Genomic DNA, 56,680 nt, shown 5'->3' with positions numbered 1-56,680 from the left:
GACGGAAAACGTCGCGCTTCTCGACTGGATCGCCATGCAGGGTGACGGCCTCGTCCCCGATGGCCCGCTCGGCCGCACGCGCCACCTGCAAATGCTCGCCTTCCTCTCGACCGAGGTGCAAAAACCCTTCGTGCGGCTGTTCTTCACGGACAATGCCGAGGAAAAGGCATGGCTGGGCGAGACCCTTGCGCGGCGTTTCGAATGGATCGCCTCCCGCATCGAAGGCGACTTCCTGTTCGGCCGGCGTTTTTCGGCGGCCGATGCCTTCCTCTATGTCATGCTGCGCTGGGCGGCCATGTGCGGCATCGCCGTGCCGGACACGCTTCGTGCGCTCGGCAGTCGCGTCGAGGCGCGGCCCTCGGTGCGGGCGGTGCTTTCGCGTGAGGCTGTCGCGCCGCTTGGCGCGGCGGCGTGAACCCGACGAAAAGCGTTGCGCCGGCCCGATGATCGGCTAGGGTCTGCCGGCCGGCGCAGAGCCCTTGCGACACGACCAGTTCCCGCCACTGTCGGAACTGGTCGCTGGCCCGTCGCAGACAGGCTGCACTGGCACCGAACGAGGCCCTAAAATCGGCTTCAATATTTCATCGGGGTCCAGAAAATGGCAGAGTTTCCGCAAAAGGCGAAGGTCGTCATCATCGGTTTGGGTGGCATCGTGGGCGCATCGATCGCCCACCATCTCATCGAGCGCGGATGGGACGATATCGTGGGCATCGACAAGTCGGGCGTGCCGACCGACATCGGTTCGACGGCGCATGCCTCGGACTTCTGCTACACGACCAGCCACGACTATCTTTCGGTCTGGACCACCCAGTATTCGATCGATTTCTTCGAGAAGATGGGCCACTACGCCCGCATCGGCGGCCTGGAAGTGGCGCGCACCGGCGACGACACCTGGATGGAAGAGATCAAGCGCAAGCTTTCCTCCGCAAAGGCTTTCGGCACCCGCGCGCATTATGTCTCGCCGGCCGAGATCAAGCAGATGTTCCCGCTGATCGAGGAAGATCAGGTGATGGGCGGCATGTTCGATCCCGACGCCGGCCTCGTCGTGCCGCGCTCGCAGACGGTTGCCGGCAAGCTGGTCGATGCCGCAGAAAAATCCGGCAAGCTCCAGGTCTATGGCAACACGCCGGCCCAGTCGCTGATCGTCGAAGGCGGCCGCATCAAGGGCGTCGTCACGCATCGCGGCACCATCATGGCGGACCATGTCATCGTCTGTGCCGGCATCTGGGGCCGTCTCATTGCCGAAATGGTGGGCGAAGACCTGCCGGTCATGCCGGTCGATCATCCGCTGACCTTCTTCGGCCCGTACAACGAATTCGAGAACACCGGCAAGGACATCGGCTTCCCGCTTCTGCGCGACCAGGGCAACTCCGCCTATATGCGCGACACCGGCGACCCGAAGACCACCGAAGGCGGCCAGATCGAGTGGGGCTACTACGAGACCACCAATCCTCGTCTCTGCCACCCGCGCAACATCCTCGAAAAGCACGAGGCGCGCCTTTCGCCTTCGCAGCGCGACCTCGAAATGGAACAGATCATCGAGCCGCTGGAGCGCGCCATGGAGCTGACGCCGATTCTCGGCGAACTCGGCTACAATGAAAGCCATTCCTTCAACGGCCTGCTCCAGGTTTCTGCCGCCGGCGGCCCGTCCTGTGGCGAGAGCCAGAAGGTGCGCGGCCTCTGGTACTGCGTCGCCATCTGGGTGAAGGATGGCCCCGGCTACGGCAAGCTGATCGCCGACTGGATGACGGACGGACGCACCGAAATCGACCACAACTCGATCGACTATGCCCGCTTCTACCCGCACCAGTTGACGGAAGAGTTCATCGAGGGCCGCTGCTTCGAGGCCGCCCAGAAGATCTACTTCCCGGCCGTGCACACCCGCGAACCCTATGCATCGGGCCGCGGCGCCAAGCGCTCGCCCTTCCATGAGCGCGAAAAGGAACTCGGCGGCTACTTCATGGAGCTCGGCGGCTGGGAGCGTGCGCATGGCTACAAGGCCAACGAGCACCTGCTGGAAAAATATGCCGACAAGGTTCCGGTGCGTGAGAACGAGTGGGACAGCCGCCATTTCTGGCGCGTCTCGAATGCCGAGCATCTGGCGATGAGCGAGGATTGCGGCATCGTCAACCTCTCGCATTTCCACATGGTGGACATCGAGGGGCCGGATCATGTCGCACTGCTGGAATGGCTCTGCGCCGCAAAGATCGGCGGCGACGGCAATATCGGCAAGGGCATCTACACCCACTTCCTCGACGACGAGGGCATGGTGCGCGCCGACTTCACCGTCATCCGCATGGCGGACCGTTGCCGGCTGATCAACGGTGCGGACGCCGGCCCGCGCGACTTCCACTACATGAAGCGCGTTGCGGAAGACCGCGGCCTCGACGTGACGATCACCGATGTGACGGAGAAATTCATCACCATCGGCATCTGGGGGCCGAATGCCCGCGACACGCTGAAGAAGGCCGTGTCCGACCCGGCTGCCCTCGATCCGGAAAATTTTGCCTTCGCCCAGATCAAGCAGATCGAGATCGGCGGCAAGAACGTCACCGCCTTCCGCATATCCTATGTCGGTGAGCAGGGCTGGGAACTGCATATGAAATACGAGGACGGCCTCGCCGTCTGGGATGCGCTGCGCGCCACGGGCGTCATGGCCTTCGGCGTCGAGACCTATGCCAACTCGCGCCGCATGGAAAAGAGCCTGCGCCTGCAGAACGCCGACCTGTTGACCCAGTACAACCTCATCGAGGCCGACCTCGCCCGCCCGAAGGTGAAAGAGGCGGACTTCCGCGGCAAGGCGAAGCACCTGGAATACAAGGCGCGCGAGCACCAGCCCGCCATGCTTTGCACGCTCGTCATGACGGAGAACACCGACAAGGCCGGCGTGAAGCGCTACCCCGTCGGCACGCTGCCGGTCATGGACCCGCAGACGGGCGAAGTGCTCGTCGATGAACTCGGCCGCCGCTCCTACACGACCTCCATCGCCTTCGGCCCGACCATCGGCAAGAACATCGCCCTCGCCTACCTGCCCTGGGCCTATTGCCAGGAAGGCCGCAAGCTGAACGTGGAATATTTTGCCGAGACCTATCCGGTCGAGGTGGTCAGCATCGGCTACAAGCCGCTGTACGACCCCGAGAACCTGAAGCCGCGGACGTAAGGTTTCTGCCTACCCGAAATTAAGGGTGTGCCAGCATCGCGGGCACGCCCTTTTTCTTGGCGCACCCCACTCCATTTTCTCCCTTGCACTCTCCTCTCCTCCGTCATCCTCGGGCTTGACCCGAGGATCCAGGCGGCTGCGAATGTGGCGTGGATCCTCGGGTCAAGCCCGAGGATGACGGAGGAGAGGTTGGGAGGGCTTTACCACGCATGATGGTCTGGTGTTGACCGCCATCGCTGCTATCGAACCACCGCCCCATTCTCCGCCACAAGCCGCCCCGCCTTGAACACCCGCCGCGGCTTCGGCACTGCCACCACGGCCTCCGGCACATGTTCAGCAGCGAGCGTGACGAAATCGGCCTTGGCGCCGAGCGCGATGCCGTAGCCTTCGAGGCCGAGGGCCTTGGCGCCGGCGGTGGTGACCACGTCGAAGGCGGCGGTGAGTTCGTCGTCGGTGTAGAAGCCGGAGCGGTAGCCGATCATCATGGCGCGGCTCAACATGTCGCCGTCACCATAGGGCCACCAGGAATCGCGGATATTGTCGCTGCCGCTGAAGACGTTGACGCCCTCGCCACGCAGCAGGGCGACCGGCGGGAAGACGTGGTCGCCGGGGGCGTTGGTCATGATCGAGACGCCGGCCTTGGCGATCCTTGCGCCGATGCGGCGGGCGGAATCGGGGTCCAGATCACCGAGGCCGTAAGCGTGGCTGATTGCCACCCTGCCCTGCATGCCGAGCGCCGCCGTGCGGGCGCAGATTTCCTCCACGGTGAAGGCGCCGAGCGAGCCGAAATCGTGCAGGTGGATATCGACGCCGACGCCGCGTTTTTCGGCCACGCCGAAGACGACGTCGAGATGGCCTTGCAGATCGCGGTCGAAGCTTGCCGGGTCGAGCCCGCCGACGAGATCGGCACCGAGCGCGATCGCCTCGTCCAGCAGTTCCGGCGTGCCGGGGCTTTTCAGGATGCCGTTCTGCGGGAAGGCGACGAGCTGGATGTCGATGACATCGCGGTATTCCTCGCGGATCTTCAGGATCGTTTCCAGCGACTTCAGCCCGACCGAGCCATCCACCATGACATGGCTGCGCATCTGGAGGGAGCCGTTGGCGACGCAGAGTTCGAGCTGTTTTCGCGCGCGCTCGTCCATGGGTGCGGCCTGCGCCATGTTCTGCGCCTGGAAGGCGACGCGCTCATGCACGTCAAAACCATTGGTGCAGGCTTTGTGCGGGATCCACTTGTCACCGTAGAAGCTGGTATCGAGGTGGATATGGCCCTCGACGAAGGCGGGCACCAGCAGGACACCGGCAATATCGACCGTAGCGGACGCCCTCGGCATCGTGCCGGCCGGCTCGATTGAAGCGATGCGCCCGCCGGCAACGCCGATATCCTTCAGCGATCCATCCGCCAGCGTCGCATTGATGAAAAGCGTTTCGATCCCGGCCATGATATCGCGTCTCCGTTTGCGCACAGCTCGATCCGCCGCCTGCAGGGCAGATCAAGAATTGTGCGCAATAACGCGCGAAAATCGTATGCAGTCAATAGGCGGCGGCGACCGCCGCGTTACCGAGCACGAGGATCGGCGTGCCGTTCTGCACGCGGTTGAAGAGATCCACCACGTCCTGGTTCATCATGCGCACGCAGCCCGACGAGACGGACTTGCCGATCGTCCACCATTCCGGCGAACCGTGGATGCGGTAGAGCGTGTCCTCGTTGTTCTGGAAGATGTAGAGCGCGCGGGCGCCGAGCGGGTTCTTGAGGCCCGGCTCCATGCCGCCATTGGCGATGCTGTAGGGCTCCAGCTCCGGCTGTCGGGCGACCATTTCATCGGGCGGGGTCCAGCGTGGCCATTGCCGCTTGTACTGGATGACGCCGCGGCCGGCCCATTCGAAGCCGGCGCGGCCGAGCCCGACGCCATAGCGCATGGCCTGGCCGTTTTCATAGGTCAGATAGAGGAAGTGGCTTGCGGTATCGACGACGAGCACGCCGGGCCGTTCGCCGGTCGGGTTCGGCACCATCTGGCGATAGAAGCGCCGATCGATCTTCTGGTAGGGAATGGCCGGCAGCTCGTACTGGCCATCGAACTGCGCGCCGTACATGCCGGCATAGATGCTGGTATCGACCGGCTCCGGCTCTATCGCGACCCGTTCGCGCACCGGCGTGGTGCAGCCGGCCAGAACCGTGGTTGCCAATCCGGCGCTGCCGAGCAGGAAGGAACGGCGGCTTACGCTTTCACCCGTCAATGCATGTCCTCACACTTCAATCGTCATAGGGGTCGGCCAAGGCCGCATCGGGCCGGCTGACCGGATATTTCGTGCGCGAGATCTGGGCCGCCAGGCCCTTCGCGCCCTGCTTCTTCAGAAGCGTGCGGAAGCTCGGATGCATGCCGCCGTCCACATAGGCGAAGCTCGAAACCGGTGTGGCGCCGGCAAAAGCCGCATCCAGCTTCTTTTGTTCCGCGCCGATCTTCGCCATCAGATCATTTTCTCCGGCAGCCGCCGGGCATTGCGCCAGCGGATCGCTCGGCTCGCCGTCGACGAACTCCCTGTTGAAGACGTAGCGGCCGCCGCAGACGGACACCTTCGGCTGGCTGCGGGTGAAGGCGAAGGCGTCGTAGCCCTCCTTCAGCGTGCGCCAGAAGGGCATGTTGGGATCGCCCTTGTGCTTGGCCATGTTCTGCGTCGTCATGCGGAAGGGATAGGCCTGCACCTGGAAGCGCTGCTGGCCGCCATCGAGCGCCTTCTGCACGATGGCGTAGATTTCGCCCACGCCCTGGTCGGTCATGGCGTAGCAGCCGGAGGACGAGCAGGCGCCGTGCACCATCAGCGCCTCGCCGGTATAGCCGAGCGCCGATTCCAGCCGGTTCGGATAACCAAGGTTGAACGAGACGTAATATTGCGAATTCGGGTTCAGCATGCCTTCGGAGACATGGTAAAACCCTTCCGGCGCCTGGCGGTCGCCGCTCTTCGTCTTCGGGCCGAGCTTTCCGGACCAGCGGCACATCGGATAGGTCTTGAAGAGCGCATATTTGCCGCTCGCATCGACCTTCCAGACTTCGAGCTCGCTTTCCTGCTTGAAGATGCGCACCAGCACGGGGCTTTCCGGCCGCATCTTCTTCTTCGACATTTCAGCCTTCACCTTGTTGGAAAGCTGCGGCGCCTCGGCCAGCGACGCGACATCCATGGCCATGCAGCCGGCAAGCAGGCCGCCGGCAATGGTCGCGGCGGCAAGCCGCGCGAGGAGCGAAAGACGCGGACGGGCGGTTTCAAGAGAAAAGCGATTGCGAAACATGGTGCGTTTTCGGTTGTTAGGGATCCGGGGGGCGCCGCAACGGAAGCGGCGCATCTCGGGCTTAGACTCCAAGCGATTGCTTAGAACTTCGTTAATCTTAAGGCCCCTTTGGCCTCACTCGTCGCTTTGGCGCCCCGAATCCGGGGCAAATCCGATTTTCGCGAGCATAAAACCTCAAGTGGCTGGAGCATCAAGACCCTTATCGCCGCTTTCTTGCGCGAAGCGATCACGAAGGCGCACGCGGCGAACAACAATTCGTCAACGGCCCTATTCGAAGTCACCGATGCCGTGGTGATGCGCGGTACGCACGCCGCCGGGCGGGTGCAGCGTCACCGGCACCACCAGCATGCTGCCATCGTCGAGGGTGACGGAGATCATGCGCTCGCCTTCCACGTCCAGCGTCTCGTCGAGTTCAAGGAACAGCGCGCCCGGCGCCATGAACATTTCGGCCTGCCGCGGGATGACCAGGAAGGCCTCCTCCACGGAAAGGGCTTCATCCTGCCGCTTCACCATCGGCACGCCAAAACCGTCGACGGAGACATCCAGGATGCGCTTGTCAGCGGTGCCGGCATTGTAGAGCGTCAGATAGGCCCGCGCCGGCGCGCCATCCGCACCCGCAACGATATCCGCATGTTCGATGACGAGACCCGCCAGCACCGCCTCATGCGGCACGATACGGCCCGAAGCGCTCATCGGCGCGGCAATGGCGGCGCTGGCGGTCAACAACGAGAGCAGCGACAGAAGGCATGCTTGATTTGGCACGATTCTCCTCACATTTGTGTGGGATCACTGTAAGGCCATTGCGCGCGGCTTCTCTTCAGGATTTCGTGAAGGTCGAAAATGTCGCGGGTAGCGGATTAGGAGACGAGCATGCTGACGATCGGGGATCTTTCCAAGGCGACGGGCGTCAAGGTTCCGACCATCCGCTATTACGAGCAGATGGGGCTGCTCTCCCACGCCGAACGCTCCGAGGGCAACCAGCGGCGCTATTCGAACGGCGAGCGCGAGCGCCTCGCCTTCATCCGCCATGCGCGCGATCTCGGCCTCACCATCGATGCCATCCGCGCGCTGATCGAGCTCAGCCAGCATCCGGAACGCCCCTGCCAGGATGCCGATCGCATCGCCGCCGAGCAGCTTGCGACCGTGCGGCAGAAGATCGCCCGCCTGCGCAAGCTGGAAGCCGAGCTGGAGCGCATCACCACGCACTGCCATACCAACCAGGTGCGTGACTGCTACGTGATCCGCGCGCTCGCCAACCACGATCTCTGCCACGACGAGCACGACTAGGTGCCGGCAAGCAGCTTCAGCTTCTGGAGCTGCGTCTCGCGCGGCTCGTGCATGTCCAGCATGCCCTGGAGCCGGCCATCGGCGCGGATAAGGAACAGGCCGGCGGTGTGGTCCATCGTGTAGCTGTCCGATGCAGTCGGCACCTTCTTGTAGAAAGCCGAAAAGGCATCCGCCGCCGCCTTCGTCTCAGCCGCATCGCCGCGCAAGGCGATGATGCGCGGGTCGAAGGAGGTCATGTAGAGTTTTAGAAGCTCCGCCGTGTCGCGCTCGGGATCGATGGAGATGAAGAGCGGCGCGATGCGGTCTGCGGCAGGACCGATATCCTTCAACAGGCCCGTCAGCTCGAAGAGCGCGGTCGGGCAGACATCCGGGCAATGGGTGAAGCCGAAGAAGACGAGATAGGGTTTTCCCGCCAGATCGGCCGAGCGGAAGGGTTTTCCGCCGACCGTCTGCAAGGTGAAGACCCGCTCTTTCGCCCCGCCGCCGACCGGCGCCTTTGCCGCGACCGTCGCTCCGACGATCGCGGCAAGCACGGCAAGGCCTATGACTGCCCTGCGCTTCATTTGATCGGCCGGAGCAGGCGCAGCGCATTCAGCGTGACGAGCACGGTGGCGCCGGTATCGGCAAGGATCGCCGGCCAGAGGCCGGTGATGCCGACGATGGTCGTCACCAGGAACACGCCCTTGAGGCCGAGCGAGAGCACGATGTTCTGCACGATGTTGCGCATCGTGCGCTTGGAGAGATCCGTCATCAAGGCGACGTCGCCGACGCGGCCGTGCAGGATGGCGGCGTCCGCCGTTTCCAGCGCCACATCGGTGCCGCCGCCCATGGCGATGCCGACATTGGCGGCGGCAAGGGCCGGCGCGTCGTTGATGCCGTCGCCGATTTTGCCGACAACATACCCTTCACGCTGCAATTCGCCGACGATGCGCTGCTTGTCCTCCGGCATGAGCTCGGCGCGCACCTCGATGCCGAGTTCGGCGCCGACGGCCTTTGCCGTGCGGGCATTGTCGCCGGTGAGCATGATGGTCTTGATGCCGGCATCCTTCAGCGCCTTGAGGCCGGCGGCGGCGTCCGCCCGCGGCTCGTCGCGCATGGCGATGGCGCCGGCGAGCACGCCGTCGACGACCAGCATGGAGACGGTCTTGCCGTCATCGTTGAGCGTTGCGGTGGCGGCCTTCACCGCGTCGGAAAGTACAACCCGCTCGGCCGTTGCCTTGGGCGAGCCGAGGAAGATTTCCTTGCCCTCGACGGTGGCCGTGACGCCCTTGCCGCCAAGTGCCTTCGAACCGTTTGCCACCGGGGCGACGATGCCGTCTTCGGCCGCCTTGCCGAGAATGGCGAGCGCCAGCGGGTGGCTGGAGCCGGCTTCGAGCGCTGCGGCGAGGCGCAGAACTTCATCGGCCGGCGTGGCGAAAGCGAGGATGTCGGTGACCTTGGGCTTGCCTTCCGTCAGCGTGCCGGTCTTGTCGAAGGCGATGGCGGTAAGCTTTCCAAGGCCTTCCAGCACCGCGCCGCCCTTCATCAGCAGCCCGCGACGGGCGCCGGCGGACAGCGAGGCGGCGATGGCGGCTGGCGTCGAGATGACCAGCGCACAGGGGCAACCGATCAGCAGCACGGCGAGGCCCTTGTAGACCCACTCGCTCCAGATGCCGCCGAGGAAGAGCGGCGGAATGATCGCGACGAGGGCCGCGACGACGACCACGCCAGGCGTGTAATATCTAGAGAAACGATCGATGAAGCGCTCGGTCGGGGCCTTGGATTCCTGGGCTTCCTCGACCAGCTTGACGACGCGGGCAATGGTGTTGTCGGCCGCCGCCGCGGTGACGCGCACGCGCAGCGCCGCATCGCCATTCACCGTGCCGGCGAAGACGGTGTCGCCGACCTCCTTTCGCACCGGCGTGCTTTCGCCGGTGACCGGCGCCTCGTCGATGGCGCTGTCGCCGTCGATGATGGTGCCGTCGGCGGAAATGCGGTCGCCCGGGCGCACGAGGATGACGGCGCCGACGGCGAGCTGCTCGGCCGGCACTTCCCGCGTCTTGCCGTTTTCTTCGAGCAGCGCCGTCTTCGGCACGAGGGCGGAGAGCGAGCGGATGCTGTCGCGCGCCTTGCCGGCCGCGACCCCTTCCAGAAGCTCGCCGACGAGGAAGAGGAAGACCACCGCGGCGGCCTCTTCGGTCGCATTGATGATCACCGCGCCAACGGCGGCGATGGTCATCAGCATCTCGATGGAGAAGGGCGTGCCGGCAAGGGCCGCCATGATGGCGCGGCGTGCGATCGGCACGAGGCCGATGAACATGGCGATGACGAAGGCATATGTCTCGATCGCCGGGAAGAGATGGCCGATGCCATAGGCGACGACCAGCGCCGCGCCCGCGAGAATGGTCAGTCGTCCCTTCTTGCCCTTCCACCAGGGACCTTCGGACGGGCCGTGATCGTGGCCATGCAGGCCCTCGACGGCAGCCGCCTTCGGCTTGTGGTCGTGGCCGGCATGGTCGTGATCGTGGTCATGGCCGTGCGAATGATCGTGGTCGTGTCCGCCGCAGCAGCCGGCGCCGTGCTCGTGTTTCGCCGCCGGCTTTTCTGCGGCGGCTGCCGCCGGCGTCACCGCGTAACCGAGACCAGTGACCTTGCGGGCGATCGCTTCCAGGTCGCTTGCCGCATCGTGCTGCACGCGCATAGTGCCGGCGGTCACGGAAACGGACACATCGGAAACGCCCGGCATGCGGCGCACGGCGGTGTCGATCTTGCTGGCGCAGGAGGCGCAATCCATGCCGCCAACCCGGAAACGCGTCTCTTTCACATCGGACATCGTACAATCCTCTTTATTCTGTCGATGCTGTTCTACGACCTCTAGCGACTAGAGGTGCAAGAGGGAAATTCACAAATTTTCGGACAAAGAGGCGCATTGAAATTGGCCGTGCGGCCATGGTAGAGAGCCGCCACTGAATGCAGGTTTCATCTGCTGGTTGGGGAGGACGCCATGTCTTGCGACGCCCTCTTCCAATCGGGGATGGGCGCTCTCGATGCCCCCCGAACGGAAGAACGCTTTTTGATCGGTGCTCTTGCGGCACAGTCGGGCTTTTGTGCCGTTTTGCCGACAGGCTCCCTGCGGGCGGCCCACAGCGCAAAAGCGCTGCCGCATCGCCGTGTCCGCACGACCATCCCGTAACATCGATTTTTCCCAGTTCCGGATAGCGTGAAGCAGGAGGTTTTCGCCTCCGCTATGCGCGTTTCCGTCGGCATTGCCACCAATCCACCCGCAAAAGAGGTCCCGCCATGTCCCTCACCACGCCCTATTACCTGATCGACAAGTCGAAGCTTCTGGCCAACATGGAGAAGGTCGCGCGGCTGCGCGAACTTTCCGGCGCCAAGGCGCTGCTGGCGCTGAAGTGCTTCGCGACCTGGTCGGTCTTCGATTTCATGCGCGACTATATGGACGGCACGACCTCCTCGTCGCTCAACGAGGTGCGCCTCGGCCATGAGCGCTTCGGCAAGGAAACGCACGCCTATTCCGTCGCCTATGCCGATTACGAGATCGACGAGGTCGTGTCCCACGCCGACAAGATCATCTTCAACTCGATCGGCCAACTCGACCGTTTCGCCGACAAGGCGGCCGGCATCGTGCGCGGCTTGCGCCTCAATCCCGGCATCTCCTCCTCCAGCTTCGACCTCGCCGACCCGGCCCGCCCCTTCTCGCGGCTCGGCGAATGGGACGTGCGGCAGGTGGAGGCCGTGATGGACCAGATTTCCGGCTTCATGATCCACAACAATTGCGAAAACGGCGATTTCGACCTGTTCGACCGCATGCTCGGCACGATTGAGGAGAAGTTCGCACCACTGCTCAAGAAAGCAGAATGGGTGAGCCTCGGCGGTGGCATCCATTTCACGGGCGAGAACTATCCGCTGGAAAAGTTTGCCGAGCGGCTCAAGCGGTTCTCCGGCGCGTTTGGCGTTCAGGTCTATCTGGAGCCGGGCGAGGCCTCGATCACTAGGTCCACCACGCTGGAAGTGACGGTGCTCGACACGCTCGATAACGGCAAGCACCTCGCCATCGTCGATGCGTCCATCGAGGCGCATATGCTCGACCTGCTGATCTATCGCGAGAGCGCCAAGATTTCCCCCAACACAGGCCTCCACCGCACCATGGTCTGCGGCAAGTCCTGCCTCGCCGGCGATATTTTCGGCGAGTTCAATTTCGAGACCGAGCTGAAGGTTGGCGACCGCATCTCCATCCAGGATGCGGCCGGCTACACCATGGTCAAGAAGAACTGGTTCAACGGCGTGAAAATGCCGGCGATCGCCATCCGCGAACTGGATGGCAGCATCAGAACGGTCCGCGAATTCACCTACGCGGACTACGAAGAAAGCCTCTCCTGAGGCTTCTACCGGGTAGAAGGAGATATCCCCCGAAATGAAGAAAAACGTGCTCATCATCGGCGCCGGCGGCGTCGCACAGGTCGTGGCGCACAAATGCGCCCAGAACAACGACGTGCTCGGCGATATCCATATCGCTTCGCGCACCAAGGCGAAGTGCGACAGGATCATCGCGTCGGTCCATGAGAAGAAGGCCATGAAGCAGGCCGGCGTGCTGGAAGGCCATGCGCTGGATGCGCTGGACATCGAGGCGACCAAGGCGCTCATCCAGTCCACCAAATCCGAGATCGTCATCAATGTCGGCACCGCCTTCCTCAATATGTCGGTGCTGCGCGCCTGCATGGATACGGGCGTCGCCTATATCGACACCGCGATCCACGAGGAGCCCGGCAAGATCTGCGAGACGCCGCCGTGGTACGGGAACTACGAATGGAAGCGCGCGGCCGAGTGCGCGGAGAAGGGCATCACCGCCATCCTCGGCGCCGGCTTCGATCCGGGCGTCGTCAACGCCTATGCCAAACTCGCCAAGGACGAATATCTCGACACGGTAACGGACGTCGACATCGTCGACATCAATGCCGGAAGCCATGGCAAATATTTCGCCACGAACTTCGATCCGGAGATCAATTTCCGCGAATTCACCGGCGTCGTCTATTCCTGGCAGAACGGCCAGTGGCAGACCAACAAGATGTTCGAGATCGGCAAGGACTATGACCTGCCGGTCGTCGGCACGCGCCGCGCCTATCTCTGCGGCCATGACGAGGTGCATTCGCTGGCGAAGAACATGGACGGCGCGAATGTGCGGTTCTGGATGGGTTTCGGCGATCACTACATCAACGTCTTCACCGTGCTGAAGAACCTCGGCCTGCTCTCCGAGCAGCCGGTCAAGACCGCCGAGGGACTGGAGGTCGTGCCGCTCAAGGTGGTCAAAGCGGTACTGCCGGACCCGTCGTCGCTGGCGCCGAACTATGAGGGCAAGACCTGCATCGGCGACTATGTGAAGGGTTTTAAAGACGGCAAGGAAAAGACCGTCTTCATCTACAATGTAGCCGATCACAAGGAAGCTTACGAAGAGGTCGGTTCGCAGGGCATTTCCTACACCGCCGGCGTGCCGCCGGTCGCCGCCGCTATGCTGGTCGCAACGGGCGAATGGGACGTGAAGACGATGGCGAATGTCGAGGAACTGCCGCCGAAGCCGTTCATCAATCTGCTCAACCGCATCGGCCTGCCGACGCGCATCCAGGACGAGGACGGCGACCGCGCCGTCTCCTTCTAAGCCCGAAATGCCGGCCGCGCCTCGCGTGCGGCCGGCCCCTTGGAAGCGAGGTCGGCATTCACTACAACAAGCGACCGCCAACACTTGGGCAGCGGACGATGAATCGGTATCCCATGTTCAGCCCGCAGCTTCTGGTGAGCTTCGTGGCCGTCGCAGAGACCAGCAGCTTTACCCGCGCGGCGGACCGGGTGTCGCTGTCGCAATCGACCGTCAGCCAGCAGGTGCGCCGGCTGGAGGAGCTGCTCGGCAAGGCGCTGTTCGAGCGCACCTCGCATGAGGTGCGGCTCACCGAAGAAGGCATCAAGCTGCTCGGCTATGCGCGGCGCATCATCGCGCTCAACGAGGAGGCGCATGATGCGCTGACGGGGCCGTGGCGCGACGGCGTGTTGCGGCTCGGCATGCCGGAAGATTTTACCGTGCCGACGGTCGACCTGCTGGCGGCCTTCAAGCGGGAGCACCCGCATCTGAGGCTCGACGTCACCAGCGGGCTCAGCCCCGACCTGCACCGCGCCTATCTTCAGGAAGAGCTCGATCTGGTGCTCGTCAAGCAGCGGCGCGTGCACCTGCCGCGCGCCGCGCGGCCGGAGCCGCTGCTCTGGCTCGACAGCCAGGAGCATCCGGCCATCGAACAATCGCCGGTGCCGCTCGCGGTCTTTCCGGTGAACGGGCTCTACCGCGAGGAACTGTGCCAGACGCTGGACGGGCTCGGCATGCGCTGGCGCGTCAGCTATAGCGGCGCGGGGCTGGCGGCCATTGCCGCGGCCTCTGCGGCAGGGCTCGGCGTCAGCCTGCTGCCCGCAAGCTGCCGGTTGCCGGGGCATCGGGTGCTGGGCGCGGCCGAGCACCTGCCGCCGGTCGACGATTTCGAGCTTGCCCTGTTCTACCGCGATACGGCCCCGGCGGTGGCGCTGGATCTCGCCGAACGGCTCATTGCCTTCTGCGGTCTTTCGCGCTGACATTGGCGAATCGAATAGCCAGCATTGCCAAATGTCGCTGCCATGCGGCAGCCCCGTCTCCTAGAATGCGTCATCCCTTCCATGCTTGACCAGGAGACGATGTTGCAACATGCCATATCGCAGAGCCGCAGGGCTTTTCTGAGCCGCACCGGCCAGTTCACCACCGCCGCCGCCGTCGCCGGATTGACCGGCGGCATGAGCCGCAAGGCCGCGGCGCAGACGACCGATTGTGCCCCGGAGAACGCCGTGAGCGCCGTGAAAGACAGCCATTACCTGCTCGCCGACGTGCGCCTCGAAGAGGGTTTCGAGCGGGACGGCGATGTCGTCATCGCCACCCGCACGGCGCTTCATACGCTGGAAATCAAGGACGGCAAGATCGCCGCGCTGTATGGTGCCGGCGCGACGCTGCCGACGGGCCTGCCGACCTACCAGGCGAACGGCCAGCTTGCGCTCCCCACCATGCACGACATGCACATCCACCTCGACAAGACCTTCTACGGCGGCCCCTGGCAGGCGCCGCGCCCGCGCCAGGGCAAGACGATCATGGACATGATAGCGCTGGAGGAAAAGCTGCTGCCGCAATTGCTGCCGACCTCCGTCGAGCGCGCCGAGGGGCTGATCGCGCTCCTGCAGTCCAAGGGCAGCACGATCGCGCGCAGCCACTGCAACATCGATCCGGTGAGCGGGCTGAAGAGCCTGGAACACCTGAAGCTGGCGCTGGAGAAACACAAGGACGACTTCGTCTGCGAGATCGTCGCCTTTCCGCAGCACGGCCTCCTGCATTCCAAGGTCGACGGGCTGATGCGCGAAGCCATGCAGATGGGCGTGGAGTATGTCGGCGGCCTCGACCCGACCAATGTCGACAGCGCCATGGAAAAGTCGCTCGATGCGATGTTCCAGATCGCGCTCGACACCGGCAAGGGCGTGGACATCCACCTGCATGAGACGAGCCCAGCCGGCGTGGCGGCCGTCAACTACATGATCGATACGGTGGAGAAAAACCCGGCACTGAAGGGCAAGGTGACGATCAGCCATGCCTTCGCACTGACGACGCTGACACCCGAACAGCTGGAGGAGACCGCCGCGCGGCTGGCGGCAAACGGCATGACGATCGCCTCCACCGTGCCGATCGGCGGGCTGATGATGCCGCTGCCGCAGCTTTCCAAGGCCGGCGTCTTCGTGATGACCGGCACCGACAGCGTCATCGACCACTGGTCGCCCTTCGGCAGCGGCGACATGCTGGAAAAGGCCTATCTCTATGCCCAGCTCTATCGCGGCTCGGACGAGTTCCACCTGTCGCGTTCGCTCGCCATTTCCACCGGTGGCATCCTGCCGCTCGACAATGACGGCAACCGCGCCTGGCCGAAGGCCGGCGACGAGGCGGGCTTCACGCTTGTCGCCGCTAGCTGCTCGGCAGAAGCGGTCGCCCGCGTGGTGCCCCGCAGCGCGACGTTCCACAAGGGGCGGCTGGTCGCGGGCGGCGTCGGCAAGGCCTAATCGCCAGCACTGAATGCAAAAAGGCCGGCTTGAAGCCGGCCTTTTTGTTATTCGGCGAAGAGTTTCCAGCGTGTCGGCTTGAAGCGGATGATGGTTCCGGTCGCAGCCTGGGCATCAAGGGGAATTTCGATCTCGACATGGTGGGATTCACCCTGCCTGGAGATGTCGAGGTCGGCGATGCGGGTGCCGGCAAGGCGACGGGAGGTAGCGACGCGGCCTTCCAGCGCCGGTGTCGCCGGGTCGGTGACGAGGGTGACGTCCTGCGGGCGGAAGAACAGCGTGCCGCTGCCGCTCTGGATGTCGTTCGCCTTCGGGGCGATGCCGATCGGCTCGTCCTGGAAGCGCACGGCATTGTCCGCGACGGTGACCGGCAGGCTGGCGCTATCGCCGATGAAGGAGAAGACGAAGGGCGAGTTCGGCCGGTCGTAGACATCGTCGGACGAGCCGACCTGCTCGATCTGGCCCTGGCTCATCACCACCACGCGGTCGGCGAGTTCGAGGGCTTCTTCCTGGTCATGCGTGACAAAGACGGTGGTGTGGCCGGTGCGGTCGTGGAATTCGCGCAGCCAGCGGCGCAGTTCCTTGCGCACCTTGGCGTCAAGCGCGCCGAACGGCTCGTCGAGCAGCAAAACCTTCGGCTCGATCGCCATGGCGCGGGCGAGCGCCACGCGCTGGCGCTGGCCGCCGGAGAGCTGGTTGGGATAGCGCTTTTCGAGACCGGAGAGCTGCACCATGTCGAGAAGATCGCTGACCCGGCGACGAATTTCCGTCTTGGGCGGGCGTTCACCGCGCGGGCGCACGGTCAGGCCGAAGGCGATGTTATCGGCGACCGTCATGTGGCGGAACAGCGCGTAGTGCTGGAAGACGAAGCCGACATGGCGCTCCTGCACCGTGCGGTGCGAGGCGTCCTCGTTGCCGAAGAAGATCTTCCCGAGGGTGGGCTGTTCGAGGCCGGCGATGAGGCGGAGCAGCGTCGTCTTGCCGGAGCCGGAGGGGCCGAGCAGCGCGATCAGTTCGCCGGAACGGATGTCGAGCGAGACATCGTTCAGTGCCGGGTAGCGGTCGAATTCCTTGCGGATGTTGGAAACCCTGACGTCCATGGAGGGCTTTAGCCTTTCAATGCTTGCGGCCGGCAGCGATTTCCGCGCCGTAGTGAAGTTCAAGGACCGTCTTGACGACGAGCGTGACGAGGGCGAGTGCCGCGAGCAGCGACGCCACCGCGAAGGCGGCGACGAAATTATACTCGTTGTAGAGGATCTCGACATGCAGCGGCATGGTGTTGGTGAGACCACGGATATGGCCCGACACCACCGAAACCGCGCCGAACTCGCCCATGGCGCGCGCATTACAGAGCAGCACGCCGTAGAGCAGGCCCCATTTGATATTGGGCAGCGTCACATACCAGAAGGTCTGCCAGCCCGACGCGCCGAGCGACAGTGCCGCCTCCTCGTCGCCCGTGCCCTGCTCCTGCATCAGCGGGATCAGCTCGCGCGCGACGAAGGGGAAGGTGACGAAGACGGTGGCGAGCACGATGCCGGGCACGGCAAAGAGCACCTCGATGCCATGGCTCTTCAACCACGGCCCGAGCACGCTGCCCGCGCCGAACAACAGCACGTAGACGAGGCCGGAAATGACCGGCGAGACCGAGAACGGCAGGTCGATCAGCGTGGTGAGGAAGGCCTTGCCCTTGAACTCGAACTTGGCGATCGCCCAGGCCGCTGCCACGCCGAAGACGAGGTTGAGCGGCACGGCGATGACGGCGACGAGCAGCGTCAGCCGGATGGCGGCCAGCGTATCCGGGTCGTTCATCGAGGCGAAGAATTCGCCCGGCCCCTTGCGGAAGGCCTCGATGAAGACGGCGGCAAGCGGCAGCAGCAGGAAGAGCGCCAGGAACAGGAAGGCAGCGGTCATCAGCGCGTAGCGGGCGAAGGGCGCTTCCGTCGTCGGCGAGCGCAGGCGGCGGGATGGATTAGGCGCCATGACCGTACCTCCTGCGGCTCCAGGCCTGGATGAGGTTGATGACGAGCAGCATGGCGAAGGACATGCTCAGCATGATGGTGGCGATGGCCGTCGCCGCACCATAGTTGAACTCCTCCAGCCGGATGACGATGAGGAGCGGCGCGATCTCGGACACATAGGGAATGTTGCCGGCGATGAAGATGACCGAGCCATATTCGCCCACACCGCGAGCGAAGGCGAGCGCGAAGCCCGTCAGGATCGCGGGAGACAGGCCGGGCAGCAGCACGCGGTAGACGGTCTGGAAACGGTTGGCGCCAAGTGTGGCGGCCGCCTCCTCCACCTCGCGGTCGATCTCTTCCATGATCGGCTGCACCGTGCGCACCACGAAGGGCAGGCCGATGAAGACGAGCGCGATGACGATGCCGGTCGGGTTGAAGGCCGCCTTGATGCCGAAGACGTTCAGCACCTGGCCGACCCAGCCGTTCGGCGCATAGAGCGCGGCAAGCGCGATGCCCGCCACCGCCGTCGGCAGCGCGAAGGGCAGGTCCACCACCGCGTCAACGATGCGCCGGCCGGGGAATTCGTAGCGCACGATGACCCAGGCGACGATGACGCCGAAGACCACATTGACGAGCGCCGCGATGAAGGCCGTGCCGAAGGACACTTCCAGCGCGTTGATCGTGCGCTGATCGGTGAGGATAGCCAAAAACTCCGCCCCGGAAAGCGAGGCGGAGCGCCAGACGAGGCCGGCGAGCGGGATAAGGATGATGAGGGTCAGATAAGCGAGCGAAAAGCCGAGCGTCAGTCCGAAACCCGGAATGACACTCGGCTGTCTCACGCGCCACCGCACCGAAGCAGCAGCAGATGTCGTCAAAGGACTTAGTTCCCCGGCTTGTAGATCTGGTCGAACACGCCGCCGTCACCGAAATGCTCGGGCTGTGCCTTCACCCAGCCGCCGAAGATCGGATCGTCGATCGTCACCAGCTTAATGTCCGGAAGCTGTTGCAGCAACTCAGGCTTCACCAATTCGCGCTTCGACGGACGGTAGAAGTGTTTCGCCGCAATGTTCTGGCCTTCCTCCGAGTAAAGATATGTGAGGTAGGCTTCGGCCTGCTTGCGCGAGCCCTTGGCATCGACATTGCCGTCAACCACGGCGACCGGCGGCTCTGCGAGGATCGAGATCGGTGGAGCGACGATGTCGAAGGCATCCGCGCCGAACTCGGCACCGGCCAGATAGGCCTCGTTTTCCCAGGCGAGCAGCACGTCGCCGATCTGGCGCTGTGCAAAGGTGGTCAGCGAACCGCGTGCACCCGTGTCGAGAACCGGCGCGCGCTTGAAGAGTTCGGCGATGTAAGCCTTGATCTTGTCCTGGTCGCCGCCGTATTCCTGGTTCGCCCAGGCCCAGGCTGCAAGGTAGTTCCAGCGGGCACCGCCCGAGGTCTTCGGGTTCGGGGTGACGATCTGCACGTCGCCCTTCACCAGGTCGCCCCAGTTATGGATGCCCTTCGGATTGCCCTTGCGAACCAGGAAGACGATGGTCGAGGTGTAGGGCGAGGAATTGTTCGGCAGACGGCCGCGCCAATCCTTGTTGATCTTGCCGGTCTTTTCGACGATGGCGTTGATGTCGCTTTCGAGCGCCAGCGTTACCACGTCCGCTTCCAGTCCGTCGATCACCGAACGCGCCTGCTTGCCGGAGCCGCCATGCGACTGCTGCACCGTCACGTCTTCGCCGGTCTCAGCCTTCCAATGTTTTGCGAAGGCCTCGTTATATTCCTTGTAGAGTTCGCGCGTCGGGTCATAGGAGACGTTGAGCAGCGTCGTCTGTGCAAACGCTCCCGTCACCCCCCCGAGCACAAGCCCGACACCCACCACGAGAGCCCCAAATCGTTTAGCCAATATCGACATTCTCCAACCTCCTGGATCGTTATCCCTCATAAACCCTAGTGAATTAGTAGAGTTAGTCAACAACGCCCCGGCAACTCGCAAAACGGGTTCCAAACGAGCCGTAAAGGCGCAATGGAAGACCTGCGGAGTCCCGCCGCAGGCGAACGGTTCATCCCACGATGCCGATGACCACGCAAAATGCATCCGCGGAAAACCGCTGTTTTTGCCGCGCCGCCCAAACTTTTTTCAGCAGGTAGGCTTCAGCGGTGCGAGACGCGGGCAAGCCCCTGCGGCGCGATGTCGAGCACGGCCCGGTAGGTCTGCCGCACGGTTTCGGCGAAGGTGAACGGGCCGGGGCGCAGGCTGGAGGCGATGGCGCCGACCACCGACAGCCCGCACAGCGCCTCGCCATGGCTGAGCAGGCGGCCGCAATCGTCGACCGTCAGCGTCGCGGCATCGCGGCCGATGAGCCCGGCGAGCGCGCGGGCGGACGGCATCTCGCGGCAATCGATGGTGTTCTCGTCGGCGGATCTGGGATCGCAGGGCGGCACGAAGCGGGTGCGGCCGGTCTCGAACTCCGCGCCGAGGCGGCGGTGCACATCACGGGCGATGCGGACGGAGAAGTGCCGGTGCAGGCGCAGGAGATGACGGCGATAGTGGTTGCGCTCGGCCTGGGGGAGGTTGCGCCAGACGACGGACAGCCGGGCGGAGGCTGCATCGACGACGGTCTGCCACTGGCCGCCGTCGCGCGCCTCCGCGGCGCTACACTCGTTGCGAATATAGCGGAAGGCATCCTTCAGCGAGCGGGTGGCCGGCGGTTCGCCGAAGGCCATGCCCTCATGGCCGCGGCCATGCGGCTGCGGCAGGCGGCCGGAGGCGGCGGCGACGTGAATCTCGCCGGCAAAACCGCGCGCCCGCAGGTCGAGGAGGATGGCGGCAAGGCGCGGGCCGTTGCCGACCAGCGTCAGCGGCGACGGGTCTGCCTGCTGCGACAGCCGCTCGGTGGCGGCTTCCGCACCCCGCCAAGAAGCGGCCTCGCGCTCGGCGATGCCGAAACCGGTGGCGACGACGACATGATCGAATTCGGCGCTCTCGCCATCGCGGAAGGCGACGCGCAGGCCTGTTCCGGCCACGCCGATATGGCGCACCGCGCCGCGGAAGGTGCGGATGCGCACGTCGCGGCGCAGGCTCAGCGCCTCGCCGAAGCGGGCCATCACATAATCGCGGAAGACCGCGCGGGGTACGTGCAGATCCTGCGGCCCGCGCAGCGCGGCAACGGCGCCACCCGCAAGCAGGCTACCCTTCAGCCACTCGGCGAAATCATCCGGGCGATCCGGCAGGACGGAGAGGTCGCGGGCCGGCTCCGTGGTCAGCGCCTTGCCCGCAGGACCATCACCGAAAGCGCCCGGCGCATCCTCGGCATCGATCAACCAGGCCTCGAAGGGGCGATGAACCCGCCGCATCAGCGCGATCGTCGTGGCAAGACCCGACGGCCCGGCGCCGATGACCGCAATGCGCACCGCCGGCACCGACGAAGCCCCCTCTTCCCTCACGGCCCTATCGAAGAACATGCCCTGTCCTTTCCCTCACGGTGAACGAGAAGCCAGACCACCATGATAGCGCGGCTCGATATAATTTTCTACCTTTTTAGTAGAATAATGGAAGCCCGCTTACTGCCGGGCGAATCCGGCGTGCCGGCGGCGGTTTCCGGGGGCTCATGAAGGAAATCCGCCAGCGTTGTGCCGTCGAGGATTTCGCCGGAAGCGGCGGCGACCTTGGCGAAGACCCGGCGCACCGCGCAGAAGCGGTCGTCGCGGCAATCGGCGCAGCGCTGGTCGCCATCATTGGCAAGGCAGGCGAGCGGCACGAACGGACCCTCCAGGATGCGCAGCACCTCGCCGAAAGCGATATCCTCCGGGCGCCGCAGCAGCCGGTAGCCGCCGTGCTGGCCGCGCCGGCTCACCACGAGGCCGGCATGTTTGAGGTCGAGCAGGATCTGTTCGAGGAATTTTTTGGGGATCGCCTCACGCGCCGCGATCGTGCCGATCTGCACGGTTTCGCCGGGACCGGCCCGGGCGAGCGCCAGGAGCGCGCGCAGGGCATATTTGGATTTCTGTGCGATCATGGCGGGGTGCCACGCGTTGCAGGCGCGGAACCGGCTTGCCATTCCTGGCGCCGGCGCCGCCTGCTCATCCGGCCGCGACCAATGCGCCGATGCGGGTGGCAACCGCGCGGGCCTGGACGCGGATATCGGGAACCGCGGTGATCTCCCAATGGCGGCCGGCAGTGAGCGGCCCGAGCGCGAAGAAACGCGCGTTGCTGGTGTCATCGGCGGCAAGAACGCTGTCCTCGTCGTCGACGGCGATGCCGAGGCCGTGCGGATCGGCCCGCACGAGGCCCTTTTCCGAGAGGCTCTTCAGCAGGGGCGAGGCGCTGACCGTACATCGGTCCAGCCCGGTGCAGTTGACCACGAGGTCGGCCGTCACCGACGCGCGCCCGCGCAGATCGACGGCCAGCCGGCCGTCTTCCCGGCGTAGCGCCTCCAGCCGTCCGCGGTGGATGACGAGCTGGCCGGAGCGGCGAAGGTCGTCGATCTCCTGCGCAACGGCGGGCGCCATGCGGTGGCGATGGACATTCCAGAAGGAGGCGGCATGGCGCAGGAAGCGGCTGCGCTGCGCCTCGCTCAGGGCCTGCCAGAATTCATGCGTCGTGTGGCGCAGGCCATCCATGACGGCCCGCCAGTCCGGCGCGGCGGTGGCCTGGGCGCGCAGCGCCGCGAGCATGGCGCTGATTTCGCTTTCGCCCGGGACAAGCACGGTCTCCACGGGATCGGCGCGGTGCGCGAGGTGCGCCTGCGGCAGGAGGCCATGCCGCGACACGGCATGGAGGGTGCCGCGGAAACCACGGCGCTTCAAAAGCAGCAACTGGTCGACGGTGGTGAGGCCGGTGCCGACGAACAGCACGTCCGCATCCGCGGGCAGGCGCTCCCACCAGGCATCGGCCCAGGGATCGTGCACGACGGACCCGCGCACCGCGGGCGACAGCGCCTCTTCCGGCAAAGGCAGGCGGCGCGTGCCCGCACCCGTACACAGCGCCGAGGCGCGCGCGGAAAGACGCGTGCCATCCGACAGCGCGAAACACAGCCCGCCATCCTGCTCCGCTTCGGCGCTGAGCGCTTCTGCGTCGACAAGGGTGAGGGCCGCGCGATTGCCGGTGCGCTTCAGCGCGGCATCGAGGGAGTCGCGGACGTAGTTGCCGTAGATCCGGCGCGGCACGAAATCGTCCGCCGACCAGGGATAGCCCTCTTCGGCCAGCCAGGAGAGGAAGTGATTCGGACGATCCGCGAAGAGGCTCATGCGGCCGGCCGGCACGTTCAGGAGGTGGCACTCCGCCTTGGTGGCATAAGCGATGCCCCTGCCCTGCGCAGCGGTTTTCCCGACCAGGCTGACCTTTGCCGTCGGCGGCAGCTGGTCGATGAGGTTGAGTGTCAGCGCAACGGCCGAAAGGCCGGAGCCGATGACGGCCACATCCGTTTTGAGCGTCATGCATTCCCTCCTGCGAAGACCGTGGCAGGCAGTCTAATCAGATTTATCCAGTAAATCTATAGACTATTATCGGCCAAAATCCGCAAGGGAAACGATGCAGGCGTGGAGCGGGTTCCGTGAAGTTCCCACCCCCTTTTTAGCGGCTGCCAACCAGCATGCGGTAGCGTAACTGGTCGATGACCACGGCGAGCACGAGCAAGCTGCCGAGCAGAACCATCTGCATGTAGGAGCCGATCTGCATGATGTTCATGCCGTTCTGCACCAGCACGATGAAGAAAGCGCCGAGCACGACGCTTTCCACCCGCCCGATGCCGCCGCGCAGGGACACGCCGGCGATGACGCAGGCGGCGATCGATTCGAGCGCGATGGTGCCGCCGAGATTGGTCTCGCCGCTTTCGACGCGCGCCGTCAGCAGGATGCCGGCCAGCGAAGCGAGCAGCGCGCAGACGACATAGGCGATGAACAGCGTGCGGCGGGTATTGATGCCGGACAGATGCGCCGCCTTGATATTGCCGCCGACGGCATAGATCTGCGCGCCGGTGCGGGTGCGGTTCATCAGGATCCACATGGCGGCGATAGCCAGCAGCGCGACGAGCACCGGCACGGGCACGCCAAAAATGCGGCCGAAGCCGAAGAATTCGCCGAACTCATAGGGCAGGCCCGAAACCGGCACGCCGCCGGTGATGAACAGCGCGATGCCGGCACCGACCGACTGAACGCCGAGCGTCATGATGAAGGGCGAGACGCTGAAGCCGGCAATGCCGATGCTGTTGAGCGTGCCGATCAGGAGCGCCGAGCCGAAGCCCGCGGCAAGACCCAGCGCGATGACCAGCCAGACGGCATCCGGGAACATGCCGGACGCCGCGACCATCGCTGTCGCCGAAACGACGGAGGTCAGCGCGATTGCCGTGCCGACGGACAGGTCGAAGCCGCCGGTGATGAGCACCAGCATCTGCCCGAGCGACACGAGGATGAGATAGACCGATTGGCGCGCGACGTTCGTCAGGTTCTGCACCGACAGGAACTGCGTCGAGGCGAGCGTGAAGATGATGAGGGCGGCGACGAGGAAGAACGGCAGGACGCCGGCGCGCACGAAGACGGTACGCAGGAAGGCGAGGATCGGCGAGCCGGCCGAAGCCTGTGTCTCCGCCACCGGTTGGGCGCTGGTGTTCATGCGTCTGGCCTTTCATGGGAGAAGAAGGAGGCGAGGATGGTTTCCTCGTTGATGGCGTCGCCTTCCAGCTCCGCCGAGATGCGGCCGGCCGAGAAGACGACGAGGCGGTGGGCGAGGTTCATGGCTTCGGGCAGATCCGAGGAGATGACCACGACGGCCTTGCCGGCCTCCGCGAGTTCCTTGATGAGCCGGTAGAGCGCGGCACGCGTGCCCATATCGACGCCGACGGTCGGTTCGTCGAAAATGTAGAGGTCGTAGTCGCGGCCGAAACCCTTGCCGAACAGCGCCTTCTGCTGGTTACCGCCCGACAGCGTCGAGATGGCGCGGCCCATGTAGTTTTCGGGAATATCGACACGCCGGGCGATGCCGTCGGTGATGGTGTGCAACTTTGCCGGCGAGAGCGCGCCGAGGAAGCCGGACGCTTCGCCGCGTTCGAGGGCGCCGAGATCGATGTTGCGGCGCGTCGTTGCCGAGAGCATCAGCCCTTCGGACTTGCGGTCCGGCGGCAGGTAGAAGACGCCGTCGCCGACGAAGCGGCGGGTCGGCGCATGGGTGACGTCCCTGCCCTTCAGCGTCACGGTGCCGGCCTTGATCGGCAGCAGCCCGACGGCAGCCCGCCAGGTGCGCGACTTGCCGCTGCCGACGAGGCCAGCCACGCCAAGCACCTCGCCTGCCCGCACATCGATATCCACGCCGCCGACACCCCAGGCTTTCAGGCCGCGGATCGACAGCAGCACGTCGCCATCCGGCTTGCGGGCGATGGTCGGATAGATTTCGTCGATGGCGCGGCCGGTCATCATCTCGACCAGCGCCTTGGGAGACAGCGCATCGGCACCGACCGTGCCGATCAGCTTGCCGTCGCGCAGCACGGTGATACGGTCGGCGATCTGCGAGAATTCCTGGATGCGGTGGGAAATATAGACGATGCCGACGCCGCGGGCCTTCGCCTCGCGCACGATGCGGAACAGCGTTTCCGTCTCGCGTTCGGTCAAGGAGGCGGTCGGCTCGTCGAGGATGAGGATGCGGGCCTCGGAATGGATCGCCTTGGCGATCTCCGTCATCTGCTGCTCGGCGCGCGAGAGGCTGACGACGGAGCGGCGTACATCGATCGGGAAGCCGAGATCGGCGAAGAGCTTTTCGGCGCCGCGGCGCATGGCGCCCTTGTCGGTAAAGGGGCCACGCTTCGGCTCGCTGCCGAGATAGATGTTTTCCGCCACGCTCATGGTCGGCACAAGCGAGAATTCCTGGAAGACGGCGGCGACGCCGTTCTTCTTGGCGTCCCCCACCGAGGCGAAGGACACCGCGTCGCCACTCAGCACCAGCGTGCCCGCGGTCTGCGGATAGACGCCGGACAGGATGGAAATCAGCGTCGACTTGCCGGCACCGTTCTCGCCGAACAGCACATGCACCTCGCCCGGCATCAGCGTGAAGGAAACGCCGTCGAGCGCCTTCACCCCGGGAAATGTCTTGGTAATGCCCGTCATCTCGACGAGCGGCATCGCGGAACCGGTCACCCTCGTCCCCTCTCCTATGGCGACCCCGGCGAATGCCGGGGCCGCATGCGGCCGTCTTGGGTTCAGTTAGTTCACGCCGAAGACCGGCTTGAAGCCGTCCGGCGGCAGGATGTTGGTCTGCGGCACGGTCTCGACATTCGACGGATCGACGACGAAGATCTTCGGGCCGACATGCTTGGTGAGTTCCTTGCCTTCCAGCGCGCGCACCGCCTGGTCGATGGCGATACGGCCCTGGATGACCATGGAATCGGCGGGGGCCGCGAGGATGAAGCCGCGCTTGATGCCCTCGTAGACGCCGGGCGTCATATAGAAGGCGAGAAGCTCGACCTGGCCCTTGAGTCCGCGTTCGCGGATGAGGCCCTGGGCGGCTTCCGCCGTCACCGCCGTGCCGGCGATGTAGCGCACGTCGGGCTCTGCCTGCAGCACGTCCTCGACCAGCTTCAGCTGGGCTTCCTTGCCGGTATCGCCGAATTTCGGATCAAGCACCTGCACGGCGGAGCCGGCAACGGCTTCCATGAAGCCCTTGTTGGCGGCTTCCACCCAGCCCGCACCGGCCGGGCCGGGGAACCAGCCGACCTTGACCGGATCGCTGCCCGCCGGGTGCTTCTTGGCGAGGTAGGCGCCGGTCTCGTGGCCCATCGTGTAGAAGGAGACGAGCGACTTGGCCGTCACGTCCGGCGAGGAAATGCCGTTGATGACGTCGATGACCGGGATGCCCTTCTTAGTGACTTCCGAGACGAGGTTGTTGAGGCCATCGAACGAGATGGCGCCGATCACCACGGCCTGCGCGCCGCCGGCGACGCAATCCTCGATCTGGCTGATCTGCTTGGCGAGTTCGGTATAGCCGCCGGCATCGACGAGGTTCATCTTGACGCCGAGGTCCTTCGCCTGTTCGGCGACACCGTAATCGACGCCGAGCCAGTAGGCATCCTTCATATGCGGGAAGGAAACGCAGATGTTCCAGGGCTTTTCCGCCTTGGCGAGCGGTTCGTATTTCACGTCGACCGGCTTGCCATCGGCGGCAAAGGGCGGTTCGATCGCCTGGGCGTCATAGGGGTACCAGGTCTCGGCCATGGCCGCGCCGTTGAGCGCGAAGGCCAGGGCCGTGGTGGCGAGTGCAGTTCTGACGAGCTTATTCATTATCGTTCCCTCTCTTGTTTTGATGAATGCGTTTGGTGTCAGTTGAAGGTCGCGCGCAGCCTCTCCAGAAGTGCCGCGCGGTCCTTGCGGGCGGCGAGCGCTTCTTCCATCGCCACCTTGACGAAGCGGGTGGGCGTGTGCGGCTGGAGCTGGCCGATCAGGTCCATGTCGGCCGAGATGACCGTGCCGACCATGAAATAGCCGCCGCCGGAGACGGCATCCCGGTGCAGGATGATCGGTTCCGTGCCGCCCGGCACCTGGATGGAGCCATAGGGGTAGCAGCTGTCGACGATGTTCGACGGGTCGGAGCCGGCGCCGAAGGGCTGTTCGCGCTCGACGAAATCGAGCTTGCGGCCGCCCTTGAAGCGATAACCCATGCGGTCGGCCTCGTTCGCCACCTTCCATTCGTCGGCAAAGAAGTTTTCCTGCGATTCCTCGGTAACGCGGTGCCAGTAGAGGCCGGGCAGCACGCGCAGTTCCGCCGGCATACCGGGTTTGCGGCGCAGGTCCTCGGCAACCGTCTTGCCTTCGTTGGCAAGGCTGCCCTTGCCGACCGGCAGTTCGTCACCCGCGGCAATCGGCCGGCCCTTGAAGCCGCCGAGGGCGCCGATCGGATAGGTCGAGCGGCTGCCAAGCGCTTCCGGCACGTCGATGCCGCCGGAGACGGCAATGCAGATGCGGGCGCCGGATTTCAGGAAGTCGAAGGTCAGCGTCTGGCCGGCCTTGACCTTGATGGCGGTCCAGCCGGGTTGGGCGACGCCATCCACCTTGGCCGGCATGTCGGCGCCGGTGATGGCGACGAGCGCGTCCTCGGTGAATTCGAGCTTCGGGCCGATGAAGACGGCTTCAAGGCCGGCGGCACCCTCGTCATTGCCGACAAGAAGGTTTGCAGCGCGCATCGCATAGCGGTCCATCGCGCCGCCAACGGGGATGCCGAGGTGGAAATAGCCGGGGCGGCCGAGATCCTGGACGGTGGTCGCGAGACCGTGGTGGAGAACCTTAATGGCCATAGAGCATGCCCTCCAGCTTGGCGTTTGTGCCGTCGATATCCTTCTGGAATTCCCGGAGGTCGAAGCTCACCTCGCGGATCGGCGGGGCGAAGCGGCCCTTGTCGACATCCTCGACCGCCTGGTCATAGGCATCGCGGTCGATCGGCTTGAACTTCACGATGTCGCCGGGGCGGAAGAACACCATGAAATCGCGGAGATAACTGGTCGTCTGGGTGGGATCGAAGATCGGCATCGGCGTGATGCCGAACATCTGGTAGCCGCCGGCACCGCGCACCGAATAGATGCAGCCGAAGCAGCCGCCATGGCCGACCGTGAGTTTTGGCGTGTCCGTGCGCGGGCGCAGGTACTTCGGCACCTGGATCTGCCGCTGGCGCTCGACCATCTGGTACATGAAGGGCAGACCCGCGACGAAGCCGACCATCGACACGAACCAGGGCGAACCGGAATGGGCGCCGACGAAATCGTCGACCGAGCCGTAGTCGTTGATGCGGGCGGCATAGTCGAGGTCGGTGCCCGTCGGGTCCTGGTGGCGCTCGCGGAAGCGCATCAGCGTCTCGTGCGTCCAGGGATCGTTGTAGAAGACGGGGATTTCGACGATGCGGGTCTTCAGCACCGGCTCGGCCTTGGCGGCCGCACCCTCGATCGACTTCACTTCCTTCAGGATGTCGTCGGGATGGATGATGTCCGGGTTGAACTTGATCTGGAACGAGGCATTGGCCGGGCAGATTTCCGTCACACCCTTGATGCCGCTTTCGCGCACGCCCTTCGCCATGGAGAGGCTCTTGAAGAAGGCTTCGAGCGACATGTCCTCGCTGCATTCGACGAAGAGGTGCTCATCGCCCCCGAATGTGTATCTGATGCTCATCAGGCAACCTCCGCAGTCGCGCCGGCTTTCGCGGCGAATTCGGTTTCAAGCCATGTTTCGAGGAAGCGGGTGTCGAAGGCGCCACGCCGGACGCTGTCATCCTCGGCAAGTGCCAGATGCAGCGGCACCGTCGTCTTGATGCCCTCGATCGTCAGGCCTTCCAGCGCGCCCTTCAACTTCTTGAGGCAGGCATCGCGCGTCTCGGCCCAGACGATCAGCTTGCCGACCAGCGAATCGTAGAAGGGCGGGATCGTGTAGCCTTCGTAGAGCATCGTATCGAAGCGGATGCCCTCGCCCTCCGGCACGACGAGTTTGGTGATGGTGCCCGGCGCCGGCAAAAAACCCTTGGCCGGATCTTCCGCATTGATACGGCACTCGATGGCATGGCCTTCGGCCTGCACATCCTCCTGGCGGATCGACAGCGGCGCGCCGCCGGCAATGCGGATCATCTCTTCCACGAGGTCGATGCCGGTGATCATCTCGGTGACCGGATGCTCGACCTGGATGCGGGTGTTGACCTCGATGAAATAGAACGCGTTCGTCACCTCGTCGTAGAGATATTCGACGGTTCCGGCGCCGCGGTAGCCGACCTCGCGGGCAAGCGCCACGGCGCTGTCGCAAAGCCGGGTGCGCACATCGGCCGGCAGCAGGAAGGACGGAGCCTCTTCCCAGACCTTCTGGCGGCGGCGCTGCAACGAGCATTCCCGCTCAAAACAATGGATGAAATTCTGCCCGTCGCCGAGGATCTGCACCTCGACATGGCGCGCCTTGGTGATGACCTTCTCCAGATAGAGGCCGCCATCGCCGAACGAAGCCAATGCTTCGGCGGAGGCCTGCGGAAAATGGCGTTCCAGGTCGGCGAGGTCGGCGGCGATGCGGATACCGCGACCGCCGCCGCCTGCCGCCGCCTTGATCATGATCGGGAAACCGGTCTTCGCCGCCACGGCCCGGGCTTCCTCGATCGTTGCAAGGCGTCCTGCGCTGCCCGGAACGGTGGGAACACCGGCCTTGGCAGCAACGTCGCGGGCCGCGACCTTGTCGCCGAGCAGGCGGATCGCATCACCCTTGGGACCGATGAAGATCAGCCCGGCAGCTTCCACCGCATCGGCGAAATCGGCGTTTTCCGACAGGAAGCCGTAGCCCGGATGCACGGCATCGACGCCGGCCGCCTTGGCAGCGTTCACCACCGCCTCGATGTTGAGATAGGATTTCTTCGGCGCCGGCGAGCCGATATCGACGGCCGCATCGGCGAGCTTCACCGCCAGCATGTCGGCATCCGCGGCGCTGTGGACCTGTACGGTGCGAATGCCGAGCGCCTTCGCCGCCTTGATGATGCGCACCGCGATCTCGCCGCGGTTGGCAACGAGGAGCGAGCGGATCGTCATGCCTCCACCTCGGCGATGACCTGGCCGGCCATGACCGGCTCTTCATTGTCGACGAGGAAGGTGATGTTCTTGCCGTCGACGCCGGCCGGCACTTCCTGGAAGGTCTTCATGACCTCGATGAGCCCGATCGCATCGCCGCTCGCCACGCTGGCGCCATCCGCCTTGAACGGTGGCACATCCGGCGAGGAGGCCCGGTAGAAGGTGCCCGGCAGGGGCGATCTGATCTCGATCTTGCTCATGTCTCTCTCCACTTAAGATGTTAGTGCCCAGCCACATCGGAGACGGGCGTTATGCGAATGCCTTCGGCCACGAGCGCCTCGCGCATCTGGCGCACGATGTCGAGCGCGCCGAGCGTGTCGGAATGGAAGCAGATGGATTCGAAGTCGATGGCGATGTCGTTGCCCTTGACGGTCTTGACCTTGCCTTCCTTGCAGGCGCGCACGACCTTGCGGGCGATGGCCGCGGGATCCGGCCGGCCGGCATCGCGGGTGAAGACGATGGAGCCGCTGTCGTCATAGTCGCGGTCGGCGTAGAATTCGCGCACGACCGGCTGGCCGACCTCCATCGCCGCGCGCCAGGTAGCGGAGCCGCCCATGCAGAAAATGTAGGCGTTCGGCTCCACGGTGCGCATGTATTGCACGAAGATCTGCGACAGTTCCGGATTGACCGCCAGTTCCATGTAGAGCGCGCCGTGCGGCTTGACATGCTGGAGACGGGCGCTGTGGCGGTGGGCAAATTCCTTGATGGCGCCGACCTGGTAGACCATGTCGTTGACCAGTTCCTTGGCGGTGCCGGCGATCTTGCGGCGGCCGAAACCCTGGAGATCGTTGTAGCCCGGATGGGCGCCGATGCCGACGCCATGCTGGGTGGCAAGCCGGACGGTCTGGTCCATCAGGCTCGGATCGCCGGCATGGAAGCCGGCGGCGATATTGGCCGAGCTGATCAGCGGCATGAGGGATGCATCATCGGTATCACCGACGCGCCAGCGGCCGAAGGCCTCGCCCATGTCGCAGTTGATGTCGACTACCTCACGCAATGTCTCTTCCCTCACATGCTTTTGTCGGACGAGGAAACGCTAGGCCATCTATCTTCATTTGAAAAATTCTATTTTCACATATATCAATTCTGATAATCAGAACACGATGCCCATTTTTATTGCGCTGCAAAAACAAGATAAAACAGATGGATAGACAATGAATGCCCAGGATAGAGCTGCTTAGTGCCCATTTCGATATCGCCTGTTCTGATTTTTTGATACCGCTTCGCGAGAAACCAGATAGGGGCGCACAGCCTTGACGATCAGCCTCAGACAGATCCGCTACTTTGTCGCGACCGCCGAGCTCGGCCAGATCTCGCAGGCCGCCGTCGACCTGTCGATTTCCCAGTCCGCGGTGACCACGGCAATCAAGGAGCTGGAGCGCACCGTCGGCGTCAGCCTATTCCTGCGCACGCCGCATGGCATGGACCTGACGTCGGCCGGTCGGCAGTTCCTGTCGCATGCCTATGAGATCCTGAAGAAGGTCGACGAGGCGACGCACTTGAACGTCGTCAGCAGCGAGATCGAGGGCACGCTGACCGTTGCCGCGACCTATACCGTCATCGGCTATTTCCTGCCGCTGCATATCGAGCGGCTGCGCCGGCTGTTCCCGAAGCTGGAAATCCAGCTTTTCGAGCTCAATCGCGAGTCGATCGAGGAAGGGCTCTTGAGCAACCGCTACGACATGTCGGTGCTGCTCACTTCCAACATCCTCAATCCGGCGCTGATCACGGAAAAGGTACTGAGCTCGACGCGCCGCCTCTGGCTTCCGGCGCAGCATCCCCTGCTACAGGCCGAGACGGTGGGACTGCGCGAGATCGCGGAAGAACCCTACATCATGCTGACGGTGGACGAAGCGGCGCATTCGGCGCTGAAATACTGGAGCGCCACGCCCTACCAGCCGCGCGTCATCCTGCGCACCTCCTCCGTCGAGGCGACGCGTTCGCTCGTCGCCAACGGCCAGGGGGTGGCGATCCTGTCCGACATGGTGCACCGGCCCTGGTCGCTGGAGGGCCGGCGCATCGAGACGGTCAATATCAGCGATCCGGTGCCGGCGATGGATGTCGGCCTCGCCTGGCGCCGCAACATGGAACTCTCCCCGCCGATGCTCGCCTTCCGCTCCTATTTCCAGCAGGCCTTCCACCTGCCGGAGCGGTAAAACTTAGCGGCGAACGCGCGGATAGCTGGACGAGAAGATCTCCTCGACCGGCGGATGGCCGTAGGTGCGCTCGGGATAACGCGCGACGAGGCCATCGAACTGGCGCTGCGCCCTCTCCTGCTCCGCCTTGGCGTCGAAGCCCGGGATCTTACCGTCGACCATGACGAAGCGGCCATCGATGATGACATGGGTCACGTCGCGACCGGAGCCCGACATCATCAGCGTCTGGATCGGATCGATGACATGGCCGATGCGATCATGGCCCATGTCGATGACGATGATATCCGCCCTGGCGCCGGGCTGGAGCCGGCCGAGATCGGGCCGCCGCAGCGCATCCGCGCCGCCCAGCGTGCCGGCGTCGAAATAGTGTTCCGAACGCACGCCGTCGATCGAGCCGTCCATGACACGCGACAGCAGGATGCCGACCTGCATGTTCTGGATGAAGTCGCTCGGCCAGGTATCCGTGCCGAGGCCGATGCGCACGCCCATGGCGCGGAATTTCGAAAAACTATCCATGAAGCCGGCGTGGCGGGCCGAGACGATCGGGCAATGCACCAGCGTCGCACCGGCATTCTTCAGGATATCGAGGTCGCGGCCGGCGCGGTCGACATTGCGCGTGCCGGCGACGAGTTCACCATGCGGCAGCAGCATGCGCTCGTTGAGCACGCCGAGCGATTCCAGCCATTCCAGCGGCGTCATGCCGTAGGCGCTGGTGATGCGGTCGAATTCGAGCTCCGACTGGCAGCAATGCTGGCGGATCGGAATATCGAGGTCGCGGCCGGCATCTGCCGTGCGGCGCAGCAGCTCCGGCGTGCAGGTCTCGATACGGTCGGGCGCCAGCATCGCGCGCACCAGCGGCGAGGCCTCAGCCTCGATGCGCTCGGCGAAGGCGAGCGAGGCGGCAAAGCTCTGGAAACCGCGCTCCTCGTCGTAGTGGAAGGCGATCTTACCGTTCTCGTCGACATAGCTGTTGCCGGTGCGATAGGCCGGGCCGAGATAGACGCGGAGGCCCAGTTCGTGCGCCGCATCGGCGGCAGCGGAGAATTCGGCATCCGTTTCACCCCATTCGCGGTAGAACAGCGAGGCGATCGGCAGCGCGGTGGTGACGCCGTTGCGGATAAGCTGGGCGAAGGCATAGCGCTTCTGGAAGGCCAGTTCTTCCTGCGTGTACATCTCGTAGGCGCGGTCCATGTAGCTCTTCGGCCAGACCCGGCCCTTCTTCCAGGACGGCTGGTTGTCGAAGGCGAGCACCGTCGTGTCGAGGTCGGACAGCGCGTCGAGATCGATGAAGCCGGGCGAGAGGATGGCATTGCCATAGTCGATGCGCGTCGCCACTTTGCCGGGATAATTATGCCCGACAAAGACGACCGTGTCGCCTTCGAAGACCACGACGCCATCATCGAAGATGACGTGGCGGCCGTCCCGGTGGCCGACGACCCAGCGGGCGGTGAGGAGAACCGGGCCGTCGATGCGGCCGGATGCGGGAAGTGTCGTCATGATGCTCGTTCCATCCTTCTAGCCTTCGGTGCCATTTCCGCTGTCGGGGCCCGCATGCAATGGCTTTAATCCATGGGATGCAATTATTGTATGCATATCTTCGCGAAGCAAGCCGCATTTCTTCGAGGGTAACGAGGCGTCGCCATTGGCGAGAAGAAATATGCGCCGGAGGCTGGTCTTCGGCCCCATACGATCCCGCGCGCGGCGCGCGAACCGGTGGACAGAATCGGCCTTTGTGTGCAATTTGCGCGATATATTTTATGACTATGGAGACTGCCGCATGGCGAAGAAAGTTGACGATCAGGGCCGCGGTCGCTCGCAGGCCGTTCATCGTGCGCTGAAGCGCGCCATCCTCGACCAGGCGCTCTCGCCCGGCTCGAAGCTGCCCGAGGATTCGATCGGCGAACGGCTCGGCGTCAGCCGCACCCTCGTGCGTGAGGCGCTGGTGCGGCTCAGCGAAGAAGGCCTTGTCGACCTGCGCCCCAACAAGGGCGCGACGGTGGCACGGCCGACACTGGAAGAAGGCCGCAACCTGTTTTTGACGCGCATGGCGCTGGAGCGCCTCGTCGTCGAGACGCTCGCCGGCAAGCTCACCAAGGAGCAGATCGACATCCTCGCCGCCCATATCGCGGCGGAAGATGCCGAAAAGGAACATGCCACCTCGATCCGGCTCGCCGGCGAGTTCCACACGATGCTGGCACAGATGACCAACAATGCCAGCCTCATCCGCTATGTGAACGAGCTCGTCGCGCGCAGTTCGCTGATCCTGGCGCTCTACGGCCGGCCGCATTCCTCGGACTGCGCCGTTTCTGAGCACCAGGAGCTGCTCGACAGCCTGATCGCCGGCAAGGCCGAGGACGCCTCGAAGCTGATGGCCCACCATCTCGATTCGATCACCACGCGCGCGCTGCTGCCGCGCGAAGACGACCGCAACATCAAGGACGTGCTCACTGCCTATGCGGCAGCGGAAGGCCTCGCCTGACCGGCTCGCCGTTCAGGCGCCGTTCGGCATGCTCAAGCGTTCAGCCGGCGCATCGACGACCATGCGCCGCACCCAGTTGACGAAGTTGCGGATATCGGGCTCGTTGCGGCGGGCGTGTTTGACGTTGAGATAATAGGCGCGGCCCGACGGCATGCGCGCGTCGTTCCAAACCTGGAGCCCGCCCTCCGAAACCCGCTGCTCGGCCAGGAAATGCGGCACCAGCGCGATGCCGAGGCCTTGCTCGGCCATTTCCACGGCGAAGAGATAATGGCTCGCGCCGAGCACGGCGGCATTGTCCAACAAGTCCTTGCGGTCGACGAGTTCGAGATAACCCTGCCAGTCCGCCATGAAACCGCGCTCCTCGACCTCCGTCGTGATGAGCGCATAACCGCGCTTGCGATCGGGCGGGATCTGCTCGCCCGTGCCCACGGCAACCAGATCCTCGGGCAATAGCTTCACGCTCCAGAACCCGTCCTTGATCGGCGTGGTCGTGAAGAAGATGTCGGCGATCGCGTCGCTGAGATCCGGCTGGTAGGCCTGCAGCTTGATCTGCATGCGACAGTCGGCGGCATGCGCATAGAGTTTCACCCGGGGGATCAGCCAGCCGGAGCCGAAGGACGTGCACACCGCCACGCGAAGCGCCGGCGTCGTCTCGCTGATGCTCTTCTGGATGGAATGCTCGATCTGGGCGAAGGCGAAGGACAAGGACTTTGCAAGCTTGGTGCCGCGCTCTGTAAAGGACAGGTCGCGGCCGGTCTTTTCGATCAGGTCCTCGCCGATCTGGGTGCGCAGATAGCGCAACTGATGGCTGATCGCGCTGCGGGTAATCGCCAGCTCATCGGCCGCCTTGGCAATGGAACGGTGGCGAAACACGCATTCGAACACCTGTAAGGCCCTGATATTACATTGCATTCTTACATCACCTCATCCCTTGGCGTTCCGGGTCGCGTTGGGCGTGGGAAGGCACCTGCCATCTCATCTGAGCCAGCCGGCCACAGCCTTCCCTCTTAAATTGATAAATTAGAATCCCGTTCAAGAGTACCTACGCAAACGCACAGATAGAGCGCAATTCACCGCACGAGAGGGATGGAACCGTGAATTCTCCTCATCACGGTGAATAGCTGTCACAAATCAGTCATTTCGCACCCGTGCGTTGTGCAGATTCCGGATAGCCGGGGTCGGATCAGAGCTTTTTTGGGTTCAAAGACCCGGTCGGCATCCGGGGCAGCCAGCAAAATGGGCAGGACGACTCAGAAAAAGCTGTCACGGACGTGACATAAGCTTGGCAACGGGCTCGCCGACGACCGGAAAAGCGAGGCCCGCCGACGCATTTTTCCGCGCTGAAGCAAGGACAGAGAACCCGCGGACGGAATTATGTTTTGCGTATCTTCAGCATTTTTCGTGCCGATGCATAAATATAATTACGTTCTGACTCATAATATTGCAGTTTAGGTTTATACTTTAAAGAATTACTTCCTGATTTATTCGTATAAATTTCCTTGTGAAAACTTCAGATTGCAATAACAGGAAAAAATAACTGTAAATTTCCTTACTAAACAAATACACCTCCAAGGTGCATCGCGAAAGAATACTGCTTTTCCGCTTGAAAACTCGAAAAATTATCGAATTTCTAACCATTCTACACTACATCCTGTACGCGCTCCGACGATGTCGTCGGGCAATTGCACTCATGTGCGGCATGACTTCATGACGGCAGAAATGAGTTCGGCGCGGCGGAAGAGACATGTCCACGTCAGGAAATGTCCATCATGAGAATCAAGACCCAATTCATCATCCTCGCCTCGGCGACGGGCGTCGCCATCGCCGGTCTTGTCGGCAGCCTGTGGGGTTATGACGGAGCGGCGAGCGATGTGACGAGCGCCTACGACCAGAAATACCGCTCCTATCTTCTGGCCGACGGCTTTCGCCAGTCGTCCGACGACCTGACCCGCCTTGTCAGGACCTATGCCGAGACCGCGGACCCGTCCTACAAGGAGCAGTATAACGCCGTCGTCGAGATCCGGAACGGCACGCGCGCGCGGCCGAACGACTACCATCGCATCTACTGGGACTTCGTCGCGGGTGGCGAGGCCAAGCCCCGCCCGGATGGGGCTTCCATTTCCATTCACGACCTGATGAAGCAGGCCGGTTTCACCGATGAGGAATTCGCGCTTCTGGACGAAGCCGGCAAGCGCTCCGACGCGCTGATCAAGCTCGAAACCGAAGCGATGAACCTCATCGAAAATGTCGCGACGCTCGGGCCGGATGCCCAGCGCAAGGCGACGCAGATGTTGAACTCGCCGGACTATCACCGCTTCAAATCCGAGATCATGAAGCCGGTCGATGCCTTCTTCGTGAAGCTCGAAGAGCGCACCCAAGCCGCGGTCGACGAGGCGAACGCACGCGCCTCGTTCTACTGGGCCATGACGACCACCGCGATGTGTGCGCTGGCGCTGATGCTCGGCATAGTCGGCTACGTCACCTTCAAGCGCATCATCGGCGGCATGTACCGGCTTTCCAGTTCGATGGCGCTGGTTGCCGATGGCCAGCTGGAAACGCAGATCGACCTTGCCAAGAACGAAGACGAAATCGGCGACATGGGCAAGGCGCTCGAAGTCTTCCGCCAGGGCGCCATTGCCAACCGGCGGCTGGAGCAGGAGGCGGAGGAAGCCCGCAAGCGCGCCGAAGTCGAGCGCATCGCCATGCAGGAAAGAGCCGAGGCCGCCGCCACGGAGCAGCTGCGCATCGCAACCTCCGGCCTCGCGGCCGGCTTGAAACGCCTCGCATCGGGCGACCTCGCCTTCCAGCTCAACGAGGCCTTCGCCCAGGATTTCGAAGCGCTGCGCCAAGACTTCAACCAGTCCGTCGCCCAGCTCGGCACCACGCTGTCGGAAATCTCCGGCTCGATTTCGAACCTCGATACCGGCACTCGCGAAATCGCTGCCGGCACCGACGATCTTTCCAAGCGCACCGAGCAGCAGGCCGCTTCCCTGGAAGAGACCGCTGCCGCCCTCGACGAAATTACCGTCAACGTCGCCAATTCCTCCAAGCGCACCGAGGAGGCGAAGAACGTCGCCGGCCGCGCCAACCATTCGGCGGCCGAATCCGCGCAGGTGGTGTCCCATGCGGAAGAGGCGATGCGCAAGATCGAGGAAAGCTCGCAGCAGATCTCCAACATCATCGGCGTCATCGACGAGATCGCCTTCCAGACGAACCTGCTGGCGCTGAACGCCGGCGTGGAAGCGGCCCGTGCGGGAGAGGCCGGCAAGGGCTTTGCCGTCGTGGCGCAGGAGGTGCGCGAGCTCGCCCAGCGCTCCGCCCAGGCCGCCAAGGAGATCAAGGGCCTGATCCACAACTCGTCGGCGGAAGTCGAAAACGGCGTAAAACTGGTGCGCGACGCGGGCTCGGCCCTGAAGACCATCAGCGGCTTCATCGTCGAGATCAATGCGCATATGGAATCGATCGCCACCTCCGCCAAGGAACAGTCGGTTGGGCTTGCCGAGGTCAACACGGCGGTCAACGCGATGGACCAGACGACGCAGCAGAATGCCGCGATGGTCGAACAGTCGAACGCGGCTTCCAATACGCTCGCGAACGAAGCCGTCCGGCTGCGCGAACTGGTCAGCCAATTCAGGCTGGAAGGCGGCGCCCTGCATTCGACCCGCGCGGCGCGCGGCAACGAGGCGGCCGTCGCTTCGCCTGCCCGCGCGCTGGGCCGTCGTGTCGCCTCCGCCTTCAGTGGCAACGCGGCGCTCGACACCAAGGCGGACTGGCAAGAGTTCTGAAAATAACAGCCCGCTCTGCATGAACAAACCCACCCGCGCACGTCGCGGGTGGGTTTGGTTTTTTAACGATCAGAACCGCGCGTAGCCGTCGCAGCCGCGTTCGGCCTGGCGGCAGCCCTTCTGGCGGTAGAGCCGGCGGTAGTTGCCCTCTTCGTAGCGGATGCGCTGCTTTCGCTGGTGTTCCCGCAGCGCCGGCGAGACCGAACCGGAATAGCCGGGGCGGATGTCCGGGGCGCTTTGCGTGGTGCAGCCTGCAAGGACGAAGCCGGCGGCCAGCGCGATCATCAGCAGTTTGGGAATGGCCGGGATAGAATGCATCTCACCTCTCCTTGCCCGCGTGCCACGGTTTTGCCTTCGAATGGCACCTTTGCGAACAATTTTCTTTAAAACGCTGTTAACTGCGTACCGTACAGATTGCCATGGGCCGGATGACTCCAGAATGAACGTCGTGCTCAGCGATGGTTCAGGTCACGGCAGTCATATCTTCAGACGAACACCAGGTTCGTTTCGAAATCGAGGAAAACTCATGAAAACCGTTGGTATCGTGCTCGCATCCCTCTTTCTTGCCACGGCCGCCTATGCGGACGACATTTCGCTCGGCACGCCCGGTTACGGCGGCAGCGGCTGCCCGGCAGACAGCGTTTCGGCGACGCTGAGCCCGGATGGCAAGGCGCTCAGCCTGCTGTTCGACGAATATGTCGTGGAAGCCGGCGGCGAGACGGGCAAGTCCTTCGACCGCAAGACCTGCAACGTCGCGATCCCGGTTCATGTACCGCAGGGCCGCAGCGTCTCGGTGCTGGCGATCGACTATCGCGGCTTCAACCAGCTGCCGCGCGGCGCCCGCTCGCAGTTCAACGTCGAATATTTCTTCGCCGGCACACGCGGCCCGGCCTTCCGCCAGACGTTCACCGGTCCGAAGGAAAAGGACTACCTGATCTCCAACAAGCTGACGGCGGAATCGCTGATCTGGTCGGCCTGCGGCGAGGACGTCAACCTGCGCACCAATTCCAGCATTCGCGTCAACACCACGCGCGGCCAGGAAGCCATGGCGACGGTCGACACACAGGACGTCAAGGCGGCGATCATCTACCAGCTGCAGTGGCGCACCTGCCGCTAAGCTCGCATAAAGTCGGGCGGCGCTGATCGCTGCCCGACCATTTCCAAGGAATCTTTGCATGCGTCTCCCCCTCCGCCTCGCCCTTCTCGCCGCCGCTTCGGTTCAACTTCCGGGGCTCGCGCTCGCGGCAAATGGCTGCGCGGATGGCACGTTCTCGTCCACGCAATCGCCGGATGGCAACGCGACGAGCATCCTGTTCGACGATTTTTCCGCCATGGCGGGTGGAGCGTCGGGCGTGCGGCGCGCCACCAGCTCCTGCAAGCTCAGCGTGCCCGTGACGCAGAAGGACGGGCACTCGGTCTACAACGTGGATTATCGCGGTTTCGCCTCGACGGAGGACGGCCAGACCGCTTCCCTTCGCACGATGCAGGACGGCAAGCAGATCCTGAAATACGAGATCAAGGGGTCGTTGCAGGACGACGTCGCCATCTCCGACAGGGTGGGCGTTTCGGGGTCCGATACGCTCGACCTCGCCGTGATCCTCGATGCGACGGGGCCGCTCGACGAAAACGGCTTCGAATCCACCCTCTCCATCGACTCGATCGATTTCGCGCGCATCGGCTTCACCACCACGGCGTCGGTCGTTGGCTCCATGAACCAGATCGCGCGCCAGCGCCAATCGATCACGCTCGACCTGATGGACACCGCGCAGAACCTGCTCGGCCAGACGAGCCGCTTCGACGAGGGAAGCTACCTCGCGGCCTTCGCCAGCTCGGATGCGGCGGCAGGCTTCAACGGGCGCTGGGAGGCCGGCAATGGCGTGAGCGTTCTCGGTGGTGCGGCCATCGTCAACCCGAACCGCACCGAGGTCGCGCTCGACACGCTGGCGCTGCTTGCCGGCGCCGTGCGCTACACCACGCCCGCCACCACCTGGCGCGCCTTCGGCGAGGCCGGCGCCTGGGGATCGCCCGATGTTTCGGCCTCTCTTTCGCGCAGCTACGTGAACCTCGATTCGCTGGTCTTCGCCAGCGGCACCGCCTCCGGCTCGCTGTTCAGCGCCTATGGGCGGCTCGGCGTGATCTATGCGCCGGACGATGCCAACGAGATCGCGCTTTCCACCCGCTTCACCCGCTCCTGGCTCGACCTCGACGGCTATGACGAGGACGCTTCCGGCAAGAACCTGTTTGCGGCCCATATCAAGGGCGGCCGCTCGCACTCCGACACCGTGAGCGCCGAACTGGCCTGGAGCCGCAGGCTGGATGACAGGCTCGACTATACCCTGCTCGGCGCGGTCGGCCGGACCTTTGCCGGCAGCAATGGCGTCAAGGCCTCCGTCGACTGGGTCGGCGATGTCAAGGGCAAGGCCGACGACCAGAATTTTGCGACGGTCGGCGGGCGCGTGGGCTGGAAATTCGACCAGCGCTGGCAGCTCGACACCACCGTTTCCGCCACCTTCCGCGAAAACGACAAGCCGGACTGGAACATCGGCGGGCAGCTGAAGGCGTCGTTCTGACGCCTTCCCGTCCTGAGGTGTTTTGCGCCTCTTGAAAATATATAGGACTCCTATATATTAACGGCATGGAAACGCCGAAGAACCCCCTTTCGATCGACACCCGCATTCGCGAAGGCCTTTCGCGCGTGGGCATGGTCCTGCGCGTCGATGAGTGGAACCGGGCGAAGGCCACCGGCCTGAACCCGACGCAGCTTTCGATCCTGACACTGCTGGAAGGGCGCGAGAAGGACGGGCTCGGCGTCAAGGAGATCGCCGCCCATCTCGGCGTCTCGCAGCCGACCGCGACGGATTCGATCAATGCGCTGGAGCGCAAGGGTTTTCTCGCAAAGCGGCAGGGCGCGGCCGACAAACGCGCGGTCAGCGTGGTGCTGACGGCCGACGGAGCCTCGGCGCTCAACGCGACCGACACGGGGGAAGGCCTTGCCGCCCAAGCGATCGGCGCCCTCGACGACGGCGAGCAGGAAGACCTGCTCGTCACCCTGATCAAGATGATCCGGCGCCTCCAGGAGGCCGACGCGATCCCCGTGCAGCGCATGTGCGTGACCTGTCGCTATTTCGCGCCCTTCGCCCATGCGGATGCGGCGCGGCCCCACCATTGCAAATTCGTCGACGCGGCCTTCGGCCAACGGGAACTCCGCATCGATTGCCGCGATCACGTCGAAGCCGATCCCGCCTCCCGGGCTGCCACCTGGGATGCATTCCAAACGGGATAATTCACCCCCCCCTCCAGGCAACGAAAGGACAATTCGCATGTTCGGCAGATTTTTAACCGGCGCGCTCATCGCCGGAACGGCATCGCTATGGCTGGCGACGGCCTCGGCCCATTCCATCAAGGCGGAGCCTACGGAGGCTGTCCAGGCCTCCTTCGACATCATCGAGACGACGATCGCCACGAAGGGCGACAGCGCGATCTTCACCACCCGCGTGCGCGGCGAGGCCGGCAAGGACAAGCCCGATGCGACGGGCACGTTCGAAGGCTCCAGCGTCTATGCCTATGTCTGGCCGACGAGCCTCGATAGCGGCGAGATCGGCTTCGACAAGGGACAGGGCATCGTCGCGCTCGCCGTCACCTTCCATCCGGATTTCGACGATGCGGCCTTTGGCGGCAAGAACCGCCATGTCTGGCATCCGCACTGGGTGGTTCTGGCCGAGGACAAGGCCTGCGGCGGCGGCCTTAAGGTCATCGACATTCCGGAAGGCGCAAAGCCGAAGGTGCCGGAGACCTGGCCCGGCGTGCCGCTCCTGATCGACAGCCCGGACTATCCGACCAGCTTCAAGGGCGACACGGTCGACGTCGCCATTCCGCTGTCGCTGATCGGCGGCATCAAGGGTGCAGCCTATGACGGCGTGACCGCCGGCCTCAAGATCAACGGCAACCTGCATGCGCCGCTGCTCTGCGTCAGTAACGTCTTCAAGGTGGCATCCGGCAATCTGAGCCTGCCCGGCAAGGTGGCGCCTGCCGAATGATTGAGCGTCGGCCCGGCGACTGCCATCGCCGGACCGACAATTCCTCCCCTCCAGGCAATGGAAAGAAAGAACATGACAAGGATTACCCGTATCGACCCCCGCCAGCAAGGAGGCGACCATGTCCCAGCCTGATGCCCGGCCTCTTGCCCCGGAACTGGCCGTCAGCGCCTGGTTCAACACGCCCGGTCCGCTGACGCTGCAAGGGCTGCGCGGCCGGCCGGTTTTCCTGCACAGTTTCCAGCTGCTCTGCCCCGGCTGCGTGGCGCAGGCCATTCCGCAGGTGCAGCGCATCGAGCGCGTCTTCGCCCATACCGACCTGCAGGTGATCGGCATCCACACGGTCTTCGAGCATCATGCGGCCATGTCGCCGGTGACGCTGCAGGCGTTCCTGCACGAATACCGGCTGAAATCGCCCGTCGCCGTCGACCTTGCGGAAGAGGGTTCCGACATTCCCGTGACGATGCGGCGCTTCGGGCTGCGCGGCACGCCGTCTTCCGTGCTGATCGGGCGCGATGGCACCATCCTGCACCAAGTTTTTGGCGTGGAGGACGACATCGCCGTGGGTGCGCGGATCGCCATGGCGCTCGCCGACCCCGTTCCGGTGCGGGCTGGCGAGACGGCGGATGCGGACGATGGGTGCGCCGACGGCCGTTGCGCGGCACCGTTGCTCTCATGACGGGCGTTGCCCTGCTCAGCCTTCGCGTCGGCGCCGTAGCGCCGCTTGGCACGCGCGGCGTGCCGAGCGGCATCGCGAAATCGGCGGTGGCTGGGCCACTTGCGCTCTCGTTGACCGGCTTCCGGGGTGACGAGCAGGGCGATACGGTGCGGCATGGTGGGCCGGAAAAGGCCGTGCACCACTATCCCTTCGAGCACTATGCCGCCTGGGCGGGCGATTTCGGCGCGCATCCGCTGCTGGCCTCTCCCGGCGGTTTCGGCGAGAACATTTCGACCGCCGGGCTCACCGAAGACACGGTGGCGATCGGCGACGTCTTTGCGCTCGGCACGGCCGTCGTCGAGGTCAGCCAGGGCCGACAGCCGTGCTGGAAACTGAACGAGCGTTTCGGCCGGGCCGAGATGGCGCGCACGGTTCAATCGACCGGGCGCACGGGCTGGTATTATCGCGTGCTCCAGCCCGGCATCGTCACGCCCGCGGACCGCCTGACCCTGCTCGACCGTGCGGCGCCGGAATGGACGCTCGCGCGCATCTGGCGCGCCTTCTATATCGACACGCTCAACCGCGAAGAGCTTGCCGGCATCGCGGCGCTGAAACCGCTTGCCGCCGGCTGGCAGACCCATGCCGCCCGGCGGCTGGAAAGCAACCGGGTCGAGGACTGGACAAGACGGCTCACCGGCTCCACCTAGGCTCTGCGACGCAACCGCCCTTTCGGCCGGATGCCGCGCGGGTTAAGACTGATCTTCACCGTCCAGTCGCCGGGAGACGCTGCATGACCGACGCCCAGCCCATCATTCTCAGCCGTGACGAAGCGGGCGAATTCCTGCTGCCGGCGGAAATGCTGGCCGAGCGTTTCGGCTGGCCGACGCAGACGCTGCGCGACATGATGCGGCGCGGCTTCGTCGCGTCGCGCGTCGAGCGCGGCGAAGGGGAGGATGCGGGCCGCTGGCGGCTCACCGTGCGCTGCGGCAACCGGCGCTGGCAGGCGATCGTCGAGGCGGACGGCACCGTCGGCACGCAGCGCATCGAAGTCATCCCCTCCGCGCCGCCGCGCACGGGGCGCTGACATTCAGTCGCCGAGCAGCTGGCGGTCGTCGCCATCGCGGCGGCTCACCAGTTCCTCCTTGATGCTGCGCAGCGTTTTCAGCGCCTTCGCCCGGTCGGTATAGGCGACGAGATTGGCCAGCATGTCGATGACCGCCAGATAGGCATAGCGCGTCGAGGTCGGCCGGAAGATGTTCTTGCCCTCCGGCAGATCGACGGAGATGACCACGTCCGCGGCGGTGGCGACCGGCGAGCCGCTCTGGGTGACGACGATGGTCGGGATGGCGCGCTTGCGCAGCAGGCCCAGGCAATGCACCAGCGCCGGATCACGCCCCGTGAAGGACGAGCCGAACACCACCGTGCCCGGCAAGGCGGCTGCGGAGATCATCGCATTCATATTGTGGTCGTTCGAGGCATTGACGCGGCAGCCGAGCCGGAAGAGCCGATTGTGCAGCTCGTTGACGATCATCGCCGAATTGCCGCTGGCGCCGAAGGCCTGGATGAAATCAGCCCCGCGCAGCAGGCGGGCCGCCGTGTCGAGCGCTGCGAAATCGAGCTGGCGGTGCAGCTGGAACAGTGCGTTCTGCGCCTTGGCGATGATGTCCTCGGCCACCTCGTCCGCCGTCTCTGTCGGCACTTCCGGCTTGACGTAGCGCAGGCCGACATAGGTGAGCCGGGCGAGCTGCACCTTGAAATCCGGATAGCCCTTGCAGCCGAGCCGGCGGCAGAAGCGGGTGACGGTCGGCGGCGACACGCCGGCGCGCTCTGCAAGCTCGCCGATCGACGAGTTGACGACGAAATCCACATCCTCCAGGGCAAGCTGCGCGAGCTTGCGATCCAGCCCGGAAAGCCGGCCGTCCTCATCCGACAATGCGTGAAAAAGGTCCATCGGCTCTCCGCCCTTGCGCGATGCGTGAAAACGAATTTCTTATGCGTCAGTCATAACACAGTGCGGCTTCGCATCAATGGGTTCGGCATGAGGCTTCGCGGATGACGCGCTTCTTCTTTCAGCGTAAATGGCGGTATAGCAGACCCTACAGCCATTCCTGCCTCGCTCCAGAGGTTGCGGTGTGTCCGATTTTTACAAGCGCCCGAGAAATATTTTTTCATAATTTCACATTGAATGGCTGCAATGCCGAGGCGACTGTAGACGGCGCTGAAATTCTGCCCCTCTTCGCCCCATCGCATTTTCAGGCTGTTTTCACCGCTCGTGCGCTGCAGCATCAAGGGTCGGCTTCGGAACGGTTTGATATTCATAGCGGATTCGGAATGCTCGCTTCGCCGCGGACCTCTCGGCAAAATTTGGCTGCGTGAAAATTCCTCTCTTTTTCAACCGAAGAGAAAACAGATTACACATTGAGTTGCCTTTCGTGCGACCAATCTTGACTTTCTGTGAAATTATCGCACTATCAGGAAAATAAATTACATCGCAGAAGCGGTGAAACAAGCAACGGGAACATTTTTGGAAAGCCTCACGGCCGAACATGTCAACGCCCTCACCGGCGGCTGATGGCGGCTGGGTTTTTCTGCGAGCTTCAACCCATTCGGACGGATCAACATGCGCATTTTCACGGCCTCGCTGGCGACCGAGACCAATACATTCTCCCCCGTTCCGACGGACATGAACGCCTTCAAGGCCGCCTTCTATGCGGGGCCGGGCGAACATCCCGACACGCCAACGCTCTGCTCCTCCGTTGTGCCGATCCTGCGCCGGCGCGGGCGCGCCGAAGGCTTTACCGTCATCGAAGGCACCTCCTGCTGGGCGGAGCCGGCAGGCCTTATCCAGCGCAAGACCTACGAGACGCTGCGCGACCAGATCCTTGGCGAACTCAAGGCCGCGCTGCCGGTGGATGCGGTCGTGCTCGGCCTGCATGGCGCGATGGTGGCGCAGGGTTATGACGATCCGGAGGGCGACCTGCTGTCCCGGGTCCGCGCCATCGTCGGCCCGAAGGTGCTGGTCGCCGCGGAATTCGATCCGCACAGCCACCTGACCGCGCTGCGCGTCGCCAGTCTCGATCTCATGGCGACCTTCCTCGAATTCCCGCATACGGATTTCGAGGAGCGCGGCGAACATGTCGTCGACCTTGCTCTGCGCACGCTGCGCGGCGAAATCCGGCCGGTCATCTACACCTTCGACTGCCGAATGATCACCCTCTACCCGACGAGCCGCGAGCCGATGCGCTCCTTCGTCGACCGTCTGAAGGCGATGGAGGGCCGCGACGGCATCTTGTCGATCTCCGTGATCCACGGCTTCATGGCCGGCGACGTGCCGGACATGGGCACCCGCATCCTCGTTGTCACCGATGGCGACAAGGCGAAGGGCGACGCGCTGGCGGAAACGCTCGGCCACGAGCTCTACGCCCTGCGCCGGCAGGCAGCGATGCCAATGCTCGACACCGAGGGCGGGCTCGACCGGGCCTTGGCGGTGCGCGCCGAAAGGCCGGATGTACCGGTCGTCATCGCCGATGTCTGGGACAATCCGGGCGGCGGGGTGGCGGGGGATGCGACCCATATCCTGCGCCGGATGATCGAGCGCGGCTTCGAGAATGTCGCAGTGGCGACGATCTGGGATCCGATTGCCGTATCCTTCTGCCATGCGGCGGGCGAAGGGGCGGAGCTTGCCCTGCGCTTCGGCGGCAAATCCGGGCCGGAAGGCGGCGAGCCGCTCGACCTGCGCGTGACGGTGCAGGCGGTGTTCGATGCCGGCTGGCAGAGTTTTCGCAACAGCCGCGTGACGCTCGGCGCCGCCGCCGTGGTGCGCCCGCTCGGCACGACCATCGACATCGTGCTCATCACCAGCCGCACCCAGACCTACCAGCCCGACATTTTCGCCAACCAGGGCATCGACTTCATGCGGAAAGCCTTCCTGCTGGTGAAATCGACCAACCATTTTCATGCCGGCTTCCAGCCGGTCTCCTCCGAGATCGTCTATGTCGCCGCGCCGACCTCCTACCCGACGGACCCGGCCACCACGGCCTATCGCAAGGCGAGCCTCACGCTCTGGCCGCGTGTCGTCGATCCGCTCGGACTGGAAAGCTGAACCACCTGCCGGACGGGAGCCGGCATCAACGTTGAAAAAAGAGAGGGTTACACGATGAAAAGTGCATTGGTTCTCATGACATTGGCCGCACTTGCCGGCACCAGCAGCCTGGCGATCGCCCAGACCACCGACGGCGTATTGACCGTCGCGACCATCGGCGAGCCGCCGACGCTCGACGCCATGCAGACGCCGACCGACATCGTGCTGACCATCGACCAGCATATTTTCGAGACGCTCTATACCTATGACACCGAGTGGCGTTCCGTGCCGCTGCTCGCCGCCGCCATGCCGGAGATTTCCGAGGACGGCCTCACCTATCGCATCGCGCTTCGCGAAGGCATCAAGTTCCATGACGGCAGCGATCTCGACGCCAAGGACGTGACCGCCTCGCTGACGCGCTGGATGGCGGTCAATTCCAAGGGCAAGCAGGTCGCCGAAGTGATCGAGAGCCTTGCGGAAGACGGCGCGAACGCCGTCGTCGTCAAGCTGAAGTCGCGGTATGCGCCGCTGCTCGCCACCTTCTCGCAGGCCTCCATCATCATGCCGTCGGAAAAGATCGCCGACACGCTGACCGACTTCGTCGGCACCGGCCCCTATGCGCTGAAGGAGCGCAAGCCCGACCAATATACCCAGCTCGTGCGCTTCGACGACTACAAGTCGCCGGAGGGCGAGCCCAGCAACTATGCGGGCAAACGCGAGGCGATCGCCAAGGAAATCCGTTTCGTGCCGGTGCCGGACGCCAATACCCGCGTCGAGGGGCTGATCTCCGGCCAGTTCGATTTCGCGGATTCCCTGCCGGTCAGCGCCTATGAGCGCGTCGAGGCGAGCGGCAATGCCAAGCCGGTCATCTACGAAAACACCGGCTGGGCCTCGCTCAACATGAACATGAAGGAAGGCCTGCTCGTCAAAAAGACGTTGCGCCAAGCCGTACAGGCCGCACTCAACCCGAACGACATGATGCTCGCCGCCTTCTCCGACGAACGCTTCTTCAGCGTCGATGGCTCGATCTTCCCGAAGGGCTCTCTCTGGCACACGGAATCCGGCGTCGCGCGTTATGGCGAAGGCGATCTGGAGGCGGCCGCGAAGCTGCTCGAAGAGGCCGGCTACGACGGCACCCCGCTGCGCCTAATGACCAGCCGGCAATACGAATTCCACTACAAGATCGGCGAGGTGGCAAAAGCCTATCTCGAAGCCGCGGGCTTCAAGGTGGACATGCAGGTGGTGGACTGGGCGACGCTGACCACACGGCGCGCCGACCCGAAGGAATGGGATATCTTCATCACCCATTCCAACTTCCCGGGCGACCCGACGACGATCAACACGATCACCGACAGCTATCCCGGCTGGTACGTCTCGCCCGAGAAGGCCAAGGCCGTCGCGACCTACATGGACGCCGTCTCCGACGCGGACAAGCAGAAGGCCTGGGAAGGCATCCAGGCGGTGATCTACGACGATGCGCCGCTCTTCAAGGCCGGCAATTTCAATGCGGTCACGGGGGTTTCCACCGGGGTTTCCGGCTACACGCCCACCTACTGGCCGCATTTCTGGAACGTAACCCCGAAGAAGTGAGGCCCTAGATCATGGTTCGGATCGCTCAGGCACTGTTGAAACGGCTGGGGGGCATGGCCATCGTGCTCGCCCTGGTCGTGACGGTGGTTTTCGTCATCGTCCGCGTGACGCCGGGCGATCCGGCCGCCGTAATGCTGGGGTCGGATGCGACCCCGGAGGACATCGCGCAACTGCGCACCAAGATGGGGCTAGATGCGCCGCTGATCGCCCAGTACGGCCAGTTCGTGCTGGGCATCCTCAAGGGCGATCTCGGCCAGTCGATCTTCCTCGACCAGCCGGTGACGACGGCGCTTGCGGCACGCGCCGAGCCGACCTTCTTCCTCACGCTGTTCTCGATCCTGATTGCAGTGGCGATCGCGCTGCCGGTCGGCATCTTCTCCGCCGTCAGGCGCGGCACGCTGTTCGACCAGGTCGTCGTGACGCTCACCATGGTGGCGGCGAGCGTGCCGAGCTTCTGGCTCGGCCTCATCCTCATCCAGGTTTTTGCCGTAGGCCAGGGCTGGTTTCCGGCCTCCGGTTATGGCGGGCCGGATACGTCCTTCCTTGAGCGGCTGCATCATCTCGTGTTGCCGGCGGTGGCGCTCGGCATCGTCAATTCGGCGCTGATCACCCGCTTCACCCGCGCCGCGATGCTGGACGTGCTCGGCGACGACTATGTGCGCACGGCACGCGCCAAGGGAGCGAGCGAACGGCGTGTGATCCTCAAACATGCGCTGAAGAACGCCCTGATCCCGATCATCACCGTCATCGGCCTTTCCATCGCCATGCTGGTGGCGGGCGCGGTGGTGACGGAAACCGTCTTCGGCCTGCCTGGCGTCGGCAATCTCGTGGTCTCGGCCGTGCTGCGGCGTGACTATCCCGTCATCCAGGGCGCGCTGCTGGTCGTCGCGGCGATCTACGTGCTCATCAACTTCATCGTGGACATGCTCTATATCCTCGTCGATCCGCGGGTGCGCCTATGACGACCGCCTCCCTCCCCCTGCCCTTCACCGCCAGCCTGCGCCGGCTCTTCCGCAACCGCGCCATCCTGTTCGGCGCGATCATCCTGGCGATCGTGCTCTCGGCGGCGATCCTTGCGCCCTGGATCGCGCCCTATGCGCCGAACAAGCTGTCGATCGTCAACAAGCTGAAAGCGCCGTCCTTCGCGCATGTCTTCGGCACGGACGAGTTCGGCCGCGACATCTTTTCGCGCGCCATTTTCGCCGGCCGCATCTCGCTGCTCGTCAGCCTCGGCGTGGTCTCCATCTCCACCGTGCTCGGCGTGCTCTTGGGGGTGACCGCCGGCTTCTTCCGCAAGCTCGATGCGCCGATCTCCCGGCTGCTCGATGCCATGATGTCCTTTCCGGATATCCTGCTCGCCATTGCGCTCGTCGCCGCCCTCGGTCCGTCGCTGACGACCGTCATCCTGGCGCTCGGCATCACCTATGCGCCCCGGCTCGCCCGCATCGTGCGCGGCTCCACGCTGGTGCTGCGCGAACTGCCTTATATCGAAGCCGCCGTCGCCATGGGCCTGCCGACCTGGCAGATCCTGACGCGCCATGTGCTGCTCAACCTCGCCTCGCCCATCCTCGTGCAGGCGACCTTCGTCTTCGCCTCGGCGATGCTGGCGGAAGCGAGCCTTTCCTTCCTCGGTGTGGGCGTTTCCACCGACATGCCGACCTGGGGCACCATGCTCGCCTCCGGCCGGGAATATATGAACAACGCCCCCTGGCTGATGGTGTTTCCGGGACTGGCCATCGTCTTCTCCGTGCTCGCCCTGCAACTGCTCGGCGACGGGCTGCGCGATCTGGTCGATCCGCGCCTTGCGAAGGAAAGCTGACATGACGGACACTGTGCTTTCGGTCGAGAACCTGACGACGTCGTTCAAGACCGCGGAAGGATGGCGCGCCGTTATCCGCAACATCAACCTGACGGTCGATGCCGGTGAAACCGTCGCCATCGTCGGCGAATCCGGCTCGGGCAAGAGCGTCACCGCGCTCTCCACCATGCGCCTGCTGCCGCCCGGCCGGGCGCGCTGCGAAGGCCGCATCCTGCTCGAAGGTCGCGATCTTTTGCAGGCGAGCGAGGCGGAGATGCGCGCGGTGCGCGGCGGCGTCATCGGCATGATCTTCCAGGAGCCGATGACCTCGCTCAACCCGGTCTTCACCATCGGCAACCAGATCGCCGAGGCGCTGGTGCTGCACCGCGACCTCTCGTGGAAGGCGGCCGAAGCCGAGGCGCTGCGCCTGATGGAGCGCGTCCGCATCCCCGCCGCCAAATCCCGCCTGCACGAATATCCGCACAAATTCTCCGGCGGCATGCGCCAGCGTGTGATGATCGCCATGGCACTCGCCTGCCGGCCGAAACTGCTGATCGCCGACGAGCCGACGACGGCGCTCGACGTGACGGTTCAGGCGGAAATCCTCCACCTGCTGCGCGAGTTGCAGCGCGAGGAGAACATGGGCGTGCTGTTCATCACCCATGACATGGGCGTGGTGGCCGAGGTGGCCGACCGCACCGTGGTGATGTTCCGCGGCGACATGATCGAGACCGGCCCAACGCAGGACATATTCGCCGCACCGAAGGCGATCTATACGAAGGCGCTGCTCGCCTCCATTCCGCGCCTCGGCACTATGGGCGATGCGGCCGCGCCGCGCCGTTTTCCCGATGTCGATCCCGCGACGGGTCTCGCGACCGACGGCCGCGTTACGCAACCCGTTTCAGCGGACGCCAAGCCGATCCTCACGGTCGACAAACTCTCCGTGCGCTTCGCGCTGCCACAGGGGCAGATCCATGCCGTCGAGGACGTCTCCTTCGATCTTCGGCCGGGCGAGACGCTGTCGCTCGTCGGCGAATCCGGCTGCGGCAAGTCCACCACCGGCCGGGCGATCATGCGCCTCGTCGATCCGAGCGCCGGCTCCGTCGTCATCGACGGGCAGGACGTGACCAAGGCCGGGTCAGGCGTATTGCGCGCCATGCGCCGCACCTCGCAGATGATCTTCCAGGACCCCTTCGCCTCGCTCAATCCACGCATCACCATCGGCTCGGCCATCGCCGAACCGATGCTGGCGCACGGCCTGCTGGGGCGACGCGAGGCGAAGGAGCGCGTCGCCGAACTGTTGGAACAGGTCGGCCTGTCCGGGACGATGGCGGGGCGGCATCCGCATGAGTTTTCCGGCGGCCAGCGTCAGCGCATATCGATTGCCCGCGCGCTGGCACTCCAGCCGAAATTCATCGTGGCGGACGAGGCGGTCTCGGCACTCGATGTGACCGTGAAGGCGCAGGTGTCCAACCTGCTGCTCGACCTCCAGGAAAAGCACCGCCTCGCCTATCTCTTCATCTCGCATGACATGGCGGTGGTCGAGCGCGTCAGTCATCGCGTCGCGGTGATGTTCCTGGGCGAAATCGTCGAGATCGGCCCGCGCGCCGCGATCTTCGACAATCCGCAGCACGCCTATACGCGCCGCCTCATCGCCGCCGTGCCGATGCCCGACCCCACCCGCCGCGGCCACCAGCCGCCGCCGCTCAACGAGGAGATCAAGAGCCCGCTGCGCCCGCACGGCTACGTGCCGCCGAAGCGCGCCTATCGTGAGGTTTCGCCGGGGCATTTCGTGCAGGAGGCGGCCTAGAACAGCCGCATCGCCGCGGTGCCGGCGATGATGAGGGAGACGGCGATCATCAGCGGTTTCGTCGGCAGCCGCTTGACGATGAGGGCACCGAAGGGGGCGGCGAGCACGCCGCCTATGATCAGGCCGACCGCCGAGGAAAGCTCCGACCAGCCGAGCGCCAGGATGAAGGTGACGGATATCACCACCGTCACGGCGAATTCGGTGAGGTTGGTGGACCCGATGACCTTTTTCAGGTCGTGACCGCGCCCCAGCAGGGTGCTGGTGACGATCGGCCCCCAGCCGCCGCCGCCCATCGCATCGAGCAGGCCGCCCGCGCCGCCGACATAGGGGATGATCCAATCGCGCACGTCGCGCGGCCAGGAGGGGCTGAACGCCTTGTAGAGGATGAAGACGCCGACGGCGATGAGATAGACGGAAACGAAGGGCTCGATCGCCTTGGCATCGATGCTGGAGAGCAGATAGGCGCCGATCGCCCCGCCGATCATGCCCGCCGGCGCTAGCCGCGCCACCAGCCGCCAATCGACATTGCGGTGATAGGCATGCGACAGGCCGGACGCCGCGGTGGTGAAACATTCGGTCGCGTGCGTCATGGCGCTGGCGGTTGCCGGCGGCACCCCGACGGCCAGCAGGCTCGTGGTGGTGAGCACGCCGAAGGCGAGACCGAGCGCGCCATCCACGATCTGGGCGAAAAAGCCGATGACGACAAAGAGCAGAAGGTCCGCGGTCAGGTAATCCAGCATCGGCCTCTCCTCGCCTGTCACGCGAAACGCTAGACGCCTTTCCGACCGCTTTGGTTCCACTGCGGAACTATTTTCACCATCTGGGATTGTAGGAAGAGAACGCGCACAAGGCAGGTTTCGATATGGACAGCGATCACAACTGGCAGATGCCCGTCGTTCTGGCGAATCCCGAAGCGCAGGCCTTCGTCATCGTGCGAAGCTCCGTCGAGGCGGCGGCCTATCTCCTGCAATTCTGGCCGAAGCAACACGGCATAGCCTTCTACAAGGCGATCCGCCTCTGTGCGGATGCGCTCGACGGCGACGCCGAGGACAACGAGGCACGCGACGCCTTTCTGGAAGCCGCACACGAGGCAAAGATCGCCATCACCCTGCACTGAGACGCGGGGAACGGCATTCGGCAGCAAAAAATCTCAAACAGGACCATGCACGCGCCCATGCACATGTTTCGGCGGCTGGTCGTTCTCGTCGGGATTAGGGTCGGGATTTTCGTCCGGCAGGCGGTCGGGCTCCGGCTCCTCGATGGGCGGGCTGGGATTGTCGATCGGCGGCAGGTCGGGAATGGGGACCGGACCGGGCGTGGGCTCGTTGGGGATGATGGCCATGATGCCCTCCTGTTCACTCCCAGAAACCGGCGACAGTGGCGATTGTTCCTCTCGATGCGTTTATGCCCGCTCGGCCGTCGCCTGCCACGCGGCCTGCAACGCTTCGAAAAGCTGGGCATATTGGGAGGCGCTGCGCTCCCAGGAGAAATCGGCTTTCATGGCCTGACGTTGCAGGTTGCTCCAGGCCTCGCGGTTCTCGAATGCCTCGCAGGCCCGGCGCACCGCCTCGCGAAAACTGTGCGGATCGACCGGGTGGAACTGAAAACCGGTGGCAACCGCCCGCGCCATCGCCGCCTCGTTGGCGTCGATGATGGTTTCCGACAGACCGCCGGTCCGCCCGACAAGCGGGATTGCGCCATAGCGCATGGCATAAAGCTGCGTCAGGCCGCACGGTTCGAAACGCGACGGCTGCATCAGCACGTCGCAGCCCGAAACGATGAGATGCGCGAGTTCCTCGCTATAGCCGATGTGGACGCTCACGCGGTCGGGATAGCGCCAGGCGCAGTCCCGGAGTGCCGCTCCGATGGCCGCGTCGCCCTGCCCGCAGACGACGAGCTGGCCGCCGTGCTGGACGATTTCCTCGGCCACCTCGGCAAACATATCCGCCCCCTTCTGCCAGGTCAGCCGCGTCAGCGCCGCAAAGAGCGGCCCATTTGCATCCGGCAGGCCGAAATGCCGGAGCACGGCCGCACGGTTCTCCTGCCGGCGCGCCAGCGAGCGGACGTCATAGGGTCTGGGGATCAGCGGATCGGTCGCCGGATTCCAGATATCGGCATCGATGCCGTTGACGATGCCGTAAAGGGCTGCGCGCCGCGTCTGTAACACGCCGTCGAGCCCCATGCCGAGCTCCGTCGAAAGGACTTCGCGCGCATAGGTGGGGCTGACCGTCGTCACGATATCGGAGCAGACGAGGCCGCCCTTCAGGTAACCGATACCGCCGTAATATTCGAGGCAATCCATGCCGAGGGCTGCGTCCGGCAATTCAAGGCGGGGTGCGATATCGATGGAGAACTGCCCCTGGAAGGCGAGATTGTGGACCGTGCAGACCACGGGAAGCGAACTCTGGAACCGATAACGCAGATAGACCGGCACGAGCGATGTCTGCCAGTCATGCACATGGACGATATCGGCGCTGCCCAATGGCAGGTGCCCAAGCGCGATGCGCGCGCCGGCAAGCGACAAGGCGGCGAAACGCAACCAGTTGTCCGGATGGTCGTAACCGGCGCCATCGAGATAAGGCCCGCCGGTGCGCTGGTAGAGTTCGGGGATCTCCAGGATCAGCAGGTCGAGCCCCTCCGTGGTCGCGCGGGACACGACGGCCCGGTGCCCGAGCAGGCCCTCCAGGCAGCCGATTTCCACCCGCTCCGGCAGGCGGTCCAGCACCTGCGGATAACCCGGCACCAGGGTCAGGACGTCGATACCCAGCGGGCGCAGGGCCTTCGGAAGGGCGCCTGCCACGTCTGCCAATCCCCCGGTCTTGATGAGAGGAAAAACCTCCGAAACAATCGACAGAACGTTCATGGCCTGTCAGATACCACTCCGCTGAAGGGATCGAAAGCCCCCGCCGGGTGGCGAGGGGCGAAGCGACGGCATAGCGAAACGGTCAAGCGGATGCGCGAAAGGTTTCCGCCGGCTGCGGCTTGCGCGTCGAGCGCGCCAGGAGCGCCACGCGCTGGAGGGGAAGCGGCTTGACGGGAGCCACGGTCTTCACCGTCTTTACAGGCATTCTCGACCGGACGCGCTCGATCGCCATCTCCCAATGCCGCGCATCCTGCCCATGCGGCCGCCCTTCCGATTGCCAGATGAGGTAGGCCTCGGTGCGAACCAGATCATTAAAATCAGCCATCTGAATGTCCCTTTCTGAAAAGACCGCCCATCGCGCCACCACCCGTTTTCTTTCAAGGAAGGCCAAAACGGCCCCTTTCGGGTTTGATGTTCGCAACTCTGACAGCCCTATTTTGAAACCGGATGACGGGCTGTTTGTTCCCAAGAAAATAGACGTTTTGCCGCTGACCTGAGACCCATCGTCCCTCCAATTTTCAGGAGAGTCTTGGGTTTTCAATCTGACCTTATGCGGCCTGTTTTTCCATAGCCATTTTCATTGCGAATTCGCTGGGTGTGATGTTGCCCAGTGAAGAATGCGGTCTGTTGCGATTGTAGTCCTCCTTCCATGCTGTGATTTCGATCCTCGCCTGCGTCAGTGACGAGAACAGTGTTTCGTTGAGGCATTCGTCACGGAAGCTGCCGTTGAAACTTTCTACGAAGCCATTCTGCATGGGTTTGCCCGGTGCGATATAATGCCATTCGACATGCGTGCTTTGGCACCATTCCAGAACGGCCATGCTGGTCATCTCCGTGCCGTTGTCGGAGACAATTGTTCGTGGCTTGCCTCGTTGGGCGATGACGGCATCGAGTTCCCGCGCAAGCCGCCGGCCTGAGAGCGACGTGTCGGCGACCAGCGCCAGGCATTCGCGGGTAAAGTCATCGACGACGGCCAGAATCCGAAAGCGACGACCATCTGTGAAAGCGTCGCTGACGAAATCCAGGCTCCATCGCTCGTTGGCACGCGAGGGCAGCGCCAGAGGGCGTCTCGTCC

Annotated in this window: 55 protein-coding genes (1 of these 55 cut by a window edge); 24 read left to right on the top strand and 31 right to left on the bottom strand. The window is 64.3% G+C overall.

The genetic code is table 11. The annotated features are described in order from the left end of the window. A protein-coding gene (locus J2Y63_RS26660) for a glutathione S-transferase C-terminal domain-containing protein (protein ID WP_435268553.1) crosses the window boundary here: on the top strand, positions 1-415 show its 3' portion. 188 nt of this gene lie to the left of the window's left edge; the window shows 415 of its 603 coding nt (coding positions 189-603); its start codon lies beyond the left edge, outside the window; it ends in the stop codon at positions 413-415. 183 nt (positions 416-598) lie between these two features. Further along, positions 599-3,160: a GcvT family protein gene (locus J2Y63_RS26655; RefSeq protein ID WP_435268552.1), complete on the top strand. Its 2,562-nt coding sequence runs from the start codon at positions 599-601 to the stop codon at positions 3,158-3,160. A 239-nt stretch (positions 3,161-3,399) separates the two neighbouring features. Here the strand turns inward: J2Y63_RS26655 and J2Y63_RS26650 are convergent, their stop codons facing one another. From J2Y63_RS26650 to J2Y63_RS26635, 4 genes are all read right to left on the bottom strand, one after another. Further along, positions 3,400-4,599, bottom strand: coding sequence for an amidohydrolase family protein (locus tag J2Y63_RS26650; protein ID WP_435268551.1), 1,200 nt, complete (start codon positions 4,597-4,599; stop codon positions 3,400-3,402). 91 nt (positions 4,600-4,690) lie between these two features. Continuing rightward, positions 4,691-5,395, bottom strand: a complete 705-nt coding sequence (locus tag J2Y63_RS26645; RefSeq protein WP_256118418.1) for a L,D-transpeptidase family protein — start codon at positions 5,393-5,395, stop codon at positions 4,691-4,693. A 16-nt stretch (positions 5,396-5,411) separates the two neighbouring features. Next, on the bottom strand, positions 5,412-6,443 hold the full coding sequence (locus tag J2Y63_RS26640; RefSeq protein WP_435268550.1) for a L,D-transpeptidase family protein: 1,032 nt from the start codon (positions 6,441-6,443) through the stop codon (positions 5,412-5,414). A 267-nt stretch (positions 6,444-6,710) separates the two neighbouring features. After that, positions 6,711-7,205, bottom strand: coding sequence for a hypothetical protein (locus tag J2Y63_RS26635; protein ID WP_435268549.1), 495 nt, complete (start codon positions 7,203-7,205; stop codon positions 6,711-6,713). Between the two features lie 108 nt (positions 7,206-7,313). Here J2Y63_RS26635 and J2Y63_RS26630 point away from each other — a divergent pair, with 108 nt between their 5' ends. Then, on the top strand, positions 7,314-7,730 hold the full coding sequence (locus tag J2Y63_RS26630) for a MerR family transcriptional regulator (RefSeq protein ID WP_256118415.1): 417 nt from the start codon (positions 7,314-7,316) through the stop codon (positions 7,728-7,730). Here J2Y63_RS26630 and J2Y63_RS26625 read toward each other — a convergent pair. After that, positions 7,727-8,293 carry an SCO family protein gene (locus J2Y63_RS26625; protein ID WP_435268548.1) on the bottom strand — a complete coding sequence of 189 codons (567 nt, stop codon included), beginning with the start codon at positions 8,291-8,293 and terminating at the stop codon, positions 7,727-7,729. The genes J2Y63_RS26630 and J2Y63_RS26625 overlap by 4 nt on opposite strands. After that, positions 8,290-10,542, bottom strand: a complete 2,253-nt coding sequence (locus J2Y63_RS26620) for a heavy metal translocating P-type ATPase (RefSeq protein WP_435268547.1) — start codon at positions 10,540-10,542, stop codon at positions 8,290-8,292. Before J2Y63_RS26620 ends, J2Y63_RS26625 begins: the two co-directional genes overlap by 4 nt. Positions 10,543-11,009: 467 nt before the next feature. Here J2Y63_RS26620 and J2Y63_RS26615 point away from each other — a divergent pair, with 467 nt between their 5' ends. The 4 genes from J2Y63_RS26615 to J2Y63_RS26600 all read left to right on the top strand — a co-directional run bounded on the left by J2Y63_RS26615 (position 11,010) and on the right by J2Y63_RS26600 (position 15,836). Beyond that, complete coding sequence (locus J2Y63_RS26615) at positions 11,010-12,110, top strand: carboxynorspermidine decarboxylase (RefSeq protein ID WP_435268546.1); 1,101 nt, start codon at positions 11,010-11,012, stop codon at positions 12,108-12,110. Positions 12,111-12,144: 34 nt separating this feature from the next. Then, positions 12,145-13,383, top strand: coding sequence for a saccharopine dehydrogenase family protein (locus J2Y63_RS26610; RefSeq protein WP_435268545.1), 1,239 nt, complete (start codon positions 12,145-12,147; stop codon positions 13,381-13,383). Positions 13,384-13,481: 98 nt separating this feature from the next. Then, positions 13,482-14,339 carry a LysR family transcriptional regulator gene (locus J2Y63_RS26605; protein ID WP_435268544.1) on the top strand — a complete coding sequence of 286 codons (858 nt, stop codon included), beginning with the start codon at positions 13,482-13,484 and terminating at the stop codon, positions 14,337-14,339. 99 nt (positions 14,340-14,438) lie between these two features. Then, on the top strand, positions 14,439-15,836 hold the full coding sequence (locus tag J2Y63_RS26600; RefSeq protein ID WP_435268543.1) for an amidohydrolase family protein: 1,398 nt from the start codon (positions 14,439-14,441) through the stop codon (positions 15,834-15,836). Between the two features lie 47 nt (positions 15,837-15,883). Here the strand turns inward: J2Y63_RS26600 and J2Y63_RS26595 are convergent, their stop codons facing one another. The 15 genes from J2Y63_RS26595 to J2Y63_RS26525 form a co-directional block, all read right to left on the bottom strand. Then, a complete protein-coding gene (locus J2Y63_RS26595; protein ID WP_256118408.1) occupies positions 15,884-16,936 on the bottom strand; it encodes a sulfate/molybdate ABC transporter ATP-binding protein in 1,053 nt (350 codons plus the stop codon). 16 nt (positions 16,937-16,952) lie between these two features. Continuing rightward, the gene (gene cysW / locus J2Y63_RS26590; RefSeq protein ID WP_435268542.1) at positions 16,953-17,816 is read right to left on the bottom strand and encodes a sulfate ABC transporter permease subunit CysW; all 864 of its coding nucleotides are present in this window, start codon (positions 17,814-17,816) and stop codon (positions 16,953-16,955) included. Then, positions 17,806-18,669, bottom strand: a complete 864-nt coding sequence (gene cysT / locus J2Y63_RS26585) for a sulfate ABC transporter permease subunit CysT (protein WP_435268541.1) — start codon at positions 18,667-18,669, stop codon at positions 17,806-17,808. The genes cysW and cysT overlap by 11 nt, the downstream gene beginning before the upstream one ends. Before the next feature lie 5 nt (positions 18,670-18,674). After that, the gene (locus J2Y63_RS26580; RefSeq protein WP_435268540.1) at positions 18,675-19,700 is read right to left on the bottom strand and encodes a sulfate ABC transporter substrate-binding protein; all 1,026 of its coding nucleotides are present in this window, start codon (positions 19,698-19,700) and stop codon (positions 18,675-18,677) included. 239 nt (positions 19,701-19,939) lie between these two features. Continuing rightward, complete coding sequence (locus tag J2Y63_RS26575) at positions 19,940-21,250, bottom strand: FAD/NAD(P)-binding protein (RefSeq protein ID WP_435268539.1); 1,311 nt, start codon at positions 21,248-21,250, stop codon at positions 19,940-19,942. A 68-nt stretch (positions 21,251-21,318) separates the two neighbouring features. Continuing rightward, positions 21,319-21,804, bottom strand: a complete 486-nt coding sequence (locus J2Y63_RS26570) for an RrF2 family transcriptional regulator (RefSeq protein WP_435268644.1) — start codon at positions 21,802-21,804, stop codon at positions 21,319-21,321. 64 nt (positions 21,805-21,868) lie between these two features. Next, positions 21,869-23,224 carry an FAD/NAD(P)-binding protein gene (locus J2Y63_RS26565; RefSeq protein WP_435268538.1) on the bottom strand — a complete coding sequence of 452 codons (1,356 nt, stop codon included), beginning with the start codon at positions 23,222-23,224 and terminating at the stop codon, positions 21,869-21,871. A 136-nt stretch (positions 23,225-23,360) separates the two neighbouring features. Then, entirely contained in the window at positions 23,361-24,398 is a 1,038-nt protein-coding gene (locus J2Y63_RS26560; protein ID WP_256118401.1) for an ABC transporter permease, read from the bottom strand. Further along, complete coding sequence (locus J2Y63_RS26555; protein WP_435268537.1) at positions 24,395-25,912, bottom strand: sugar ABC transporter ATP-binding protein; 1,518 nt, start codon at positions 25,910-25,912, stop codon at positions 24,395-24,397. Before J2Y63_RS26555 ends, J2Y63_RS26560 begins: the two co-directional genes overlap by 4 nt. A gap of 66 nt (positions 25,913-25,978) precedes the next feature. Next, positions 25,979-27,052, bottom strand: a complete 1,074-nt coding sequence (gene torT / locus J2Y63_RS26550) for a TMAO reductase system periplasmic protein TorT (RefSeq protein ID WP_435268536.1) — start codon at positions 27,050-27,052, stop codon at positions 25,979-25,981. A gap of 38 nt (positions 27,053-27,090) precedes the next feature. Beyond that, entirely contained in the window at positions 27,091-28,062 is a 972-nt protein-coding gene (locus tag J2Y63_RS26545) for a biotin-dependent carboxyltransferase family protein (protein ID WP_435268535.1), read from the bottom strand. Continuing rightward, the gene (locus J2Y63_RS26540) at positions 28,052-28,927 is read right to left on the bottom strand and encodes a 5-oxoprolinase subunit B family protein (protein WP_069062901.1); all 876 of its coding nucleotides are present in this window, start codon (positions 28,925-28,927) and stop codon (positions 28,052-28,054) included. The genes J2Y63_RS26545 and J2Y63_RS26540 overlap by 11 nt, the downstream gene beginning before the upstream one ends. Next, positions 28,927-30,312: an acetyl-CoA carboxylase biotin carboxylase subunit gene (locus J2Y63_RS26535; RefSeq protein WP_435268534.1), complete on the bottom strand. Its 1,386-nt coding sequence runs from the start codon at positions 30,310-30,312 to the stop codon at positions 28,927-28,929. Before J2Y63_RS26535 ends, J2Y63_RS26540 begins: the two co-directional genes overlap by 1 nt. Beyond that, complete coding sequence (locus J2Y63_RS26530) at positions 30,309-30,551, bottom strand: acetyl-CoA carboxylase (RefSeq protein ID WP_256118395.1); 243 nt, start codon at positions 30,549-30,551, stop codon at positions 30,309-30,311. The genes J2Y63_RS26535 and J2Y63_RS26530 overlap by 4 nt, the downstream gene beginning before the upstream one ends. Positions 30,552-30,571: 20 nt before the next feature. Further along, on the bottom strand, positions 30,572-31,348 hold the full coding sequence (locus J2Y63_RS26525; RefSeq protein WP_256118394.1) for a 5-oxoprolinase subunit PxpA: 777 nt from the start codon (positions 31,346-31,348) through the stop codon (positions 30,572-30,574). 256 nt (positions 31,349-31,604) lie between these two features. On the opposite strand from J2Y63_RS26525, the gene J2Y63_RS26520 reads away from it, so the two are divergent. Then, positions 31,605-32,507: a LysR family transcriptional regulator gene (locus tag J2Y63_RS26520; protein ID WP_435268533.1), complete on the top strand. Its 903-nt coding sequence runs from the start codon at positions 31,605-31,607 to the stop codon at positions 32,505-32,507. A gap of 3 nt (positions 32,508-32,510) precedes the next feature. On the opposite strand, the gene J2Y63_RS26515 is transcribed toward J2Y63_RS26520, so the two are convergent. Beyond that, positions 32,511-34,004: an amidohydrolase family protein gene (locus tag J2Y63_RS26515; RefSeq protein ID WP_435268532.1), complete on the bottom strand. Its 1,494-nt coding sequence runs from the start codon at positions 34,002-34,004 to the stop codon at positions 32,511-32,513. A gap of 280 nt (positions 34,005-34,284) precedes the next feature. Here J2Y63_RS26515 and J2Y63_RS26510 point away from each other — a divergent pair, with 280 nt between their 5' ends. Next, a complete protein-coding gene (locus tag J2Y63_RS26510; RefSeq protein WP_435268531.1) occupies positions 34,285-34,986 on the top strand; it encodes a GntR family transcriptional regulator in 702 nt (233 codons plus the stop codon). 12 nt (positions 34,987-34,998) lie between these two features. Here J2Y63_RS26510 and J2Y63_RS26505 read toward each other — a convergent pair whose 3' ends face one another. Next, entirely contained in the window at positions 34,999-35,898 is a 900-nt protein-coding gene (locus J2Y63_RS26505) for a LysR family transcriptional regulator (protein WP_435268530.1), read from the bottom strand. Between the two features lie 857 nt (positions 35,899-36,755). Here J2Y63_RS26505 and J2Y63_RS26500 point away from each other — a divergent pair. Next, complete coding sequence (locus tag J2Y63_RS26500; RefSeq protein ID WP_435268529.1) at positions 36,756-38,771, top strand: methyl-accepting chemotaxis protein; 2,016 nt, start codon at positions 36,756-36,758, stop codon at positions 38,769-38,771. A gap of 69 nt (positions 38,772-38,840) precedes the next feature. On the opposite strand, the gene J2Y63_RS26495 is transcribed toward J2Y63_RS26500, so the two are convergent. Further along, on the bottom strand, positions 38,841-39,089 hold the full coding sequence (locus J2Y63_RS26495) for a hypothetical protein (RefSeq protein WP_435268528.1): 249 nt from the start codon (positions 39,087-39,089) through the stop codon (positions 38,841-38,843). Between the two features lie 208 nt (positions 39,090-39,297). Between J2Y63_RS26495 and J2Y63_RS26490 the strand changes: the two genes are divergently transcribed. The 7 genes from J2Y63_RS26490 (at position 39,298) to J2Y63_RS26460 (ending at position 44,547) form a co-directional block, all read left to right on the top strand. Beyond that, positions 39,298-39,888 (top strand): DUF4360 domain-containing protein, encoded by a 591-nt coding sequence (locus J2Y63_RS26490; protein ID WP_256118388.1) that lies wholly within the window; start codon positions 39,298-39,300, stop codon positions 39,886-39,888. Positions 39,889-39,946: 58 nt separating this feature from the next. Beyond that, positions 39,947-41,341, top strand: coding sequence for a DUF4360 domain-containing protein (locus tag J2Y63_RS26485; RefSeq protein WP_435268527.1), 1,395 nt, complete (start codon positions 39,947-39,949; stop codon positions 41,339-41,341). Between the two features lie 65 nt (positions 41,342-41,406). Next, positions 41,407-42,054 carry a MarR family winged helix-turn-helix transcriptional regulator gene (locus tag J2Y63_RS26480; RefSeq protein WP_435268526.1) on the top strand — a complete coding sequence of 216 codons (648 nt, stop codon included), beginning with the start codon at positions 41,407-41,409 and terminating at the stop codon, positions 42,052-42,054. A 37-nt stretch (positions 42,055-42,091) separates the two neighbouring features. Continuing rightward, complete coding sequence (locus J2Y63_RS26475; RefSeq protein WP_435268525.1) at positions 42,092-42,808, top strand: hypothetical protein; 717 nt, start codon at positions 42,092-42,094, stop codon at positions 42,806-42,808. 118 nt (positions 42,809-42,926) lie between these two features. After that, complete coding sequence (locus J2Y63_RS26470) at positions 42,927-43,484, top strand: redoxin family protein (RefSeq protein ID WP_435268524.1); 558 nt, start codon at positions 42,927-42,929, stop codon at positions 43,482-43,484. Continuing rightward, positions 43,481-44,170: an MOSC domain-containing protein gene (locus J2Y63_RS26465; RefSeq protein ID WP_435268523.1), complete on the top strand. Its 690-nt coding sequence runs from the start codon at positions 43,481-43,483 to the stop codon at positions 44,168-44,170. The genes J2Y63_RS26470 and J2Y63_RS26465 overlap by 4 nt, the downstream gene beginning before the upstream one ends. Positions 44,171-44,253: 83 nt before the next feature. After that, on the top strand, positions 44,254-44,547 hold the full coding sequence (locus J2Y63_RS26460) for a DUF6522 family protein (RefSeq protein WP_435268522.1): 294 nt from the start codon (positions 44,254-44,256) through the stop codon (positions 44,545-44,547). Positions 44,548-44,550: 3 nt separating this feature from the next. Here J2Y63_RS26460 and J2Y63_RS26455 read toward each other — a convergent pair whose 3' ends face one another. Both J2Y63_RS26455 and J2Y63_RS26450 read right to left on the bottom strand, forming a co-directional pair. Further along, positions 44,551-45,414 (bottom strand): MurR/RpiR family transcriptional regulator, encoded by an 864-nt coding sequence (locus tag J2Y63_RS26455; protein ID WP_319310186.1) that lies wholly within the window; start codon positions 45,412-45,414, stop codon positions 44,551-44,553. A gap of 50 nt (positions 45,415-45,464) precedes the next feature. Beyond that, entirely contained in the window at positions 45,465-45,749 is a 285-nt protein-coding gene (locus tag J2Y63_RS26450) for a hypothetical protein (protein ID WP_435268521.1), read from the bottom strand. Between the two features lie 334 nt (positions 45,750-46,083). On the opposite strand from J2Y63_RS26450, the gene J2Y63_RS26445 reads away from it, so the two are divergent. The 5 genes from J2Y63_RS26445 to J2Y63_RS26425 are packed head-to-tail and all read left to right on the top strand — an operon-like array spanning position 46,084 to position 52,742. After that, the gene (locus tag J2Y63_RS26445) at positions 46,084-47,565 is read left to right on the top strand and encodes a M81 family metallopeptidase (protein WP_435268520.1); all 1,482 of its coding nucleotides are present in this window, start codon (positions 46,084-46,086) and stop codon (positions 47,563-47,565) included. A gap of 54 nt (positions 47,566-47,619) precedes the next feature. Next, positions 47,620-49,134 carry an ABC transporter substrate-binding protein gene (locus tag J2Y63_RS26440; protein ID WP_435268519.1) on the top strand — a complete coding sequence of 505 codons (1,515 nt, stop codon included), beginning with the start codon at positions 47,620-47,622 and terminating at the stop codon, positions 49,132-49,134. Between the two features lie 11 nt (positions 49,135-49,145). Then, positions 49,146-50,096, top strand: a complete 951-nt coding sequence (locus tag J2Y63_RS26435; protein WP_435268518.1) for an ABC transporter permease — start codon at positions 49,146-49,148, stop codon at positions 50,094-50,096. Then, entirely contained in the window at positions 50,093-50,953 is an 861-nt protein-coding gene (locus J2Y63_RS26430; protein WP_435268517.1) for an ABC transporter permease, read from the top strand. Before J2Y63_RS26435 ends, J2Y63_RS26430 begins: the two co-directional genes overlap by 4 nt. A 1-nt stretch (position 50,954) precedes the next feature. Continuing rightward, positions 50,955-52,742: an ABC transporter ATP-binding protein gene (locus tag J2Y63_RS26425; protein ID WP_435268516.1), complete on the top strand. Its 1,788-nt coding sequence runs from the start codon at positions 50,955-50,957 to the stop codon at positions 52,740-52,742. Here J2Y63_RS26425 and J2Y63_RS26420 read toward each other — a convergent pair. After that, positions 52,739-53,482: a sulfite exporter TauE/SafE family protein gene (locus J2Y63_RS26420; RefSeq protein WP_435268515.1), complete on the bottom strand. Its 744-nt coding sequence runs from the start codon at positions 53,480-53,482 to the stop codon at positions 52,739-52,741. The two genes, J2Y63_RS26425 and J2Y63_RS26420, sit on opposite strands and share 4 nt — an antisense overlap. Before the next feature lie 122 nt (positions 53,483-53,604). Here J2Y63_RS26420 and J2Y63_RS26415 point away from each other — a divergent pair, with 122 nt between their 5' ends. Further along, a complete protein-coding gene (locus J2Y63_RS26415) occupies positions 53,605-53,859 on the top strand; it encodes a DUF982 domain-containing protein (protein WP_435268514.1) in 255 nt (84 codons plus the stop codon). 33 nt (positions 53,860-53,892) lie between these two features. Here the strand turns inward: J2Y63_RS26415 and J2Y63_RS26410 are convergent, their stop codons facing one another. The 3 genes from J2Y63_RS26410 to J2Y63_RS26400 form a co-directional block, all read right to left on the bottom strand. Beyond that, positions 53,893-54,084, bottom strand: coding sequence for a hypothetical protein (locus tag J2Y63_RS26410; protein WP_435268513.1), 192 nt, complete (start codon positions 54,082-54,084; stop codon positions 53,893-53,895). Positions 54,085-54,144: 60 nt separating this feature from the next. After that, positions 54,145-55,605 carry a glycogen synthase GlgA gene (glgA, locus tag J2Y63_RS26405; protein ID WP_435268512.1) on the bottom strand — a complete coding sequence of 487 codons (1,461 nt, stop codon included), beginning with the start codon at positions 55,603-55,605 and terminating at the stop codon, positions 54,145-54,147. 82 nt (positions 55,606-55,687) lie between these two features. Continuing rightward, positions 55,688-55,930, bottom strand: a complete 243-nt coding sequence (locus tag J2Y63_RS26400; protein WP_435268511.1) for a DUF2934 domain-containing protein — start codon at positions 55,928-55,930, stop codon at positions 55,688-55,690. A 4-nt stretch (positions 55,931-55,934) separates the two neighbouring features. On the opposite strand from J2Y63_RS26400, the gene J2Y63_RS26395 reads away from it, so the two are divergent. Next, positions 55,935-56,102, top strand: a complete 168-nt coding sequence (locus J2Y63_RS26395; RefSeq protein WP_435268510.1) for a hypothetical protein — start codon at positions 55,935-55,937, stop codon at positions 56,100-56,102. A 51-nt stretch (positions 56,103-56,153) separates the two neighbouring features. On the opposite strand, the gene J2Y63_RS26390 is transcribed toward J2Y63_RS26395, so the two are convergent. Then, a partial coding sequence (locus J2Y63_RS26390) for an IS3 family transposase (RefSeq protein ID WP_435268509.1) occupies positions 56,154-56,680 on the bottom strand: 527 nt, incomplete at its 5' end.

Source organism: Shinella sp. BE166 (genome assembly GCF_051201095.1).
In the GTDB taxonomy this organism is placed as follows: domain Bacteria; phylum Pseudomonadota; class Alphaproteobacteria; order Rhizobiales; family Rhizobiaceae; genus Shinella; species Shinella lacus.
Note: the sequence above shows the minus strand (reverse complement) of the source record. Positions and strands in the feature narration are given on the sequence as shown.

Coding starts and splice junctions, on each gene's coding strand:
- J2Y63_RS26655 (WP_435268552.1), top strand. CDS start 599: ATGGCAGAGTTTCCGCAAAAGGCGAAGGTCGTCATCATCGGTTTGGGT.
- J2Y63_RS26650 (WP_435268551.1), bottom strand. CDS start 4,599: ATGGCCGGGATCGAAACGCTTTTCATCAATGCGACGCTGGCGGATGGA.
- J2Y63_RS26640 (WP_435268550.1), bottom strand. CDS start 6,443: ATGTTTCGCAATCGCTTTTCTCTTGAAACCGCCCGTCCGCGTCTTTCG.
- J2Y63_RS26630 (WP_256118415.1), top strand. CDS start 7,314: ATGCTGACGATCGGGGATCTTTCCAAGGCGACGGGCGTCAAGGTTCCG.
- J2Y63_RS26625 (WP_435268548.1), bottom strand. CDS start 8,293: ATGAAGCGCAGGGCAGTCATAGGCCTTGCCGTGCTTGCCGCGATCGTC.
- J2Y63_RS26620 (WP_435268547.1), bottom strand. CDS start 10,542: ATGTCCGATGTGAAAGAGACGCGTTTCCGGGTTGGCGGCATGGATTGC.
- J2Y63_RS26615 (WP_435268546.1), top strand. CDS start 11,010: ATGTCCCTCACCACGCCCTATTACCTGATCGACAAGTCGAAGCTTCTG.
- J2Y63_RS26610 (WP_435268545.1), top strand. CDS start 12,145: ATGAAGAAAAACGTGCTCATCATCGGCGCCGGCGGCGTCGCACAGGTC.
- J2Y63_RS26605 (WP_435268544.1), top strand. CDS start 13,482: ATGAATCGGTATCCCATGTTCAGCCCGCAGCTTCTGGTGAGCTTCGTG.
- J2Y63_RS26600 (WP_435268543.1), top strand. CDS start 14,439: ATGTTGCAACATGCCATATCGCAGAGCCGCAGGGCTTTTCTGAGCCGC.
- J2Y63_RS26595 (WP_256118408.1), bottom strand. CDS start 16,936: ATGGACGTCAGGGTTTCCAACATCCGCAAGGAATTCGACCGCTACCCG.
- cysW (WP_435268542.1), bottom strand. CDS start 17,816: ATGGCGCCTAATCCATCCCGCCGCCTGCGCTCGCCGACGACGGAAGCG.
- J2Y63_RS26580 (WP_435268540.1), bottom strand. CDS start 19,700: ATGTCGATATTGGCTAAACGATTTGGGGCTCTCGTGGTGGGTGTCGGG.
- J2Y63_RS26575 (WP_435268539.1), bottom strand. CDS start 21,250: ATGTTCTTCGATAGGGCCGTGAGGGAAGAGGGGGCTTCGTCGGTGCCG.
- J2Y63_RS26570 (WP_435268644.1), bottom strand. CDS start 21,804: ATGATCGCACAGAAATCCAAATATGCCCTGCGCGCGCTCCTGGCGCTC.
- J2Y63_RS26565 (WP_435268538.1), bottom strand. CDS start 23,224: ATGACGCTCAAAACGGATGTGGCCGTCATCGGCTCCGGCCTTTCGGCC.
- J2Y63_RS26560 (WP_256118401.1), bottom strand. CDS start 24,398: ATGAACACCAGCGCCCAACCGGTGGCGGAGACACAGGCTTCGGCCGGC.
- torT (WP_435268536.1), bottom strand. CDS start 27,052: ATGAATAAGCTCGTCAGAACTGCACTCGCCACCACGGCCCTGGCCTTC.
- J2Y63_RS26545 (WP_435268535.1), bottom strand. CDS start 28,062: ATGGCCATTAAGGTTCTCCACCACGGTCTCGCGACCACCGTCCAGGAT.
- J2Y63_RS26540 (WP_069062901.1), bottom strand. CDS start 28,927: ATGAGCATCAGATACACATTCGGGGGCGATGAGCACCTCTTCGTCGAA.
- J2Y63_RS26535 (WP_435268534.1), bottom strand. CDS start 30,312: ATGACGATCCGCTCGCTCCTCGTTGCCAACCGCGGCGAGATCGCGGTG.
- J2Y63_RS26530 (WP_256118395.1), bottom strand. CDS start 30,551: ATGAGCAAGATCGAGATCAGATCGCCCCTGCCGGGCACCTTCTACCGG.
- J2Y63_RS26515 (WP_435268532.1), bottom strand. CDS start 34,004: ATGACGACACTTCCCGCATCCGGCCGCATCGACGGCCCGGTTCTCCTC.
- J2Y63_RS26510 (WP_435268531.1), top strand. CDS start 34,285: ATGGCGAAGAAAGTTGACGATCAGGGCCGCGGTCGCTCGCAGGCCGTT.
- J2Y63_RS26505 (WP_435268530.1), bottom strand. CDS start 35,898: ATGCAATGTAATATCAGGGCCTTACAGGTGTTCGAATGCGTGTTTCGC.
- J2Y63_RS26500 (WP_435268529.1), top strand. CDS start 36,756: ATGAGAATCAAGACCCAATTCATCATCCTCGCCTCGGCGACGGGCGTC.
- J2Y63_RS26495 (WP_435268528.1), bottom strand. CDS start 39,089: ATGCATTCTATCCCGGCCATTCCCAAACTGCTGATGATCGCGCTGGCC.
- J2Y63_RS26490 (WP_256118388.1), top strand. CDS start 39,298: ATGAAAACCGTTGGTATCGTGCTCGCATCCCTCTTTCTTGCCACGGCC.
- J2Y63_RS26485 (WP_435268527.1), top strand. CDS start 39,947: ATGCGTCTCCCCCTCCGCCTCGCCCTTCTCGCCGCCGCTTCGGTTCAA.
- J2Y63_RS26480 (WP_435268526.1), top strand. CDS start 41,407: ATGGAAACGCCGAAGAACCCCCTTTCGATCGACACCCGCATTCGCGAA.
- J2Y63_RS26475 (WP_435268525.1), top strand. CDS start 42,092: ATGTTCGGCAGATTTTTAACCGGCGCGCTCATCGCCGGAACGGCATCG.
- J2Y63_RS26470 (WP_435268524.1), top strand. CDS start 42,927: ATGTCCCAGCCTGATGCCCGGCCTCTTGCCCCGGAACTGGCCGTCAGC.
- J2Y63_RS26465 (WP_435268523.1), top strand. CDS start 43,481: ATGACGGGCGTTGCCCTGCTCAGCCTTCGCGTCGGCGCCGTAGCGCCG.
- J2Y63_RS26460 (WP_435268522.1), top strand. CDS start 44,254: ATGACCGACGCCCAGCCCATCATTCTCAGCCGTGACGAAGCGGGCGAA.
- J2Y63_RS26455 (WP_319310186.1), bottom strand. CDS start 45,414: ATGGACCTTTTTCACGCATTGTCGGATGAGGACGGCCGGCTTTCCGGG.
- J2Y63_RS26450 (WP_435268521.1), bottom strand. CDS start 45,749: ATGCTGCAGCGCACGAGCGGTGAAAACAGCCTGAAAATGCGATGGGGC.
- J2Y63_RS26445 (WP_435268520.1), top strand. CDS start 46,084: ATGCGCATTTTCACGGCCTCGCTGGCGACCGAGACCAATACATTCTCC.
- J2Y63_RS26440 (WP_435268519.1), top strand. CDS start 47,620: ATGAAAAGTGCATTGGTTCTCATGACATTGGCCGCACTTGCCGGCACC.
- J2Y63_RS26435 (WP_435268518.1), top strand. CDS start 49,146: ATGGTTCGGATCGCTCAGGCACTGTTGAAACGGCTGGGGGGCATGGCC.
- J2Y63_RS26430 (WP_435268517.1), top strand. CDS start 50,093: ATGACGACCGCCTCCCTCCCCCTGCCCTTCACCGCCAGCCTGCGCCGG.
- J2Y63_RS26425 (WP_435268516.1), top strand. CDS start 50,955: ATGACGGACACTGTGCTTTCGGTCGAGAACCTGACGACGTCGTTCAAG.
- J2Y63_RS26420 (WP_435268515.1), bottom strand. CDS start 53,482: ATGCTGGATTACCTGACCGCGGACCTTCTGCTCTTTGTCGTCATCGGC.
- J2Y63_RS26415 (WP_435268514.1), top strand. CDS start 53,605: ATGGACAGCGATCACAACTGGCAGATGCCCGTCGTTCTGGCGAATCCC.
- J2Y63_RS26410 (WP_435268513.1), bottom strand. CDS start 54,084: ATGGCCATCATCCCCAACGAGCCCACGCCCGGTCCGGTCCCCATTCCC.
- glgA (WP_435268512.1), bottom strand. CDS start 55,605: ATGAACGTTCTGTCGATTGTTTCGGAGGTTTTTCCTCTCATCAAGACC.
- J2Y63_RS26400 (WP_435268511.1), bottom strand. CDS start 55,930: ATGGCTGATTTTAATGATCTGGTTCGCACCGAGGCCTACCTCATCTGG.
- J2Y63_RS26395 (WP_435268510.1), top strand. CDS start 55,935: ATGTCCCTTTCTGAAAAGACCGCCCATCGCGCCACCACCCGTTTTCTT.